Below are 57,671 nucleotides of genomic sequence, written 5' to 3'. Positions count from 1 at the left end.
CCGCAAGTCCTTATGTTCCCTTTTATATCGAGTCGTTCCGGATCTGGCAGCGGGGGCCGCAGACCTGCTATGTGTTTGTTCCGGCTTCAGGGTCGGCGGCGAACGGGGCAAGCGTCACCGAAGCATTCAGTCGCGACATCTTCCTATTCGATGGAGACGGCAATCCAGTCGCAGCGATGCAAAACTGTTCGTTGAAGCGTGTCCGTGATGTCTCGGCCATTCACCGATTGACGGAGTTACAGCGGGACGGACTGACTCAAACCCTGCCATCATCCGCGTCGCCGTCTTTATCATCGCCACCAGAGCCGCCCCTATCCATCTCACCACCATTGCCACCGGAGCAGACCAAGCGCCTATCCCTGGAATCACCACCCTTGCATACAGACTGGACGGACTATTTGCGGCATCAGGTCGCAGAGTTGGTGGGACAGCAGGTTGCCCCGATCCCTGAACAGGCTGGCTTTTACGATTTAGGGCTGGACTCAACGCAATTGCTGCAACTGGCTCATAGGATTGAACAGCAAACCGGGCACGTGATCTATCCCACGCTGCTGTTTGAATATCCTACTGTGGAAGTATTATCAAACTACTTAAGTGAACATTTTGGGTCGATCCGCCTGCTGTCCTCAGTCCAGACTGCTGCCCCTGAGCCTATGGTGGAAGCCGATTCTTGTGACTCGCCCTGTGTTCCGGTGCTGCGAGTGTTTGAGTGGGTAGTTGATCCCAAGACGCAACGCCAGACGGCAAGGGAGAGTTCGCCAAGGGACAGTTCGCCGTTACTGGTGCTGGCTCGACCGGAGCAACGGGCGCGTTTGCAAGCCTCGTGGGCATTTGATCCGACCGATCGTGTCGTGCTATGGGCGGAACTAGGGGTGCGGTTTGCCGTCCTCGGTGCCGGACATTACCAGGTAAATCCAGCGCGTCAGGCTGATTTCGATCAGTTGCTGGCGGCAGTGGGTGCGTTGCCAGTGGGGACATTGCAATCCTTGCAAATAGTCTGGCTTTGGAATCATGAAATGCCGGATGGCGGACTGCCTGAGCGTTTGGCAGACTCGCTGGTGACGGGCTTTGAAAGTCTGGTGTTGCTGGAGCAGGCAATCTTGTCCATACGTCCAATACCGCGTGTCACGTTGCTTTACCTGGCGGATCTGAATGGTGCCCCCCAGGAAACGGCGATTGCTGCCCATTTTCGGACTTTTGCACTTGAGTCTCCATCATTTGTTGGCAGAGTGATCGAGGTTGGTGCGGCGGATTTGGCGCAGGCGGTTTTGCTCGAACTTCAATGCGGGGATGCAGATCAGCCGTTTGAGGTTCGCTACAGGGGGGGGACACGCCTTTGTCGCTCTGCTCGTAACCTTTGTGAAGGCGATGGACAGGCTACTGATATTCAGATTCGTCCAGGTGGGGGCTATTGGATCACAGGTGGCGGCAGTGGGTTGGGGCTGTTATTTGCCCGGTGGCTCCTGCAAGCGGGGGCAAAAGTGCTGATCACGGCGCGATCGCCCATCAGTGCTGCCGTGCAACAGGAATTGACTGCCTACCCGACTAATCTGGTGTATCGTCAGGTTGATGTCACCGATGTCAATGCTTTGCAGACCTGTCTGAGCGAGACGGTAAAGACGCTAGGATCGATCCGGGGCGTGATCCATGCGGCTGGCACAAAGGATGACAGTTTGCTGGGCAATAAGGATCTGACAGCGATCAGTCGAGTGCTGGCACCGAAGTTGATTGGCACTGTGCAACTGGATGCCGTGACAAGTACCCAACCGCTCGATTTCTTTGTGCTTTTCAGTTCCATTTCGGCGATCGTCGGTAACATCGGACAGAGCGACTATGCCTATGCCAACGGTTTCCTTGATCGCTTTGCCGAACAGCGGGAACAGCAACGCAGCCAGGGACAGCGACAAGGGCGTACCGTCTCGGTGGCGTGGCCGCCTTGGGCTGACGGCGGAATGCAGATTTCCCCGGAGAAACAGCGCGAAATTCGTCAACGTCATGGCTTGGATCTGCTAGAGACGGAAGCAGGTATCCCAGCCCTAGAACGAATACTTAACTGCCCAGAGGCCAAAGGTTCGGTAGTTGTTTGGAGCGGCGCGATCGCCGATGCTCCCTCTCTCCCTGAGCCATTGGAGTCCCCCCAGGAAAAGACACAGATCCCAGTTCCAAGCCAAGTCCCAGAACTGCAAGAGCTACGTCTGCCAAAATCTGCACCCACTAAGGAGCAAGCGGCAGAGCCGATCGCGATCATCGGGATCAGTGGGCGGTTTCCACAGGCGGCGAATCTGCGGCAGTTTTGGCAGAATCTGGTGACGGGGCGAGACTGTATCACGGAGGTTCCGGGTGATCGCTGGTCACTTGTTGGGCATCAAGACGGGACACCGGGACAGCAGTGGGGCGGCTTTCTGGATGAGTTCGATTGTTTCGATCCGCTCTTTTTCCAAATTTCCCCTCGCGATGCTCGGTTAATGGATCCGCAGGAGCGCCTGTTCTTGGAGATTGCTTGGGCGGCGATCGAAGATGCTGGGTATAACCGGGACAGGCTGACGGCGCTGCATTCGGAAGAATCCGGTGGCGGCGTGGGTGTGTTTGCGGGCGTGATGTGGCACGAGTATCAACTGTTCCGCCAGCAAGTTGGGATGTTGCCTGGATCGTGGTCTTTTTCCGTGGCAAACCGAGTCAGTCACTTTTTCGATTTCCACGGGCCAAGCATGACCCTGGACACTGCCTGTTCATCGTCGCTGTTGGCGGTGCATCTGGCGTGCGAGAGTATTCGGCGTGGCGATTGCTCACTGGCGCTGGCGGGTGGTGTGAATCTGAGCTTGCACCCTAACAAGTATCAACTGCTGGGGCAAATGCAAATGCTGTCCCGCAGTGGGCGGTGCCGCAGTTTCGGTGCCGGTGCCGATGGGTATGTCGCGGGTGAGGGGGGCGGTGCCGTCGTGCTGTGTTCTCTGTCGCAGGCATTGGCAAACGGTGACACGATCTATGGAGTCATTCGTGGGTCGGCAACAAACCACAACGGCAAAACAGGCGGCTATACCGTCCCTCACCCCCACTTCCAGTCCAAAGTGATCGAGTCTGCAATCCGACAGGCTGGCATTAGTGCGCGGCAGATTTCGCATATTGAGGCACATGGAACCGGAACAATGCTCGGTGATCCAATTGAGGTTGCGGGGTTGACAAAGGCATTTTCTCCACACACGGGCGATCGCGGATTTTGTGCCCTCTCGTCGGTCAAGTCAAACATTGGTCATTTGGAGGCGGCAGCGGGAGTTGCAGCGTTGATTAAAGTGCTGCTAGAGATGCGGCATAGAACGCTGGTGCCGTCGTTACATTGCCCAGAATCCAATCCCGAAATCCGGTTTGACACGACTCCCTTCTATGTGCAGCAGGAAGCAACTCCGTGGACGGTCGAAGGAGAACGCATTGCAGGCATCAGTTCGTTTGGGGCGGGTGGGGTCAATGTGCATTTAATTGTGGCGGAACCCCCTGCGCCGACCTTGCAACTGCGTCAACAAGAGCCGAGATCGCATGACATTATATTATCAGCTCGGACTCCGGCGGCACTTCGGCGCTATGCAGGCGAACTGGCTGTGGCACTGGACTCACTGAATCCGGATATGACACTAGCGGATCTGGCATTTACGTTGCAAAGTCGCCGGGAATGGATGGAACATAGAATTCGGTTCACGGTCTGGTCTCTGTCAGAATGCCGCGATAGGTTACGGGCTATTGCCCAACAGGACTCCCTACCGCTATGGCATGGGACGATGGATATTCAACCCTTCACGGGCAGGCACGTCATCGGGTTGCCGACCTATCCGTTTGAACGGCAACGGTATTGGGTCGCAGACACGCCCCCGGATTCTGATCGCGCCAATCGCCCTATCCCCGCAGTAGCAGTGCCAGTGACAGCCACGTTCACCGCCCAAGATCCAATGCTGCGTGACCACCGGGTGCAGTCCCAGAAGGTGGTTCCGGCGGGGGCATGGTTGACGATGCTGTGGGCGACGGCAGGCGATCGCACCTCCCAACCCTGGAGAGACGTGATGTTCCTTGAACCTGCGATCGTCGGGAATGACCCACTGGAGACGACCGTTGTTCTTGCCCATCCCAATTCAGACGGGCTGGTATACCACGTTGTCGATGCGGAGGGTCGCCAATTTTGCCGCGCCACCTGTGTTTCCAATGCGACTGGGGATATGGCTGGAACAACTCGCCGCCAAGATCCCGACTGGTTGGCGATCTGTGCCACGGATCTGGATGCCACGGATCTGGATGCCACGGATCTGGATCCAATTGACATTGATCGCCTATTTTTGCATCGTGGAATTGAATATGGACCATCCTGCCGCCTGCTTGATTCCATTCGGGTTAATCAAGCCCACGCCGTTGGTCAGATCCGCGCTACTGGGGGAGCCGCCTGGGCGATCGTCGATGCGGTATTCCAGGTGACTGGGGTGCTACTCGGTGTCAGCGATCAGCTATTCGTCCCCTATGCGGTGGACTGGCTGTGGCGGGTGCAAGACCTTGCCTCTGTGCGATCAATCCACGCCCACCGAATTGAGCAGGCGGCGGATGCGACTTGGTTCGATATCGTCGCTACGGATGCCCAAGGTGCGGTAGTGCTTCAGATGGATAGGGTGTGTCTGAGAGCGGCGCAATGGCAATCGGGTCAGCTGAATATCGCGAGGGAGGCGGTGTTCCCGACTGAGTCGGCAACTGCCAATGATCCGCTACGGTACTTCCAACCGAGATGGCAACCCCTTCCTGTGCAGCAGATTGAATTGCCCCCGGTTGCGGGACAAGGTGAAGTCGTGATCATATCGGCGATCGCCAACGTGCCGGACTGTGTTCGGGCGGCGGCGGTGATGGCGCATGGATCGGCGATCCGTGCGGTAACGGCGCAGTCTATTGTCGAAACACTATCAGGAGTCAAACCCACGGCGGTTTGGTACTTGGCGGATACAGAGGACGACGCAGCGATCAAGCTGTTTTGCCTGATGGTTGACTTGCAAAAACTGGTTCCATCGCCGGAACCGTTGGAATTGCGAGTGCTGACCATTGATGCCGCCGCCATTATAGACACCGATGTGCCTGTTCCCGGTGCCGCCAGTGTGACCGGACTAGTTCGTACCATTGCCGCTGAAAATCCCCATTGGCGGGTCGGTAGCGTCAATGTCAGTTCACAATGGCTGCAAACCGGGACAGCAGGGAGCCTGGTGGATGCGTTCATGCAGGCATTTGGCAAAGAGCGATCACGGCAACTGTCCTTAGAATCCAATGGTTTGTATGAGCAGGTACTCACCCCCGTGGAATTGCCGTCTGCCCAGATGACCCTGCGTCAGGGGGGAGTCTACGTGATTGTGGGTGGAGCCGGGGGGATCGGAGCCGCGATCGCCGAGCATTTTGCCGCCCAGACCTCAGTTCGCCTGGTATTGCTGGGTCGGCGGACGATCAATGACTCCATTCGTGCCCTGCTGACACGCCTGGAACAAGCAGGTTCCATAGCCATCTATCTGGTAGGCGATATTACCAATTTCCAAGACACGGTACTGCTATTTGACACGGTGCGATCACGGTTTGGAGCCATCTACGGGGTAATTCATGCCGCTGTGGTGTTGCAGGATGGCAGCTTGACGAGCCTGACGCAAGCGGATTTCCGTGCTGCTTTTGCGGTCAAGGTAGCAGGCACAATCGCCATTGACCAGGCCACTCGCCCGGATCAACTCGATTTTCTCGCCTTCTTCTCGTCCTTGAACTCCTTTGCTGGCAATCCTGGACAGGGCAACTATGTAGCCGGATGCGCTTACCAAGATGCCTATGTGGCTCGACTGCGGCGAGAGCGTCCAGATGTCCGCATTGGGGTCTGCAACTGGGGCTATTGGGGCGAAACGGGCATCGTGGCATCACCAGATTACAGAGCCAGGATGCAACGCCAGGGGATTGGGGCGATCACGACGGCTGAAGGTCTGGCGGCCTTCCATCGCTTACTCAGCAGTGATTTACCCCAAGTAGCGATCTTCAAGGCAACTGAGGCGTGGTGTGCCCGTCTAGGCTGCGTGAATGATCATAACACCGTGGCTGAACTGACCGCTATGCAGGCATTCCAGCAGGGCTTTGAAGCACTGGAACAATTAGCTGCTGCTGGACTTACTCAGGTTCTTTGCGATGTTGATGCCACCGAGGTGATTCCGAAACTGCAACGGCTACATACAGCAATGCTGACCACAGCCCAGCCCGTCTCCGATCAACAAGACGATGCGGCACTCCGGCGAGAGGCTCTGAAGGCACCGGGGATAGCGGCATGGCTGCGGCTGTTGGATCGCTGTCTGACCCACTGTGTGTCGGTAATGCGGGGAACAGTTCGCGCCCCGGAAGTGCTGTTTCCGGACGGTTCCGCCGAACTGGTCGAAGCCGTTTATCAGGGCAATCCCCCTGCTGATTATTTCAGCCATCTCATGGCAGAAGCCATCCGTCAGTATCAACAGGCCATAGGACCCGATCTGTGTGTGCTGGAAATTGGGGCGGGAACGGGATCGTCCACTGAAGCCATCCTGGAGCATTTAGGAACAGCCACAGGCAGATTGGAGTATTGGTTTACCGATTTGTCCCCGACGCTGGTGCGAGCCGCTGCCAATCGCCTGGGGCGGGTCTATCCATGCCTCAAGTTCAGTACTCTCGATATTGAGCAGCCAGATCAACCAGGGGTGCCAGCCACCTTCGATGTGATTGCCGCCGCCAATGTGATTCATGCCACGCGGGACGTTCGGCGGTCGCTCACCCAAATTCATCGGTTATTAAACCCGGGCGGACTGCTGCTTCTAAATGAACTCACTCATAACTCCAACGTCCTGACCGCAACCTTTGGCCTGACAGATGGCTGGTGGACCTTTGCTGACGAATCCGATCGTTTACCCGGATCGCCCCTATTGTCGGCGACACAATGGCACGCTTTACTCGCAGACATTGGCTTTTCCCAAGTGGCTGTCACCGAGTCAGAGCAGGGCTATGCCTACCGTCAGGCGGTCTTTGTTGCCGTTAGAACTACCGAGGGTCGCACAGATAATATTCAATGGGAAGAGCAAATTCGGACGCTGGTTTCCGCCTGCTTGCAGGTTCCTGTCACCCAGATCGACGATGATCGCCGCTTTGCAGAATATGGACTCGACTCGATCAGTGCTGTGGATCTGATTCGCGAGATCAACCGCGTCTTCTCACTCACCCTACGGACGACGGTGCTGTTTGACTATCCCAGTGTCCGTAGTCTGGTGCAACATCTCAACGAAACATACCATCTGCCGACAGTGTCATCTGGGGATCGCCCTACAGATTCAGTTGTCTCCATTTCCACCGGGGTGATCTCGCCTGCCCCCCACCCCCCCACCCTATCCACATCCACCACCGAACCCGTGACCCCAGAGACTCCGGTGAACCCCGATTTTCCCAGAGCGGTGCGGCTGACCGGACCGAGTTCAGTCGCGGAATTGCGGTTACACACCCTGGTCGTAGTATCCCCAGTAGCGGGTGAGGTGCAGATCGCGGTGCGAGCTTGTTCACTCAACTTTGGCGACCTCCTGTGCATCAAGGGACTGTATCCAACCATGCCGCCCTATCCCTTTACACCTGGCTTTGAGGTGGCAGGTCGCGTGATCGCGGTGGGTGCAGGAGTGACAGAATTTCAGCCCGGTGATGATGTCGTGTCCATCCTGGGAGAATCAATGGGCGGACTGGCTGAGGTGGTCAATGCTGACGCTTGGCTGACAGTGCAAAAACCTGCCCAGGTCACGTATGAGGCGGCGGCGGCCTTTCCGGTGGCATGGTTGACGGCTCATTGTGCATTGCAACGGGCAAACCTGCGCTCCGGCGACTCCATTCTGATTCAGACGGCGGCAGGGGGCACAGGCTTACACGCAGTGCGGATGGCGCTGGCGGCAGGGGCAGAGGTCTTTGCAACAGCTGGCAGTTCGGTCAAACTCGACTATTTGAAAAAAATCGGGGTGCAGCACCCGATCGCCTATCAGCAGACAGATTTCCGGGATGAAGTCCTGCGATTGACCAACCACCGAGGGGTAGATGTGGTGTTGAACACATTGTCCGGTGATGCCATCCAGAAGGGAGTGGCTGTGTTGGCACCAGGCGGACGCTATGTGGAACTGGCGATGACAGCGTGGAAGTCGGCACCTGCGCTGGATTTATCCCAACTGGTCGATAATCAGACCATTCTCAGCCTGGATTTACGCCGTTTGTTGTTGCGCCGATCATCGGACGCCAGGAAACTGCTTGACCAAATGGCAGCGGCACTGGCTCAGGGGGCGGGTGAGGGCATGGTGGATCGGGTGTTGCCACTGCACCAAATCCGGGAAGCCTTCCAATCCTTTGAGCGACGGGAAAGTATTGGAAAAATCGTCATTGCAATGGATAGTTGCGACTCCACGACAAACTTCCAACCAGAAGCCGCAACGGGCAGTGTTGCCACCCACAGTCTGGCCACTAACGGTCTTGCCATCCAGAGTATTGCTACTAACAATCTTGCCAGTAACAGTATCGCGATCGTCGGGATGAGTGCGCGGTTCCCCGGTGCCCGCAATATTGACCAATTCTGGGCAAATCTGCAAGCTGGGGTAAGTGCCTGTGGGACGGTGCCGCCGGAGCGTTGGGATGCAGTCGCACTCTCCGAACAGCTAGGGGATGGGGATTGCAGACACTATTGCCGCTTCGGGGCTTTTCTGGACGATGTTCACGACTGGGATTCGCTTTTTTTCCGGATTACGGGGGTAGAGGCTCAGTTCATGAGTCCCGAACAGCGCCTATTTCTGGAGGAAGCGTGGAAGGCGATCGACGATGCAGGCATTCCGGATCATGAACTGGATGGTGCCACCTGTGGGGTATTTGCAGCGGCGAGTCCCGGTGATTATGCCGAGTGGCTGGCACAATCCGGCATCGCTCTGAATGGACATATTCTCACGGGTAATCATGCGGCGATCCTTGGTGCTCGGTTGTCCTACCTATTGAATCTGAAAGGACCGAACTTGACCGTGGATACCGCCTGTTCATCCTCCCTGGTGGCGATCAAGTTGGCCTGTCAGTCGCTATTGTCTGGGGAGTCCAGTACAGCGATCGCGGGTGGAGCCTTCCTCATGCATACACCGCGCTTTCACATTCTCTGTGGCAAAGCGGGGATGTTATCACCCACCGGAACCCTCAGAGCCTTTGCAGATGGGGCAGACGGCTTTGTGCCCGGAGAAGGCGTGGGCGTGGTGGTGCTGAAGCGTCTAGAAGATGCCATCCAAAACAACGACCGGATTCACGGGGTGATTCGTGGCATTGCCGTCAATCAAGATGGTCAGAGCAACGGGATCACTGCACCCAGTAGCCTGAGCCAGAGTGCCCTAGAGCGGCAGGTCTACACCACCAGTGGCATTGATCCAGTAACGATTACCCTGGTCGAGGCGCATGGCACCGGAACGGCACTGGGCGATCCGGTGGAAGTGGAGGCATTGGCGCGAACCTTCCGTGAAACCACGTCCCAGACGGGCTATTGTGCGATCGGCTCAGTTAAAACCAATATTGGACATACCGTGTATGCGGCGGGGGTGGCAGCGGTGATCAAAGTCCTGCTCTGTTTCCGTAATCGCCAATTGCCGCCGTCCTTGCATTTTGAGCAACCCAATCCGCAGATTCCCTTCGAGTTGACCCCCTTCCAGGTGAATCGCGAACTCCGCCCCTGGCAGACACCCGAAGGGACTCCCCGACGGGCTACTGTGAGTTCGTTTGGGTTCAGCGGCACCAACTGTCATGCCGTTCTGGAAGAGCCGCCAATTGCGATCGGTCCTGCCCCCCTAGCCCCAGAATCGAAACCAGAGCCAGAATTATTCCTCATATCGGCAAAATCCTCGGCAGCCTTGCAGGATCGCCTCAGAGACTTAGCGGAGTTTCTTGACGCAAACCCCGATCTGTCTGTGCGGCAGTTGGCGGTCACCTTGGCAACTCGGCGTAGTCACTTCCGCTATCGGGTCGCCTTTGTGGCAGATCGGCTGGACTCCCTCCGGCAACAGTTGTTAGAGGGCATATCCAGTCCACCATTGGAGGTAAACCAAATCCCAGCCACAGCAAATCTGGCAAGACAGTCTGTGGTTGCTACTGGACAGCAACGCCACACGCTGCTCTTGACACTGGCAGCAGCATATCAGGCAGCGGTAGCCGTGGATTGGGAACTCCTCTATCCCAAACACCTCGCGCCGCCCCTGTCATTACCCGCCTATCCATTTCGTCCAGTCCGGTGTTCACCGTCTCCCGCTCATCCGACCCCGGCGGTGTCAGTTCCCGTTGGCGAGGCTCCGGTTGAAATTGTGCGGGGCGTATTGGCGGATGCCTTGGTAATTCCACGGGAGCGCTTGAACTTGTTTGATCCGTGGGACAGTCTGGGGTTGGACTCTCTGTTAATTAAAAAGCTGAATGCCGTGTTCTCGGCGAAATTTGGGCCGTTGCCGTCCAGTCTGTTCTTTGAGTACAGAAACCTGAACGACCTAACGCAATTTCTGGTGCAGATGTATCCAGCACCGTTTAATTTTCTTGCCCCCTCGCCTCAAGCGAATCCTCAGTTTGGGCCACCTGCTCCGGCGGGGGATGCTCCGGTCGAAATCGCGATCATCGGACTGGCGGGTCGTTATCCTCACGCCAAAGTGATCGCTGAATTTTGGCACTTGTTGGCGATGGGAGTGGATGCGATCACGGAGGTTCCAGGTGATCGCTGGGATCATAGCTTGATCTACGATCCTGACCGAAGCAATCCGACTGGAGCCTACACACGTTGGGGGGGCTTCCTGGACGATGCCGACAAATTCGATCCTCTGTTCTTCGGCATTTCCCCCAAAGAAGCGGAACGGATGGATCCTCAAGAACGCCTATTTCTGGAAGTGTGTTGGCACGCCTTGGAGGATGCCGCGTATACGCCGTCTGGATTATCCGCCGGACGCATCAATCTGGGTGCCAAGGCGGGGGTCTTTGTCGGTGTCACTTGGGGCAGTTATCAATTACTCGCAGCGGAAGAATGGGCACGGGGTCGGGTCGTGATTCCCGGCGCATCGCACTGGAGCGTGGCTAACCGAGTCTCCCATGTGCTCAATTGGAGTGGACCGAGCATGACGATTGACACGGCCTGTTCCTCGTCCCTCGTGGCGGTGCATCTGGCCTGTGAAGCGATTTATCGCGGCGAGTGTGATCTGGCGCTGGCGGGGGGCGTGAACCTTTACTTGCACCCCTCGAAATATGTCGGATTGAGTCAGCAAGAATTTGCTTCAAGTGACGGAAGGTGCCGAAGTTTTGGGCAGGGCGGGGATGGCTATGTTCCGGGGGAAGGGGCTGGGGCGATTGTGCTGAAACCGTTGGTGCGGGCTGTAGCCGATGGTGATCGCATTTACGGGGTGATTCGCGGTTCCAGCGTCACGCACGGCGGTCGCACACATGGCTACACGGTGCCCAATCCAGCTGCACAAGCGGCAGCTATTGAACGCGCACTCGAACAATCGGGTTTCGGAGCAGATTCTTTGAGCTATGTGGAAGCACATGGTACAGGCACCGAGTTGGGTGACCCCCTGGAAATTGCCGCCCTCAGCCGTGTCTTTGGCGATCGCCGAGACGTCACCCCCTGTGCAATCGGGTCGGTGAAGTCCAATATTGGACATCTGGAATCGGCGGCAGGCATTGCAGGGCTGACCAAGGTACTATTGCAGATGTGGTACGGCAAACTGGTGCCTTCTCTGCACGCTGCCTCCCCGAATCCATCGATCACGTTTGAGCAGACTGGCTTCCGAGTGCAACAACACTTGACGGACTGGACTCCGCGTTCTGGCATTCGACGGGCTGGAGTTAGTTCCTTTGGGGCAGGCGGTGCCAACGCCCATCTGATTCTGGAAGAGTTCCGCGCTCCCTCAGATGTCCCACCTGTGAAACCGCTACCACCAGTGCTGATCCCCCTTTCAGCCGTGAACGAGGAACGGTTACGGTGCGTGGCAACTGACCTTGCAGCAGCGATCACGGCAGACCCGGCGATGGAGATTACCGCTATAGCTGCCACGCTCCAACGAGGGCGCGAACCGATGGCATCCCGCCTGGCAATTGTGGCTGATTCCACCGACCAACTGGTTCATTCTCTCTGCGATTGGTTGGCTGGCACTCCGGATTCAAGGACATTTTCTGGGACGCTCCCCAGCGAAACCGTGCAGATCCCTCCCGCATTATTGCGCCAGAGTTGTCCCCAAACCCAACAGATGGTTGATCGGGGCGATTGGTACAAAGCCGCCAGACGGTGGGCAGACGGTGCAGATGTCAATTGGCCAGTCGCCGGGGCGATTCTCTCCTTGCCGGGATATCCGTTTTTGCGGGAACGCTATTGGTTGCCTGCGGGTGAACCGATGCGACGTGGCACAACCATGCCTCCTAGCCCACCATCAGAGCCATCCCAGGAGATGCTACTGGCACGGCGAGTCTGGCAGGAGGTGGCATCGCATCCCCGCAATGGCGGATCGGTGTTCCTCAGCGGACTGGGTCGGTCTAGCCAGGAATGGATCACCACGCTGCAACGCCTGCAACCGGGAATGACAATCTGGACGGAAGGGACGGCGTTTGATCCAACGGCTACAGGGACGCTCCAGGTATGGCACTTTAGCGATACGTCCCAGGACGGAGCCATTCTCGACCTTTTACGATTGTGCAAGGCAAGGCTGAGTCAGGGCGGTCATCCGGTGGAACTGATCGCGATCGCCACGGGGGCAACAGCAGCGATGCAAGCTGCCTTTCTCCGGACACTAGTGGCTGAACATCCGAACGTGGCAGCCGCCTCCCTGGCCGTGGACGGATTAGATCTGACTCCCGCATTCCTTCTGCCACTTTGTACTCGGATTCCGGCATTGCAGGCAGGTCAGGCGCAGGAACTCCGGGTTTACAACGGCGGCTTCCAGGAACGCCGTACCGAGGCATGGCTCCCCCCCTCTGCCCCGGTCAATCCCCCGGTTAGGACTGGGTTCCGTACCGAGGGAGTTTACCTGATTAGCGGTGGGGTAGGCGGTCTTGGTTGTCTGTTGGCGCGGCACCTCGTTACCCACTTCCATGCCCGGGTGGCACTGCTGGGTCGCCAACGGTTTGGGTCAGACAGCGTTCGGCTAATCCAGGAACTCAAAGCGCTGGGTGGCGAGGCAATCTATGTGTCTACCGATATCACCCATGCCGCTGAGGTGGAAGAGGCTGTTCGCCGGACACGCCGACGCTTTGGTACGATTCATGGCGTGATCCATGCAGCGGGTATCCTGGAAGACCGTTACATCTGTTACAAAGACGAGGAATCCTTCCTGCGAGTGTTGGCTCCGAAGATCGAGGGCGTGCGCCACTTAGATCAGACCACCCGGAACGACAATCTCGATTTCTTCTTGATCTTCTCGTCCCTGACAGCGATCATGGGTAATCCTGGTCAGTCTGACTATGCGGCGGCAAATGCCTTCCTGGATTACTTTGCAGAACGCCGTGTCGGTCGAACTGTGGCGATCAATTGGCCGCTTTGGCAGGAGGGCGGGATGCAGATGCCAGCGGATTTGTTGCCAAGGATCTTTGAGCAAACGGGGATGGCTCCGATGCCGTCAGCCAAGGGACTAGCGCTCATCGAGCAAGCGTTGGCATGGGACGAACCTGGGATCATTGCAGCTTGGGGGAATACCGCCCGGTTGCAGCAATTCCTGGGGGTGATGGAGCGGGAGCCGCATCTTTCATTAACTGTGTCTGCACCCGACGTGCCGCATAGTTCCCCTGACAACAGTTCGCCCGATGTGTCGCTAATTGCATCAGACGTGTCACCCGATCCGATCTCGGCCTACCTGCGTCAATTATTTAGTCAGGAATTGAAAATTGCCCCGGAACGGATCGATCCCGCCGCCGGACTGGATATCTACGGCATCGACTCGGTGTCTATTCGTCGCCTGACCGTCCAACTCGAAACCCGGTTTGGCACGTTGCCCAAGACTCTCCTGTTCCACTACAAAACGATTGGCGAGTTAACAAACTATCTGGCACTGCGATTGCCTCATGTCTCTAATGGTGCGATCGCTGCTGCTGAACCTCACACAAAAACGATGGGATCTCCCTCTGATCGTCTGCCTGATCGTAATTCTGATGATCAGCCTGCCCCGCATCCTAATAGTCACAATCGGCAGCAACCTGATCATCCCAGTGCGAATGAGGCGATCGCGATCATCGGGGTGAACGGACGCTTCCCTGGTGCGGACAGTCTAGATGACCTGTGGGTGTTACTGCGTGATGGGAAAGAGGCTATCCGCGAAGTGCCGCCGGAACGCTGGGATCATTCTCAGTTTTATGATCCGCGCCCCGGCAATCCCATGAAGACCTATGCCCGTTGGGGTGGCTTCCTCAATCATGTAGATCAATTTGACCCGCTCTTTTTCGGCATCACGCCCAAGGATGCAGAGTTGATCGATCCGCAGGAGCGATTGTTCCTGGAGTCCGCGTGGTTGGCACTGGAAGATGCGGGATATAATCCAGAGGCACTGCGCCGCGTTTGGGAGGAACACCGCCAACGAACGGGCGTTTTTGCTGGGGTGACGTGGGGCAGCTACCAGTTGTTCGGAGCCGAAGCTTGGAGCCGGGGGCAGGCGATTTTTCCGAATTCGTCATTCTGGTCGATAGCAAATCGGGTGTCCTATATCCTTGACTTGCATGGTCCCAGTCTGCCGATCGACACCGCTTGTTCTGCGTCCTTGAGTGCGATTCACCTCGCCTGTGAGAGTCTGCGCCGGGGCGAATGTGATTTAGCGATCGCGGGTGGGGTTAATCTTTACCTACACCCCTCAAAATTCGTGCAGATGGCACAACTCCGTTTTGCTTCGACTGATGGCAAATGTCGGAGTTTCGGAGCACAGGGTGATGGCTATGTTCCTGGCGAAGGGGTGGGTGCTGTGATCTTAAAACCACTCTCGGCGGCAAAACACGATCACGACCACATCTACGCGGTGATCCTCGGTAGTGCCATGAACCACGGCGGCAAGACCAATGGCTACACGGTGCCCAACCCCAGTGCCCAAGCCGAAGTTGTCCAGTTAGCGATGCAGCGATCAGGAATTGCCGCCGAGTCGATTTCTTACATTGAAGCTCATGGCACGGGCACCGCACTGGGTGATCCAATTGAATTTGATGGGCTATGTGCCGCCTTTGAAACTGTATCATTTGAGACTGCATCAACTGGGAGGCAGGGACGTTGCGCCTTGGGTTCCATCAAGTCGAATATCGGTCACTTGGAGTCTGCTGCCGGGGTGGCTGGCCTGTTCAAAATCCTCCTACAAATGAAACACCGTTTGCTGGTGCCGAGTCTGCACGCTGATGTTCCCAATCCCGCGATCGCCTTCGAGTCCAGTCCTTTCCGCCTGCAACGAACCTGTGTGGTTTGGGAGAGTGACGGACCCCGCCGCGCTGGGATTAGCAGCTTGGGAGCCGGAGGAAGCAATGCTCATGCGATTATAGAAGAATATCTCAGCGATCACCGCCCAAAAGCGAGTACCGGAACCGAGTTGATTATCCTTTCTGCCCGGAATGAACGACTCCTACGGATTGCAGCACAGAACTTAGCAGCGGCATTCAGGCGGGAACCGGATATGCGACTGGCGGATGTGGCGTTCACCCTACAAGTCGGTCGTCATGCCTTTGTCCATCGCCTTGCCCTGCACGTTGATTCAATCGACCAAGTCTGTTCGTTGGTAGACATCTATCTGCAGGGGGAACAGGCAGACGGGCTATTCTTGGGTGTTGCTAATCCCAACTCAGTCGAGCCGCGATCTCTGGCATTGGATAATTTGCGGGAACTGGCTGCACATTGGGTCAGGGGTGGCATCGTCCCGTGGGATAGGCTGCCCCGAACGACAGAACCTTGGCGGGTTTCGTTGCCCGGTTCTCCGTTTGAGCCGCGACGGTGTTGGATCACGCGATTGGATACTTCCCCAGTCCAGCCAACCACGGTGGAGCAATGGATTGATCGCAATGACCCGATTGTGCGTGAACACCAAGTCAATGGTATACCGACGTTGCCGGGAGCGACCCTCTTGGAACTCATCAGTCGTGCCATCAACCAGACTGCTTTTGGCGTGCCCATTACCTTTGAAGACGTGACCTGGATGCGCCGCGCCGAGGTGGATGCAGAGATCATAACGCTGCACATCTCACTGGTGCCGGAACAAACCGGGGTGAGGTTTGCGATTCAAAACAGCGCAGGTGAGACCTATGCAGCAGGTCGAGCGATCACAAATCGTGAGGCTCTGCGTCCCCAAGCGATTCCAGCCGCGTTCATCCCTTTGCTTGAACCGGGCGGACGGTTGATTACACGGGAACAATACTATGCCGCCTTTGAGCAAGCGGGTGTTACCTATGGCGGATTATTCCAAGGTATCCGAGAGGTGCGCCTGTTGGCTGACGGCACCTCAGCACGATTTGACATTCAAGACAAGGACATTCAGGGCGGGGACTCGACCCGGTTCGGCAGTCAATCGGTGGTGCTTGATGCCGCCTTGCAAACGGTGCAAGTGGAATTGCAACGGGATGGGCGTAACGCCGCGCTCTGGTTGCCATTCTCGGTAGAGTCTGTCCGTCTCTTGGGCACCTTGCCACACCGAGGGACAGTTCTGTTGCGCCGCAGTGAGCCGCCTGTCGTCCAAGGGGACGATCTCTTGATCGCCCGCTTCCACTTGGTCATTCTGGATGACACCGGACACCTGATGGCAACCGTTGAAAACTTCTGCGTCAAAGCGGTCAAGCCTGTGGTTGTGAATCCGCCGCCGGAGGATCTGGAACAATGGTTGCTGTCAGCGCTGGAAGGGCTAGCGCGTGGGGATTACACCATTGAAGCTGCAGATCGCTTACTCGAAGATATTTCCAAATCGTGTCAGGGGTTAGGTGGGAACGATGAACAGATTTGAAATCCTAAGACTGGTTCAAAATGGCACGCTCACGCCGCAGGAAGCTGCCCGTTGTCTGGCTGCCAGTTTGTCTTTGTCCAACGAGAAACAGGTCAATGGCAATGACTCGGGGACGCAGGCGGACTTGGCGGATCTGATGTACCGTCCCGTGTGGCACCTCGCCCCTGTGGAGCAAACATCGGTGATCAGCGATCGCCCGACCTTGATTTTCTTTGAAGAAAATGGCTCTGATGTTCCCCCGCTGATGGGCTTGACCCAGCGATTGCAGACGGTTCTAGGGAATGCCGCGATCACCACTCCCCTAGCTGGACGCACTCTTGCTGATTTTGAGGCACTGTTGAGTGGGTATCGTGAACCGCCCACTATTGTTGTCTTGTATCAATCTGCTGGCAGGGAATGGCGATCACTGACTGCCGTTCAAGCTATGCAGGCACGGGCACTCTTCCCCTTGTTGCACTTGATTCGGGCACTCCATTCCCGTTGGGGCGCAACTGTAGCGACGGATCTGAAGCTGATCACGCTGGATCACCAGACCGTCCTCGGTTCAGAACAAGCCGCTGGTTCTGGTCAGGCGGACATCACGGGGGCTGTGTTGATTGGGGTGGCAAAGGTGTTGCGTCGGGAGTATCCTAGCCTGCGGGTGTCCATGATTGACCTGGATCACCAAGACCTGATCCGGAGTCGCTCAGAGTCGACCGCATTGATCACCCAAGTTCTGGCTGACCCGGGCGATCACGCAGGTCGAAACCTCGCATGGCGACAGAGCAGACGGTTTGTGCAGGCGTTAGAGCGGGTGCATCCAGAGGCTAGGGGTGCCGCAAGTCCAGTGTTCCAGCCCGATGCAGTTGTGGTGATCGCGGGCGGGGCAGGAGGCATTGGTAGCACGATTGCCCAGTGGCTCTTTGCCCAGTATCGAACCCGCCTGATCCTGCTCGGTCGTCGCCCAATCAACAGTGATATTCAGTCGCTTCTGGATGCGATTCGCTGCAACGGTGGGGAGGCCATATATTATCAAGCCGACATCACAAACCCCGACCAGACGCACCATGCCCTCACCACAGTCCGCGATCGTTTCGGAAGAGTTGATGCGGTAATACATTCGGCGCTCGTGCTGGAAGACTGTGCCCTCCACAGCGCCCAAGCAGAGTCCTTTCACCGTGTGCTTGCGCCGAAACTGGCGGGAGCGATTAATCTTGCCCAAGCGGCGATCGCCAGTGGTGCCAAGCTCCTCGTCTTTTTCTCTTCTGCAAATGTTTTCTACGGCAATCCTGGACAAGCCAACTACGTCGCGGGGTGTGCCTTCAAAGATGCTCTAGCTCAACACCTCGCCGCCTCCGGTCAAATCCAGGTCAAACTGCTCAACTGGGGCTTTTGGGACGAAGTCGGGATCGTCGCCTCTGCGGCCTATCAATTGCGCATGGACAAACTCGGTGTTGCCGGGATTACTCGCGATCTGGGCTGTGCCGCCTTTGCACGGGTGATGCAAAGTTCGCTGGATCAAGTGGTGGTGATTCGGTGTGATCCAAAGATGCGGCAGGAACTCGCGGTTGCCGCGGACAAACCAGCCCAACAGTTGCCCTCAGTGCAGGGTCTAGCGTCTGATTCAGTTCAGCAGACGGTGATCCGTAAGCGGATCCATGAGACGATCCACCACTGGTGCTACCAGCAAGCTCCCGGAGTCGATCAGCGACTGGCAGGGGCGCTAGCGGCACTTGAGGACGTTTGCCAGATTGCTCTGTTAGCCGCGTTTCGTACCCTTGGGCACACTGGCACCGATGTTCCTCCTGCCACAGGATATGCCATACCCCTAAAAACTGCACTGATCCCAATCTGGCAAGCGGCAACGGCAAACCAGGATCAGGTAGCACGATCATTCCAATGGGAGGCAGAAATAGACAGAGTGCGGCAACGGTTTCCAGAGCTATCCCCCCACTTAGCGCTGCTGCAAGTCTGCGTTGCCAATTACCCGAGTATGTGGCGGGCGGAGGTTGCCGGACATGAAATCCTATTCCCGAATGGGTCTAGCCATCTCGTTGCCCCAGTCTATTCAGGCAGTGACCTAGTTGAGCGGATGAACCAAACCGTGGTTGCGGTGCTGACGGCGTGGCATGCGGCACGGGGACAGGCACAACCCCTGCGAATCCTCGAGATTGGGGCAGGGACGGGGTCAACGGCAGCAGTGTTATTGCAGGCATTCGAGTCGATGCCGGACTTTGAATATTTCTTCACAGATATCTCACCCGCATTAGTGCGCCAAGCCTCAGAAACCTTTGATCGCTATTCCAGATGCCGTTTCCAGGTGCTGGATATTGAGCAGGATCTGATTGCCCAAAGCTTTGAACCGGGTAGCTTCGATGTCGTGGTGGCATCCAATGTACTGCATGCAACTTACCGGATGAGCGATACCCTGGCGCGAGTGAAAACCCTGTTGCGAACCAACGGGGTATTAGCTTTGATTGAAGCCACCTCTAGTCAAGTGTTCACCACCATGACATTTGGGGTTACGAGTGGATGGTGGCAGCATGATCCAAAGGAACAGCGTTTACCTGGTGGACCACTGCTGGATCAGGCGGGGTGGGAAGCCAACTTGGTCAGCGCTGGGTTTGAGGGGTTGGCGGCGATCGGGTTCGGCGAACAGAATGGAACTGCACCGTATCACGTCATCTTCGCAAAAAGCGACGGTTGGGTGCAGGAACCAGCCACCAAGCCCAGAACAAGCATCCCCATACCCCCACTCGATGCTCCTGTGGCTTTGCCTCTGCCCTCAATCCATCAGACATCCCACCCGCCAATCCTTGCCACCCTCAAAACCATTTTTGCCCGTGTCATAAAGATGGAGCCGTCCGAAATCCAGGCTGAGTCAACCTTCGAGGCGCTGGGAATGGATTCCCTCACCGTGCTTCAGCTAACCGACCAACTGGAGCGCGAATATGGTAAATTGTCAAAAACGTTGCTGTATGAGTATCCGACTCTGAATCGATTAGCCGCCCATTTGCAGTCGCATGGGAAGTCGGTCGCTTTGCCTGTGGAAGCGCGATCGCGGTCTCTATTGCAGGAGAATCAGCAGCAAAATTCACCATCGGCCGTGGAATCGCAATTTCCTACAGAGACGGCGACGCATCACAGGCAGACCATGCCCCTGGCAATTGTGGGCGTGGCTGGACGCTATCCGAACGGCAACACATTGGAGGAATTCTGGGCAACCTTAGCTGCAGGACAGAGTGCGATCCGGGAGGTGCCGCGTGATCGCTTTGATATCACCCCATTTTTTGATCCCGAGGGGGGAGAGCGCAAAAGCTACAGCAAGTGGGGGGGCTTTATCAGCGATGCTGATAAGTTTGATGCAGCTTTCTTCGGAATCTCGCCGCGAGAAGCAAAGGACATGGATCCGCAGGAACGGGTTTTTCTGGAAACCTTGTGGGCGTGTCTGGAAGATGCCGGATATCCGCCCCGGCGGCTCAAGGCGGCAGCAGGCAAACGGGGACGCAATGATGTCGGGGTTTTTGCTGGGATCACCTACAGCACCTATCAACTGTACGCACTGGATCAGTGGAACAGTGGTTATCGGGCGGGGGCACATTCCTCGTTCTGGTCATTGGCGAATCGTGTCTCCTGGTTGTTCGATTTTCAAGGTCCAAGTCTTGGGATTGATACGGCGTGTTCGTCATCGTTGGCAGCAATCCACCAAGCGTGTGAAAGTATCCACCGTGGTGAATGCAATGCCGCGATCGCAGGTGGGGTCAACCTAATCTTGCACCCCCTCCAGTTGGTCGGGCTGAGCCAATTACGCATGTTAGCGCCGGATGACAAGTGCCGTGCCTTTGGGGATGGAGCAAATGGCTTTGTCGATGGTGAAGGGGTAGGGATTGTGTTAATTCGTCCCCTAGCTGACGCAATCGCGGACGGCGATCAAATTCGGGGGGTGATCCTGGGATCTGCGATGAATTCTAGCGGACGCACAAACGGATATACCGTGCCCAGTCCAACCGCCCAGTCCAGCGTGATCTTGGACGTACTCGATCGCTGTGGCATTGATCCCCGCACCATCGGATATGTGGAAGCACATGGTACTGGGACGGCACTCGGCGATCCGATTGAAATTGCCGGACTGACAAAGGCTTGGCGGGAACAGACGCAGGTGACTGGGTTTTGCGCGATTGGGTCAGTGAAAGCCAATATTGGACACCTGGAATCAGCGGCGGGAGTGGCGGGGCTGACAAAAATCCTGTTGCAGTTCCAGCATCAGGCGATCGCGCCCTCTTTGCACAGTGAATCGCCCAATCCCCTGATCGAATTCGAGACCACCCCTTTTTGCCTGCAAACACAACACACCCGCTGGGAATCGCCCACTGGCCCACGACGGGCGGCTCTGAGCAGTTTTGGGGCAGGCGGTGCGAACGTCCACATGATTGTCGAAGAATTTGAAGCTGTTCCCTTGAGTGATCGCGCTCGCGAAACCGTTGAAGAAGTAATTATTTTGTCGGCAAAATCAAAGCAGGCATTGGTGGCAGCGGCGCAACGGTTAGGAACATGGCTAGAATCGCAGACCCCAGACACGCTGGATCTGGCTGATGTGGCGTGGACGCTGCAAGTGGGGCGGGAGGCCATGGAGTATCGCCTTGCTGTGGTCGCGACTTCAATAGAGGACTGCCTGGAACAGTTGCGCTATTTTGTCGAGCAAGTCCCCTCGGATGCCCTGTTTGAGGGGCGGGTGAAGCGCAGTTCGGTTGATGGGTTACCAGCGGATGCCGAGTCCTGGCGCCAGTGGTGGCAGGATCAGCGGTATCCCAAGATCGCCAGTTTGTGGGTGACGGGGATGGAGCCGGATTGGGCAACCCTGCCTCAGAACGGCGATCGGCGGATCGTGGCGCTCCCATCCTATCCCTTTGAGCGGGTGCGGTATTGGCCTGTGGCGACGGAACCGCTAACCGCACTGGGTACAGTGGTCACCCAGGTAAATGAAGACGTTGATGTAGAGATTAATCTTAACGTTGATTCTGGCGAATCGTCCAGGACATTTGTGCCGAAATGGTTTGCAGAACCCGGGCGACAACCCTCCACCGGAACCGCTGGACGACATGTGATCCTGCAACGAAGTAACTCTGTGATCGCGGCGGCATTGGCTGAAGAGTATCGCGATTGTGTTGTGATTTCGCTCAACCGTGCGGACTGGCTGGATGCTCTGGAACGTGAAACCGCGATCGCCACGATTGATTTCCTCGGGGCGCTGGATGCCTGCGACTGGCAGGATGCAGTTGACGATTCTTTGCCCTTGCTGCGGTTGATTCAGCACCTCGCCCGTCGGAAAACGACACCCCCGTTGTTGCGGATTGTGACGCGGCGTGCCCAGAAGGTGTTCCCCAGTGATCGCCTGACCAAGCCTTGGGCGGCAACCTGCATCGGCTTAGGACGAGCTTGCCGGATCGAATTGCCGTCTTTGCCTGTGGTCTGTATTGACGTGGAGGGGCTAGCACCGGAGGCAGAAGCGGCGGGGATTGCCCATGACGCGGCAAAGAGTCATGCTATTGAGGTGGCGTGGCGCAATGGGGAACGCTGGGTACGGAGTATTGAAGCGGTGACGGTGCCAGCGGTATCAGCCACGCAGTCGTTGCCGCCTCGGTTACGCCAGGGGGGAGTGTATTGGATCGTCGGTGGTGCATCCGGCATTGGGCTTGAGATTGCTCAATGGATGGCGGCTCAGGCTCAGGCACGGGTGGTACTGATCGGGCGCTCGGATCGCGGTGATTGCCAAGCTGCGGCTATTGAATCGATTCGAGCCGCAGGCGGTGATGCGATTTACCTGCAAGCCGATGTCAGCGATCGCGGCGCACTCCGACGGGCGATCACCGAAACCCATCAACAGTTTGGGGCGATTATGGGAGCGATTCACTCAGCAATGGTGTTGCGGAATCAGCCGTTGGCAACCATGTCAGACAGCACCTACAAAACCGTGTTAGCTCCGAAAGTCGCTGGGAGTGCCGCGTTCGCCGAAGCGCTCAGTGGGGAGGAACTGGACTTCATGCTGTTCTTCTCCTCTCTGGCGGCGTTAGCTCCCACTCCTGGTAGTGCCAACTATGCGGCGGCGTGTTCCTTTGAAGATGCCTTTGCAGCGTATTTACAGGATTCCGGACAGTGTCCGGCACAGACGATCAACTGGGGCTTTTGGGGCGATGTGGGTCAGTTGGCCACTGCCGAGGGCCGGACACGGTTGGCGCAGTTGGGCGTTCAGCCGATGGGTCGCGCTATGGGGATTCAGGCGTTTGCTGATATTCTCCGGCTGGGATTAACCCAGGCTATTCCCCTGCGAGCCTCAACGAAGGTGCTGGAGCTCCTGGGGCTACGGGATGCAACTTTGCCTGAGGTGGACAACCTGGCAGAGGCCTGTGCAGCGGCGACACACGTGGAACAGCAATCCTCGTTGGTGCTGAGCCAAGGAGAACGGGCACTGCAGGAGCTGGATGCGCTCAGTCGGCGGTATCTGATCCAGGTATGGGCACAGTTGGGTCTGTTTCCGCGTGATGGTGAACGCATGAACCGGGAAACGCTGCGTCGTCGGGCGGCACTTTTGCCGAAGTACGAGCGCTTGTTAGAAGCGCACCTGGCAATTTTTGCGACTCATGACTTGATTCAGTGGGCAGGGGACGACATTCTGGCTGGGTCAGCCTTGAAAACGGCGCTAGCAACGACGGATGCAGCGGGGATCGCCCATGCCCATGCCGAATTCCTGTGCCAGCATCCCGATATGGGTGGCTTTGCGCGATTGTTTGAAGCTTGCCTGAAACCGGACGACTATGCAGCGGTACTGGCGGGAGGGATGTTAGCGACCGAGTTGCTGTTCCCTGCGTCTTCGCCGGAACTGGTGACGGGGATGTACCGGGACAATCCCTGGGTCGATCACTACAACACACTGGTGGCTGAGGCGATCGCTGGGTTTGCCCGGAGTAGCGATCCAGCAAAATTGCGGATGATTGAACTCGGTGCAGGGACGGGATCGACCACTGCGTTTGCCCTGCGTCAGCTTGACCCATTCTGCGGTCGCGTCACCTATGATTTCACCGACGTATCTCGAAAATTTCTTCAAAAAGGGAAAGCTGTATTTGGTAGCAGCTACCCTTTTGTGCAATTCCGCCAGTTGGATTTAGAACAGGCTCCTGACACACAGGGCTTTGAGCCGAACTCCTACGACATCGTGATTGCAACCAATGTGGTACATGCAACCCGCAGCATCCGCCAGTCGCTCCAGCACATCACACATCTGCTGAAACCCGGTGGTCTGTTGCTTCTGAACGAGTTAACCCACAAATCGGATTTTCAAACTATTACCGTGGCGCTACTCGATGGGTGGTGGGCGTTTGCCGATGCCGAGGTGCGGATTGAGAACTCACCCTTATTGCAATCTGATCGCTGGATGGCGCTGTTGCAAGAGGCTGGCTTCCGCAAGGGCAAGGCATTTGGCACCCCCTATCAACAGGTGTTTGTGGTTGAGTACAGTGACCACCAGAGTCGGGTTAATGGGACACAGACCAATGGAACACAGACACAGGCGTCGGCTCTCACCCCGCCATCAGTAAGCCAACCGCCCCAGAGCCAAACCGCCGCCCCCATGAGCGTTACCACGATTGCAACCCGAATCAGTGCAATCACTGCCGCTGTCCTGGAAATGGATACCACGCTGGAGACAGATCAGGTCTTTGCCGAAATGGGAGTGGATTCCATCCTCGCCCCCCAAATTGCGAATCGGCTCAATCAGGCGTTTGGGACGGCGATCACACCTGCGGACTTCTACAGCTATGCCAGCCCTGCGGAAATGGCGGCGTGGATCGCCAGTCTGCACCCCCCAGTCAATGAGCCATCCGAGCCACCCCCCGTTGACACCCCCGATCATTCCCCCGCCGATACTGCGATCGCGATCATTGGGCTGTCCTGTCGGTTTCCGGGGGCTGGTGATCCGGCCCAGTTCTGGGACGTGCTGCAAGCTGGGCGCGACGTTTTTTCAAACCTTGCCGAATCCCGCTGGGGCAACCATCCTACCCAGCCCAACCGTTCTGTCCGGGGTGGCCTGCTGCCAGACGCATTGCAGTTTGATCCCTTCTTCTTCCGTCTCTCGCCTCGGGAAGCGGCACAAATGGATCCCCAACAGCGCGTCTTTCTTGAGGAAACCTGGAAGGCGATCGAAGATGCTGGCTACTCCCCTGACAGTCTCGCCAATACCCAGTGTGGTGTATACGCGGGAGCCGCCCAAAATTTCTACGGTCTGACGGCGACTAATGCAGGCAATGGCAGCGTGGACTCCATGTCGTCGATTGGCACCTCAATGGCGATCCTGCCCGCACGAGTGGCCTATCATCTCAATCTCAAAGGTCCTGCTATCCCGGTCGATACCGCCTGTTCCTCCTCACTTGTTGCCATTCATCTGGCGTGCCAAGGTCTTTGCAATGGCGATTGTGACATTGCTCTGGCGGGTGGCGTGGCAATCTTACTGCTGTCCCCCAACGTTTACACCTTCCTGGACGGGAGCGGCATGATTTCGCCCTCCAACACCTGCCGTCCCTTCGACAAAGCGGCGGATGGGTTCGTGCCAGCGGAAGGAGCCGGAGTCGTGTTGCTGAAGCGCCTGCCGGATGCCCTCCGGGACGGCGACTACATCTACGGGGTGATCCGGGCTTCGGGCATCAACCAGGACGGGCGCTCCAACGGGATCACGGCTCCCAATTCCCAGGCGCAAAGTGATCTGGAAACCGCCGTGTATGAAAAGGCTAATATTCACCCAGAAACGATTAGTTATATCGAAACCCACGGTACGGGCACCAAGCTAGGCGACCCGCTGGAAGTGACGGCACTGACCAATACCTTCCGCAAATGGACAACGGCAACCCAGTTCTGTGCTATCGGGTCGGTGAAAAGCAATATTGGTCATACGATGGCGGCGGCAGGCGTTGCCGGATTGATCAAGCTCCTCCTGAGTCTGAAGCACTCCGAGTTACCCGCTTCCCTGCATTTTCAAGATCCCAACCCCGCCTTTGATTTTTCCTCGTCGCCCTTTTATGTTGTCCGTGAGCGTCGTCCTTGGCTCCGTCCAGTCGGTGGCATCCGACGGGCCGCACTGAGCGCATTTGGCTTCAGCGGGACAAATTGCCATCTGGTGATTGAGGATGTGCCTGCAGTGTCCAGGGATGGGGCGGTGCGAGACCAGGGCAAATGGCGGGTTGTCCCAATCTCCGGCAAAACACCAACCTCGTTGCGCCGTAATCTGGCAACCCTGGCTGACTGGGCAGATCGCCATCCCGACGTGCATCTAGATGATACTGCTTGGACACTGGCGATCGGTCGTCAACACTTCGAGTACCGGGCGGCTGTGGTTGTGCAAACTACCCGTGACTTGGCGGCGGCATTGCGGTGGGTAAGGGTGTCGGAGGGGGGCACCGAGCCAGTGATCTTCTCTAGCGTCACCCCATCTGCAATCAACCCGTGTGAAAAAGCGGCGCGGGACTTCCTGCGGGGAGAAACGGTGGACTGGCAGCAGATCTGGACTGGGGCACACGGTAGACGCATTTCATTGCCCACCTATTCCTTTGACCGGGAAGAATACACCAGTGAACCGCTGGAAGTGGCACCCCAACCCCCAGATAGTGTGAGCCTGCGATCAGACAATGGGACTTTGCGACCAGAAACTATCCGTGTCAGCACTACCGCGTCCCAACCGACCGATCCGGCTCCTGATTTGCTCGATCAGATCATGACAGCGGTAAATACGCAGGTCGAGCATCAGGGCGATCCCCTCGTTGGACGAGCGAGTGTATTTGATCGGTTAGATCGAATTGGTGCCTTGGGCCTACTCGAAGCCTTTCAACGCGCTGGGGTCTTGCGGGATGCCGATGACTGCACAACAAAATCCAAGTTGCGGCAGAAAATCTTACTGGCACCGCAGTATGACAGATTGTTTGAGGCGCTGCTTGAAATTCTGATGGCTGAAGGGTTAATCGAGATTGCTTCAGAGAGGATTGCATTGAATCGGGTCAGTGAAGCGAGGTTTGCCCATCAGATTGCCGCCACCCGATCTGACCTGTGCGCGGCGCTGTTGGCTGAATGTCCCGAAACGCGCCCCTACCTAGAACTGCTGCACAAGTGCCTGGATAGCTATCTGGAACTGCTTTCAGGGCGATTGTCCGTCACTGACCTGCTGTATAACGAGGAGTCGTTGCCGCTGATTGAGGCGATCAATCGCAATAATCCGCTGTCTGACCATTTCAATGCACTGGTGGCAGCAGCGGTAAAGGCGGCGTTGCTGGAGATATCTGACCCGAAGCAGACTCAGCCGATCAGGATTCTGGAAGTTGGTGCGGGGACTGGCTCGGCCACGCAATCGATTTTGCCTGCGCTCGCCCCTATGCATGATCGCATTGAATACTACTTCACAGATATCTCGCCGGCCTTTGTGAACCGGGGGCGCGATCGCTGGAGTGCGGAATTTCCGTTTACCCGATATGCCGTCCTCGATATCGAACAGGACTTCACGTCGCAAGCCAATAGTTTAACAGGAAAACCGGGGCAATTTGCGATCGTCTGTGCAGCGAATGTCCTGCACGCGACCCGCGACATTGGCATAACGCTAGATGCCGTCAAGCACCTACTGCAACCCCAGGGCATTTTGATTCTGAGTGAAGTGTGCCGATTTGAAGTCTTTGCCACCCTCACCTTTGGACTGACGAGCGGCTGGTGGTTGTTCGAGGATAGCCAGAACCGCATCCCCCACTCCCCCTTGTTGAGCGTCCTCAACTGGCGGCGCTGCCTGTCTGCCCACGGCTTTTCTCGGGTACGGACATCCGGACTACGCCATCCCGAACAGACTGAGTCGTACTTGCAGAGCCTGATCGTGGCACAACGCAGTGCCGAACAACGGGTGCCGTCCATGCCTGCATCTGCGTCAATCCCTGCGTCACCGTTTGCAGCAGTGTCCATGCCTGTGTCAACATCACCGTCACCCGTCGCCGTTGAGTCAGCCTGGGGGCAGGCAAGAACCGATCCAAAGGGTGAACCCGTGATCGCTAGCAGCGAAGATCACGTCCGTCAGGTAATGGCGGCGCGGCTGAATGCTGATCCGGTTCGCTTGCAACCGACCCTCCCGTTTTCTGAGTTCGGGATTGATTCCATCGTTGCCGTGGAACTTGCCAAGGCCCTGAACGCGGAACTGGATATCGCCCTGCGGTCTACGGATCTGTTCAACTATCCGACCATTCGGCAACTGGCGGCTCATATCGACACGACGTTTCCGACGCGGCATCAGCCCGGCACCGCAGCACCAGAGACAGCAGCTCCCCAACCGGCCCCTGCACCTGTCCGCCAAATTGCCATTATCGGCATGTCGGGGCGCTTTCCTGGGGCCAACAATCTGGCTGAGTTTTGGGACTTGATTGAGCAAGCGCAACCCGCTATCAGTGAAATTCCTCCGGAGCGATGGGACTGGCGCAGGTTCTATGACCCTGATCGCCTTGCGCCCAACAAAACACCTAGCCGTCATGGGGGTTTCTTGCACGGCATCGGTGAATTTGATCCGTCGCTCTTCCAAATTTCGCCCCGTGAAGCGGAACTGATGGATCCCCAGCAGCGGCTTTTTCTGATGGAAACCTGGGCAGCGCTGGAAGATGCAGGCTACTCGGATACGCGCCTTGATGGCAGTCGTACGGGGGTGTTTGTGGGAGCATCCAGCGGTGATTATTCGCAAATTCTGATGGATTCGGGACTGCCTGCCGATGGCTTCATGTTCACAGGGAATGCAGGAGCAATGCTGCCAGCGCGGGTGGCCTACATGTTCAATTTGAAAGGGCCAACCCTCGCGATCGATTCCGCCTGCTCCTCGTCGCTGATTGCCGTCCATCTGGCCTGCGAAAACATTGAACGTGGTCATTGTGATCTGGCGATCGCCGGGGGAGTCAGTGTTCTCGCCACGCCACGCTTGCATTTATTACTCGGTAAAGTTGGGATGTTGTCGCCCAGTGGAGCGTGCCGACCGTTTGATGACAGTGCGGATGGGATTGTGCTGAGTGAAGGTGTCGGTGTGGTCATCCTCAAGCCTCTGGAGCAGGCACTGGCGGATGGCGATCGCATTCACGCTGTCATTCGTGGATCGGGTACCAACCAGGACGGCAAGACCAGTAGCCTCACCGCGCCGAGTGGTCCCGCGCAGACCGAACTGATTCGGGAGGTGTACCAACGATTTGGCTTGGATCCGAAGGCGATCGGCTATGTCGAAACCCACGGTACGGGCACCCCCCTCGGCGATCCGATTGAGATTCATGCGTTGTGCGATGCCTTTAAGGATGCCCAACTCGCTTCCGCATCCCTGCCGATTGGGTCTGTGAAGGGACTGATTGGTCACACGCTGACGGCAGCTGGGGTGGCTTCCTTGCTGAAAGTGGTGTTGGTCTTGAAACATCAGCGCCTCCCGGCTGCTGTATTGCCAACGGGGTTGAATCGGCGCATCGAGTTTGGTGACGCGCCGTTTTGCGTTGATACCCACAGCCGCGACTGGCTCAAGACACCGAGACAGGCAGCGATTAGTTCGTTTGGAGCCAACGGATCTAACTGTCACCTGGTTGTGGAGGCTGCCCCGACGATGCCCCTGCGACCATCACCAGAATTGCCGGGGTATCTCTGCGTGATTTCGGCTCAAACCCAGCGCCAATTGATGCAACGGGCTGAGGATTTGCTCCATTGGTTGACCGATGAGGCAACCCTTTGGGCACTGGCGGATATTGCACTCACGCTCAATACCAAACGCAGTCATTTAGAATTCCGGGCGGCCTTTGTGGCAATGGACAAGCCGCATCTGGTGGATCTGCTTTGCCGTTTCCTTAGCACGGGTACCGGGACAGAATTTTTTGTCACTTGTGACCAACCTGTGATCCATGAGTGCCCCAGTGTCACTGCTCCCCTGTTTGCCTCCCTGTCGCAGTCCTCCCATGATGCTGCGGCGTATCGCCGAGCGCTGTTGCCGATTGCCGCCGCCTTTGCTAGCGGGGAGCTAACGGATCTGTCGCGCCTGCATCCCCACGGTGGACAACTGGTTGAGATACCGCTCTATCCCTTTGATCGCACGACCTACTGGGTGCGATCAATCAAGCCTGAGCATGACTTTTCCGACTGCAATGTTTCTAACAGTGACCTTCCCAACCATAACCTTCCCAATCGTGACCCAGCCTTTTGGATGCAGCAGCATACGGTACAGGGAGATTCCGTGTTGCCTGGAGCCGCCATCCTGCAATACATGGTGGACGCAATCATGGTATCCAGCGACCCTGTAGTCGGTTTGGGCAATATCGGTTGGCTGCGTCAGGTCAAACAGGGTGATGATCTCTGTCCAGAAATCCATAGGAATGACCAAACTCATACCATTGAAATGCGATCGCAGCGGCACGGACAACCGATCTACGCCGTGGCCGAAATTCGATTCACCCCTGCTGAGCCGCCGTCCCCCCGTCCCCACCGCCTCGATCGTGCCGCAATCTCAACCCGCTGCCAGAGGGTGATCCAGTCGGATGAGTTCTATGCCCGCATTGATGCCCGCGATGTCCACCATGGGTCACTCTTCCGTACCGTTCAATACCTGTGGACAAGCCCATCAGAAGCACTGGGACTGGTCAGAGTGCCGCCGACAGAAGAACCGTGGGTCGGGCGGTTGCCGTTACATCCGTCGATCCTGGATGGGGCGTTTCAGTGTGTCATGGGACTGCTAGCCGATCGAGGCACGGAACTGCCTGCCCTGTTACCCGCGTCGATCCGGGAACTGGCAATCCTGAAGCCCCTGACCCCGGAATGCTTCGTTTATGTGCAACGGGCGGTGGAGGCGATCAGTGAGTACTCCTTTGATCTACGTATCACCGATCCGACAGGCGAAGAGTTGATCCGCATCGACACGTTCACCCTCCGTCCAGCGCGACTTGGAGGGGACGAGACTCCGGTGATCGCGATGCCAACGCTTGATGCGGTGCTGTGTTACCGTCCCGTCTGGAAGGAAACGCCCTGGACTGCCCCTAGTTCAGCCTCCAGCCTAGATCATCAGGGGCCGATGCTGATCATTTATCAAGCCAGTGAGCAGGACTTCGCGGACGCATTGATCCGGCAGCACCTCCAAGCCACCGTGTTTCGGGTCAATCCGGCTGAGGCGTTCCGGGTTGTGGCAGAACGACACTGGGAAATTGGAGCGCAGGCGTATGACATTGAGCGAATTTGTCGAGACCTGCCACCCCTGCAAACAGTCTATTTCCTGGTCTCCGGCAATCCCACGGCTCCTGCCACTCTGGCGGAACTGGACAAAATCCAGGATCAGGGCGTGGTGACGTTGTTTCATTGGGTGCAAGTGCTGGATCGAGCAAGGCTGTGGTGCGATCGCGCCCGGTTAAGGGTGATCACGCAAGCAGTGCAGCGGGTCGGCACAGGGGGAGACAATCCGTGGACTGCCGCGCTAATCGGCTTTACCAAAGCCCTATCCCGAGAATTCCCTGGACTTGCGGTCACTTGCTTGGATATTGACCAACTCCCTGGATCAGATCTGTCGGCGATCGCTGAGCGGATCGTCTCAGAATCCGAGGCTGCACCAGGGTTGGAGATTGCCTTCCGGGGTTCCCGCCGCCTTGTGCGAACCATCCAACCGATGGATTTACCGAATGAAACCCCCAATCACAGCTCCAATCGTGATCCCTGGCCGATCCGGGTCGGTGGCTGTTATCTAATCGTTGGCGGACTGAGTGGGATCGGCTTTGAGGCCGCCAAGGTCTTAGCAGAGACTCCAGCTGTCAAGTTAGTGATCACGGGTCGCCGTCCGTTGGATGCTGAGCGGTCATCTCGCCTGAAGCAGTTACAGCAAATCGCGTTCGTGATCTACCGTCCCGTGGATGTCGCCGATCAGGAGGCAATGACAGCCCTCCTTGCCGAAATCCGGCAGACGGTCGGGCGACTCAATGGAGTCATTCATTCAGCCATAGTTCTGCGTGATGCCAGCATTCGCACCATGACGGAAACGGCGCTGCGAGAGGCACTGGCACCCAAGATTGCGGGGAGTTGGTTGCTTGAACGACTCACCCGGACTGAGCCGTTGGACTTTATGACGTTCTTTTCCTCTGCCAATGCACTCATGGGCAATGCGGGTCAGAGCAACTACGCGGCTGGCTGCACGTTCCAAGATGCGTTTGCCCTGTCGCTACCAGATGTACCATGGGTTCAGGTGATCAACTGGGGGTATTGGCATGAAACGGGCATCGTCGCTACGGAGGACTATAGCAAGCGGATTCAGAAACAAGGGATTCTTGGCATCAGCACGGCAGAGGGAGTCGAGACTTGGCGGCGCTTGCTGAGGCTGGGGGTGCGGCAAAGTGTGCCCGTGCGGTTGGGGGGTGAGGTATTGCGCTCTCTTGATCACAGTGGTTGGCGAACCGAACGCAGCCCAACAGAAGCCGTGTCGGCGATTGCAGCAGCTTCCCAATCCCTGACTCAGTTTGTCACGCAGACCCCCATTGACCAACGAGCGATCGCGGCATTTGAGGACTTTGAAGCGTATGCACAGATGCGGCTGCTTCAAACAGTCCAACAGTTAGGGGTATTGTGCGATCGACAGGAGCGGTGGACGGGGCGATCGCTGATGACCAAATTGCGGGTTCACAGCCGTTACGAGCGTTTGTTTAACGCCTTGCTTAAGATGCTGTTCCGGGCTAGGTTCATTCAGGAACATCCCAATGGTGCCCTCCACGGTGAGGTGACGATTGCAGTTGCCGAACTGCCGCCTGAACTGCGACACCGGATGGCAGGGTTGGCGGCAGAGGCAAAGCGGCTCCGGACAACCTATCCCGGCATTGCCCCCCATTTAGAGTTATTAGAAAAATGTCTGGCTCAGTATGGGGAAATTCTGACGGGTGCCTGTGATCCGTTGAGCATCCTATTTCCCGGCGGATCCTCGGCAGTCGTGGAGGGCATCTACCGGGGCAATGCCCTAATGGACTACTACAACTCTCTGATTGCAGAAGCAGTTGGAGCGGCAGTTGAGGCGATGTTGACCCAGGCTCCAACGGTGATCGTGCGGATCATCGAGATCGGTGCAGGCACGGGAGGAACCAGCGCGGCTGTACTTAACCGATTGGATCGATTGGTCGAGTTGGTTCAGTATACGTACACTGACGTATCCCCCACTCTGGTACGTCAAGCCGAGCGTGAATTTGGCGCATTGCATCCCTTCTGCGAATTCCGTGTTCTCGATATTGCCCAAGACATTGCCTCTCAAGGCTTTCAACCAGGCTCCTATGATCTAGTGCTGGCGGCGAATGTGCTACACGCGACCACCAGTGTGATGGATTCTCTGCGCCAGACCAAGCGACTGTTGCAGCGTAACGGATTGCTAGTGCTGAGTGAAGGCACCCGTGTCCAGGATTTTGCCACCCTGACCTTTGGACTAACAGACGGTTGGTGGTTGTTTGAGGATGCTGATCTTCGTTTACCCTCTACGCCGTTGTTGGGTGTGAACCAATGGCGATCGCTGTTCCGGCTGATCGGGTTCCGCTGTTTCAGTGCCGCGAGTCCGGCGTTACCCAGTCAGGGACAAGCGATCCAGTCCGTCATCCTAGGTGAGAGCGACGGATGGATAGAAGTGCCCGCAGACCTAACGCAAGACACTAGCTCGGCGACCGCTGTGACACCTTCTGTAGCAACCTATATGGCAACTGCTGAGCCATCTGTTGCATCTCTTGAGGGTAGCCTCATCAACTATCTGCGTCGGGTGTTTGCGTCGGTGTTGCGGCTAGATGGCAAGACGTTATCGCGCAAAGCCACGTTTGAGAAGTATGGTGTGGATTCGCTGGTGACGTTGGAGATTATTCGTGCTCTGGAGAAAGATTTCGGGACATTGCCCCAAACGCTGTTGTTCCAATGTCCGTCCCTAGATGCGCTTGGCAAGTGGCTGGAGGAGCATAAAGCAAAGTCCGTTCGCACTGTGATCCACACACGTGTTTCGACCTTGGATGTGCCGCCGCTCCAACCGGAAACTCCTGTGCTGCCTGTGCCGCGATCGCACCGAGAAACGGACTCTGCCCCAATCGCCATTGTGGGCATGGCAGGACACTATCCGGGTGGGGCAGGGTTGACCGAATTTTGGCAAAACCTGATCGAAGGGCGCGATTGCATCACGGACATTCCTGCTGATCGCCGGGCGCAGTGGAGCTACTCCAATGTTGCTGGTCAGCCGGGAGATCGCACAACTACAACCACGACCACAAGAGCGGGTTGGCTGCACCAAGTAGACTGTTTTGATCCTCGCTTTTTTGGAATTTCACCGAATGAAGCAGCTGGCATGGATCCCCAGGAGCGGTTGTTCCTGGAGGTGGCATGGGCGGGGATCGAAAATGCGGGGTTAACGCCAGACACCCTGGTGCGGGTACCAAAGCAAGCGGGTCGCCGGGAAGTGGGGGTATTTGTGGGGGTGATGTATGGCGAATATCAGATTCTCGCCGCCGAGGAAGCGCTGAATGGACAGGTTGTGATGGCGGGATCCTCCGCCTCGTCGATCGCGAATCGCTTCTCGTATTTCTGTGATTTTCGCGGTCCCAGTGTGGCAGTTGATACGGCTTGCTCATCGTCACTGGCGGCAATTCATTTAGCGGTGCAAAGTCTGCGGCGGGATGAATGTCGGGCGGCGATCGCGGGGGGCGTGAACTTAATCTTGCATCCCCGTCATCTCATAGCACTGAGCCAAATGCAGATGTTGGCTGGCGATGGCGTGTGTCGTCCCTTCGGGGCGGGTGCGTCCGGACTGGTTCCTGGTGAAGGAGTCGGCAGCGTGGTACTGAAACCCTTGGCAGATGCAGAACGGGATGGCGATCGCATTATCGGGGTTATCCGTGGCTCGGCAATGAACAGCGGTGGCAAGGTTTCTGGCTACACCGTGCCTAATCCCGTGGCGCAAACCGAAGTGATCCTTGAAGCCATGCGCGATGCCGGGGTCGAACCAGCAGCCATTTCCTACATTGAAGCTCATGGCACCGGAACGGAATTGGGCGATCCGATTGAGATTGCTGCCTTGAGGAACGCGCTGGGTGAGAGTGCGTTACCGTACTGTGCGATCGGGTCAGTCAAATCGAACATCGGTCATCTGGAATCGGCGGCTGGCATCGCGGGGCTAACTAAAGTGCTGTTACAAATGAAACATCGCCGTCTGGCGCCCACCCTGCATGCAGATACCCTGAATCCCCGGAGCAATTTCCTCAACTGTCCGGTGTTTGTGCAGAATCAGGCGGCAGATTGGCAACCTACTGGGGACGCACCGTTATTGGCAGGGGTTAGTTCCTTTGGGGCTGGCGGGGTGAATGTGCATCTGATTGTGGAGGACTACCCGGCGCAATCCGACCATCAGCGCCCCAGCACAACAGTGATCACCAAACCCTATGTTGTCCTCGTGTCGGCGATCGACCAGGCTCAACTGCATACTCTAGTTAGCCAACTGCTGCCCGTGTTGGATGTCCTGGCACCGGACGATTTCGAGGATTTTGTATTTACGCTCCAGAGTGGGCGGGTGGCACTTCCATTCCGGCTGGCGGTGTTAGCAACCCACAGCGCAGAACTGCGGCATCAGTGGCACTGCGTCTTGGCAGGAACCCCTGGGCATGGGGCGATCATGGGGCGATCCGCACACGATGAGGATAGCGTGATTGAGCAATGGGAGGGTGATCCGCTGGAACTGGCGGCACGCTGGGTCAACGGTGCTGATGTGAATTGGCTCTCATTCTGGCAGGGGCAGATACCGCGTCGGCTCGAATTACCGGGCTATCCGTTTGAGCGGCGATCGTGTTGGTTCCCCCGCGATCTCCGTCCGGTTCCCCAGACTGAGACCCCGATCCACCTGTTTACCCCGGAATGGGTGCCCGTTGTCAAGACTCCCCGATCGCCAGCACCACTGGGCACTGTCCTTTGGATTGAGATGACTGCCGATTATGGCTCTGACCCTGTGGCATTCTTAAACTGGGACAGGCGGAATCTTGCAAGCCGTACCATTGTTGCAAAACCAGGACTTGAGTTTGAGCCACTGACCACCGAGCAGTACCGGATCAATCTGGTGCGTGAACAGGATTATGCCATCTTGCTGGCACACCTGAAGGCTCAGGGACAGGTTCCGACGCATGTGATCTTGCGATCACCCCAGCGGATTGGATTGGGCGGGGACGACGCGGCAGACGCGGTGCGAAGTTCACTCAACGACAGCTTGCATCCGCTTTTCTGCTTGTGTCGTGCCCTATTGCGTTTCGCCCCGGCTGAACCTGTGCAGTTGCTCTATGTCGGTGGTACAGGAGATGAACAGCCATTCACAGAGGCTGCAGCAGCGATGTTGTCCGCTGTGTCACAGGAGAGTACCCGCATTCGACCTGCGGCCCTAGCGATCGCCGATTCCGTCAGTCATGATCCCGTCGCCATTCTAGAGGCGGCTGCTACCATCTGGGCACAACACGGGACTTTCGCCTTCCGACTAGATGAGCGAGGGCTGACGGCACACGACCTTTGCCCAGTTGCTTTGGGGCAATTGGCGGTCAGACCAATCTGGCAAGCCCAAGGCTGTTACATCATCACCGGGGGGCTAGGGGCGATCGGCAAAACCCTAGCGGAGAGTGCCGTCAAATCGGGATCTGTAGCGTTAGTGTTGGCAGGGCGATCACCCCTGGATGCCGAAAAAACAAGTATTCTAGAAACGTGGCGCGCTGGCGGCACAACTGTGACGTATGTGGTGGCGGATGTTGGTGAACTGGCGAGTGTCCGCTCGGTGGTCGATGCTGCCCGGAGTACGAGATTGCCACTGCGGGGCATCATCCATGCCGCTGGGGTAGTCGATGACTCTCTCCTTAGTCGCAAAGATTGGCACGCCTATAATCGCGTGTTGCGCCCCAAACTGCACGGAGTCACCTACCTTGATCGCCTGACCCAGAATGACCCCCTCGATTTCTTCCTCTGTCTTTCCTCTCTGAGTGCGATCCTGGGAACACCGGGACAATCGGATTACGCCGCTGCGAATGCCTTCCTGGATGGATTTATGCGCTGGCGGGAGAATCTGCGCCGATCGCACCTGAGACGTGGAGTCAGTCGGGCGATCAATCTCCCCTTTTGGCAAGGCGGCGGCATGACGCTGAGTCAGGATTCTCAAAACTGGATGGAACGGGTTGGCGGACTACAACCTTTGACCGCTGATGCAGGGTTACATTTAATCCAATGGACACTGTCGCAGCGTGAACCCCAAATCGCCATTGTGCCGGGAGACTCAGAGAAATTCATCACGCTGTTCAAACACACATCCGGTACTCCATCTGGCATTACACCGGATATAACATCGAACATCACGTCTGTCACTACATCGGGTACTGTCACCAAGGGCGATCTCCGTCTAGCGAATGACTCAATGACCAGTGGCTCGATTCTAATTCCGATCATTTCAGAGTTGCTAGGCTTGCGTCCTGCAGAAATCGATCCCCAGTCCCGACTGGGTGAATTAGGCTTCGATTCGTTGCAACTGGCGAGGCTGGGCGAGGCACTCCAGCAAAAACTCCCCAGACTGGTTCTTGATCCGGCAGTCTTTTTCGAGAATCCCACTGTGGCGTCCCTGGCGGCATTGCTGAGCGAGACTAGCTTAGACTGTGCCGCCCCCAACCAGACCAATTTAGACCGAACAGGTGCAAATCAAACCGCTTCAAACTGGACTAAAACTCAGGCTGCGATCACGATTGCGCCCCCCGACTCGCTACCGAGACCTGGGCACGAACCGATCGCCGTGATTGGCATGGCTGGCCGTTTTCCAGGGGCACGCAACACGGACGAGTTCTGGGATCTGCTTGTATCGGGAGCCAATGGTATTACAGAAATTCCGCGATCTCGTTGGAATGCCGAGCAATACACCGGAAAATCCGTGTGCAAGTGGGGTGGCTTTCTAGAAGATGTGGATAAATTTGATCCCTTGTTCTTCCGCATTTCGCCCCGTGAGGCTGCCACGATGGATCCGCAGGAACGGCTTTTCCTAGAAACCGTCTGGCACACGCTGGAGAATGCTGGATATACCCCTGCTCGTCTTCGCACCCGTGCTGATGGACAGTCGCGTCGCGTCGGTGTATTTGCCGGAATTACCTGGGGCAGCTATCAACTCCTCTCTGCCGAAGAATGGGCGAAAGGCAATATGGTGTTGGCTGCGTCGTCCTACTGGTCGGTTGCCAACCGTGTTTCCTGGTTCCTGGATTGTACTGGACCAAGCATGGCGGTTGATACCGCTTGCTCCTCTTCTCTAGCGGCGATTCATCTGGCAGTGCAGTCGCTACGGCGGGGAGAATGTGAAGTCGTGATCGCGGGTGGGGTCAATCTGCTGCTCCATCCCTCCAAGTATGTGGCGCTCAGCGGACTGGGGTTCCTGTCGCCCGATGGTCACTGCCGCAGTTTTGGGCGAGGAGCCAATGGTTTTGTTCCCGGAGAAGGCGTGGGAGCGTTGCTCCTGAAACCGTTGTCCCTGGCTGAAGCGGATGGAGATCGGATTGATGCCGTGATTCTGGGCAGTGCCATGAACCAAGATGGCTTAACAACGAGCTACACCGTGCCCAATCCCGATGCCCAGTCCGAACTAATCAGTCTCGCGCTCCAGGATGCGGCAGTTGAAGCCCACACTATTAGTTATCTCGAAGCACATGGCACCGGAACCGAAATCGGCGATCCGCTAGAATTACGGGGGTTGGAGAAGGCGTTCCGTCGCCAAACTGATCACACCCACTTCTGTGCCCTCGGTTCGGTGAAATCCAATATTGGACATTTGGAAGCGGCGGCAGGGGTGGCAAGTGCGATTAAAGTGATTCTCCAGATGCGCCACGGTACTTTGGTTCCGTCTCTGTATTGCGACGACCCCAATCCAGTCCTTGACTTCACCCAGAGTCCGTTTGTGCTTCAGGCGCAACGGCAACAGTGGCAGTGGCAGCAGCGAGCGGGAATTAGCTCGTTCGGCGCAGGTGGCACTAATGTTCATCTCATTCTGGAAGCCTATAACCCGCCAGTCGGAGTCGTGGACACAGGCACGCAGCTTCACAAATACCACAAGTATCGCCCAGCCCAACCGGAAATTCTCCAAATCTCTGCCCGCACACCAGCAGCATTGCGGCGGATCGCAACCAACTTGGCGGCATATCTGGAAACACGCTGTACCCATGAAACGTTGGCGGATATTGCGTTTACCCTGCGACGGGGACGACTGGACATGGAACATCGGGCGGCGATCACGGCTCATTCTGTGGCGGAAGCGGCTCAAAAGCTTCGTCGTTGGCTCGCTGATGCCCCAGCAGACCGATTTTTAGCCGAGCTCCCGGAACCCGCAAAATCCTGGGTTTTAGGGCAACTTACCACTTGGATCGCGTCTGTAGATGATGGGTCTTGTCGTCTGGTCGCCTTGCCAGGATACGCCTTTGAACGGGAGCGACATTGGATTCAAACCACAGCATCTGCTCAAGTCGCCAGCCCCCAGCCAGGTAGCCCCCAGATCCTGTGTCCCATTTGGTGTCCCGTGCCAGGGTCGGCTGGCACGGATACCTTTGATCTGTTGCTCTTTGCCCCAGATTTAGAAATGGCGCAGCAATGCCAACGGGATCTGGCTCCGCGACGGGTGACGGTTGTGTTGCCAGGGACTTCGCGGTTTGAAGTCTTGGACTTTTGCACCTTCCGCATTGACCCCGATGAGGCAGACCACTATGAACGACTGCTGGCTGAGTGTCCCGATGTGAAGGGGATTCTGCACGGTTGGGACTTAGGGGTGATTGCCGATTCTGCTACAGGTTACGGACCAATCCGCCGCATGTTCTGGCTGGTTCAGTCCTTGCTGAAGCGCCAACTCGGTCAGATGGACATTCATTACTTCTTTAATGGTGGAGAGGCAGACCTTGCAGAGCGTGACGCAGTGGGTGGGTTCCGCCGCTCCATCACCGCCGCCTGTGCCAATCTGCGCCTCAGAACGATTCGGTTCGAGTCTGATCGCGCCGATTGGTCATCTATTGTGAAGGCGGAAGCGCAAGCTCACTGGTTAGACACGGATATTTTCTACCAGGGGGGCATACGAATGATCCGAGACTATACGCCCCTGGCGGAAACCGCCTTGACCTTGCCTAAGCAGACTGAGCGGGGGGTGTATCTAATCACGGGTGCAACCGGGTCGCTAGGCTCCAAGATTGCCTTGCATTTGGCGCAGACCTGCCATGCCCGGATTATCATGACTGGGAGATCATCCCTCTCAGGCGCAGTCCAAACGGCGATCGCTGCAATCCGAAGGGTCGGCGGAGATGCGGCATATTTTCAGGTAGACATCACCGCTGAAACAGAGATGCGATCGGTGCTGGCACAAGCTGAAGCCCTGTTTGGTCGGGTTCAAGGGGTGATTCACTGCGCGGGTGTTCAAGGGCAGGAACCCCTGGGCAATCTGACCTGGCGCGATTTTGAAACTGTGTTGCGATCTAAGTTAGAAGGCACCCGCATTCTGCACAGGCTGCTCGATTTCAAGACATTGGATTTCGCCGTCCTCTTCTCGTCCCTTGCGGCGCTAGCTGGCGATCTTGGCAGTTGCAACTATGCCTGTGCCAATCGGTACTTGGATGCATTTGCTGAAGCCACAGGTTGTCTTTCGATCAATTGGCCGCTCTGGGCAGATGGAGGCATGACGCTCGATATCGAGGCGCGTGATCTGTACCTGGCGACGACTGGACTGCGATTGTTGACAACGGAAGATGGGCTGCACACATTCGATCTCATTCTTCAGCACGGCACTCCTCGAACGGTTGTCTTAGCGGCGGACGATGTGGCAATTCAGCGGTTACTGCACCCGGATACCAGCCCCAATCCCTCACCCAATCATGCAGTCGTTGCCCCTGCTGCCATACCTGATTCGGTTGTGGCTCCGGTAGAGGTGGCGGGGTCGGTAGAAGAAGGATTGAAACATCTGGCGGCGGCAGTGCTGATGATCGTGCCGGACAGACTCAATATCCAGACGGGATTCAGCGAATATGGCTTTGACTCGATTCTGCTGAAAGAGTTTGCCGCCAGAATTACCCAGCAGTATCACGTTGACGTCAGCCCATCGATCTTTTTCCGATTCAGCACCATTGCCACTCTCGCAGACTACCTCAAAACTGCTGGAGTACAGGAAACTCCACTCATGGAACCTCTTTTGATGGAACCTCATGCCGTGGAGCCTCATCCTGTAGAACCGCCGCGCCCTGTAGATGATATGGCTGTGGATGTCCAGGATGTTGCCATTGTCGGAATCAGCGGGATGTTCCCCGGTTCCGCCGATTTGCAGACATTCTGGCACAATCTCGCAGAGGGTCGGGATCTGATTTCAGAAACACCGGCGGAACGGTGGGATTGGCAGCAGTGCGCCCAGGAACTTGTAGGCACGGGGCGGGAATCAGCGGCGCGGTGGGGGGGCTTTATGCCGCAGGTGGCTGAATTTGACCCGCTATTCTTCGGCATCTCCCCTAAAGAAGCTGAGCAAATGGATCCGCAACATCGGTTGTTCCTACAAAATACCTGGCACGCGATCGAGAATGCCGGAATTCGTCCGTCGTCGCTGGCAGGCTCTCGAACGGCGGTTTTTGTTGGTGTGCAGATGAATGAGTATGTGGAGCGGTTTGGGTCAACGGCTGGGTCTCAAGTCGCCACTGGTAACGCCCATGTGATGATTGCTAATCGTGTGTCTTACCTGCTCGATCTACATGGTCCCAGTGAGGTGATTCATACCGCATGTTCCAGTTCCCTTGTAGCAGTGCATCGGGCAGTGCAGTCCATTCGTTTCGGTGAGGTGGAGTCTGCGATCGCGGGTGGGGTTCACCTGCTGCTATCCGCAGATGCCGTTCTGATGGCGGCACGGATGGGGGTCTTGTCCCCGACTGGACGCTGCCGCACCTTTGATCAGCACGCCGATGGCTACGTCAAAGGCGAAGGGGTGGGGGTTGTGTTCCTCAAGTCTGCTCGTCAAGCCCGTGCAGATGGAGATGTGATCCACGCCATCATTCGGGGGACAGGGGTGAACCACGGTGGCCATGCGATGTCGCTCACCGCCCCAAATGCAGCGGCACAGGCAAAGCTGATTGCGACTGTCTACGAACAAGCGGGGATTGATCCTGACTCCGTCACCTACATCGAAACGCATGGTACCGGGACTCCCCTCGGTGATCCGGTGGAAGTGGATGCTTTAATCGAAGCCTTTGAGCGACTCCGCCATCGTTCCGGTCAGGGGACTGCCTCGGTGCCAGTCTGCTGGTTGGGAGCCGTCAAGACCAATATCGGGCACCTCGAACCCGCATCAGGAATTGCCGGATTGCTGAAGGTGATTCTTGCTATGCAGCATGAGATGATCCCAGCCACCTTGCATCAGGACACAATTAATCCCTTGTTGCGCCTCGATCGCAGTCGTTTTCGCATTGCTCCAGTCACGCAGGCTTGGGAACCATTTATTGATGCATCAGGCATCCCAGTCTTCCGTGCCGGGGTCAGCAGCTTTGGCTTTGGTGGAACGAACTGTCACATTCTGCTGGAGCGTCCCAGAGGGCAGCATCGACCCAACGAAACTCCATCCCAGAATGTTCCGGAGATCATTCCACTGTCAGCCAAAACCCCGCAGGCGTTGCAAGATGCGGCTCAGGGGCTAGTTGAGGCATTGCGGACGTGGGACAAGGATTACCCGTTATGCAATATCGCCCACACCTTACAGACGGGGCGGGATACCTTTGCGGAACGAGTGGCATTCGTCGCCTGTGATTGCGAGAGCCTGTTGGTGCAGATTCAGGCTTGGCTCAACGGCTCTTTGGCAGTTTTGGGAGACAGTCCCACTGAACAAGCAGCTCGGCAATGGATGGTGAGTGGAGAACCTAGCTGGGATAACGAACCGGGACACGGGACAAAGGTGTCTTTACCGGGCTATCCGTTCGCACGCACCAAGCATTGGGTGCCAATTCAGTCACACGCCGGTTCACGGCAAAGAGGCGTGCTGTCCCCTGTCCCGGATGGAATGCAGATTACTAAAGAGATACAGCCTACTGATCCGGTCGAGTGTCTGCGATCTTTGATTAGCAAAACACTGGGCATCGCCGCCGCCGATCTGACTGACCAGACTGAATTGAACAGCTTAGGGGTTGATTCGCTTGTCCAGGCAGAACTGCGCCAATCGCTAGAGAAACTGTTGGCTGTATCGTTACCGGCAGATGTTTTCCTGCGCTACTCAACGATTGAGCAACTGGCTGCCAACCTGCCACTGAATCGGACACACCAACCGTTGCCCCAGAGACATGGGCGATCGCCCATGTCTTTCCACGAAAACGGACGACAAGCGCCGTCATTCTGGATTCACGGTGCTCCTGGCGATACCAATTGGCTGTTGTCACTGAGCCAGTCGCTGGGTTCGGATTTCCCCTTGTTCGGCATCGAAGCGGTTGAATCTGCTGCTCAGACTGGTGTTGAGGAATTGGCCGCAGAGTACCTCGCGATCATGCGCCAAACCCAACCAACCCCACCCTATCGTATCGGGGCTTACTCCTTTGGCGGGGCGATCGCCGTTGAGATGTGTCGTGTCTTGGAACAACAGGGCAAGTCTGTCCAGGAACTCATCCTGCTCGATAGCTATGCGCCGGGATCGGCGGATTTACAATATCTCAAGAAAAACCCAACCCTGTCTGATCCCGCATTCGCCTCGTTACTGATCGGGAACCTGCTGATCCGCCGCTGGAAGGCACCGCGCCTGCTCGGACTCGGCGATTTCCAAGGAGTACCCCCCGCTGATCATGCTGAAGTGATTGCACACCGGGTCGGTCAATACTCGCAGCTGAATCGGGAAAAACTGATCCGCTCGATTGACAAAGCCACCCAACTGGCCGCACGGCATGACGATTTTCTCAACCGCTATCACCCCCAACCCTTTGCCTGCCAAGCCAGAGTAACGCTCTTCCGGGCGGCCTTTGGGTTCACCGCCAACGGTAATGCATTAGCCCTGCCACCCATTTCAGCCCCCGTTGGAGACTCGCCAGAGGTATGGTGCACTCTGCTAGGCACTGATCTTGTCACTCGCGAGTTTCCCTGTGACCATTTCGGATTGCTATCAGGGGCTAACGCCACTGCTGTTGCCGATGCACTCCGCGAAATTCTGAGTCACCCTGGTTGAAGACTCTGGCCTTTAAGCCTTGCCAGTGCTTTTGCCCAATGCGCGTGAGTTGATGCAGGGAATATTAGAACAATATACATCGCAAATTGCGTTATTTAGGAAGAACAATTGTGACCTGTAAAATTGCTAAGAATTACAACAAAGATCGGAGGAGAATACCGCAGCAGTTATGCTGCCCAATAAGAATTGATCAGGTTTACAGTAATTCTCAGACAAGTGCGGTATGACTTGCTAGTTAAATTCCTGATGATCCAAGCGATTTGACCGTACATACAGATGGGAATTGCTATACGCGAAATAGGAGTAGATTATCCAATGCAGCTAGATATCACCACCTTAGGAGATACGCACATCTATTGTGTTAACCCCAAGGAAGTGCCAATTGTCTACAATCAGGTTCAGTCATATTTCCAATACGATATCTCTTTAAACGATGGCGATGTCGTATTTGACGTGGGTGCGAATATTGGACTCTTTGCATTGTGGATTAATAGACATTACAGCAATATTGATATTTATGCGTTTGAACCAGTTCCTATTCTGTTTGAGGCGTTGAATAGGAATTTTCAGCAGACCGATCCAGAACATATGAAGGCGTTTCCCTTTGGCTTAGGGCATGAAAATGCCAGGGTCACGTTTGCTTATCATCCCAACGCCACTGCCATGTCAACTGCGTATCCCTACACTCAATCAGAACAAATCGAACTGCAAGAAGCAATTTTCAAGAATCTCCCAAAAAGTGCTCAAGATGAATTCAGTCCTATGCTGCATTTATTCTTTGAAAATGAGCCAGTTCAAGGTCAATTACGGACAGCCAGCGAGGTGATTCGAGAGCATAATATCTCAAAAATTGATTTGCTAAAAATTGATGTGGAAAAAGCTGAATTGGATGTTATGCGTGGCTTTACACCAGAAGATTGGTCGAAGGTCAAGCAGGTTGTGGTTGAGATTCATAATATCGATAACCGATTAAACACGATCCAATCATTGCTCTCGCAAATGGGGTTTACAATCGCTGCGATCAATCAAGAAGAAGGCTTAAAGGGATCAAACATCTACAATCTTTATGTCACACGTTAATTTGTTCTCTTTTCTCCTCTATTGGGTGCGTTCTTTGGCAGCCACTTTGCAAATGGCGAACCCGAACCCGCCCTTACGGTTGTATGGGGTGTATGCGATCGTTGCGTTTCCGATTCAGTTGGTACTCTACGGCTGTGTCAGAGTGCTGGCGGCAATCCAGACTCCATTGACGGTACAGGCAAGAACCCGTTATGGAGCCGAATTGATTTGTCACCTGCCTGATGCCATCCAGACATGCATTTTTCTCTATGGGGTTTGGGAACCGGACATATCCGCGTTTATCGCCTCTGAGTTGCAGCCGAGGGATACCTTCGTGGATGTCGGAGCGCATGTGGGTTATCATGTGATCTTGGCATCCCGCACGGTCGGCAGTGAGGGCAAGGTGATTGCGATCGAAGCCTCGCCAGAGACCTTTACCCTGTTGAAACAAAACTTGGCGCTGAATCCGGAGTGCAGCAATGTCCGGGCTTTCAATGTGGCTGCGTCTGAGCAGTCTGGCATGATTCCCCTATACCTTGGGCCAAAGGGTGTTGAGGGGTGGTCAACTATCGTGAAGCGGGAGTCATTTAAAGATAGTTGCACGGTGTCATCGGCACCCCTGGCTGAGTTGCTGACGGAACCAGAACTGAGATCGGCTCGGCTCATCAAGATTGATGTCGAAGGTGCGGAAGTTGAGGTTTTACAAGGGCTGGTTCCGGTGATCGGATCACTCCGCCCAGATCTGGAGCTGATTATTGAAATCACGCCATCCCTCTGGCCAACCGCCAATCAGGAGCAGAAGCTGACGTGTGAACAGGTTTTAAGTCCACTGTTTGAAGCAGGGTTCCGTCCTTACCAGATTAGAAACAACTATGCGCCCTGGCGGTTTCTCTATCCAGAGCGGATTTCACGTCCGTTGCAAATCCGGGAGCCAATCCAGGTCAGCCGTTTCACGGGACAGGTTGAACTTGTACTATCTAGAAAGGATGTCGAGCAGCTATGAAGCCATCTTATGTCACGTTCCCCGACCAAAGGCAGATGGAATGTCCCAGCCGGGAGGAGGCACTGGCCGTTTACGACGATTGCCAAGCGTATTTCCAGCAGGGTGTGCAACTGCAACCAGGTGCGACGGTGATTGATGGCGGGGCGCACATTGGGGTATTTGCAGGCAGAGTAGCGACCCTGTGCCAAGGACATGTCACCATCTATGCCTTTGAACCCATGCCCGCGATCGCTGCAATGCTCCGCCGTAATGTTTCTGGGATGGTACCTGCGACTATCCATGTCTATGAATGTGGGTTGGGCAGTCAAAACGGTACGCTTGAATTTGCTTATCATCCAGAAACGCCGATGTTGTCGAGTGCATTTCCAGAAGAGACGGCGGCAGAATATGTGAAATTGCGGGAGACACTGATTCGCAATGCCAGTCAGCCAAATCCGCCGTCACGTCTGAAACCACTGAGGGTGATGCCGGAATTTCTCCGCCGCTGGGTTCTGGATCAGACGCTGCGTCCCCATTTCAAGTATGATCACGTCCTCTGCCCAGTGCGTCGGTTAGCAGATGTGATCACAGAAGCCACGATTCCGATGGTTGATCTGCTCAAGGTTAATGTTGAGAAATCGGAAGAAGCGGTATTGACTGGATTGGGCGATCACTGGGCGATCATTCAGCAAGCGGTGATCGAAGTCCATGACATTAACGGGCGCTTGCAGAGAATTAAAACCATGCTGCGGGAACAGGCATTTGGAACGATTCGTGTTACCCAGAGCGATATTATGAAAGGTTCTGAGGTTTACTTGGTTTACGCACTGCGCTGATTCCATTAGGGAGTTAATTTAATCAACGTCTTGATTAAATCAAGCAGCTAATTTATAGAGATTTTCAGATGAATAAGCCACAATGAGCGAACCAATCAAGAGCATCATCAGCACAGATGCAGTTGTTGATAATCGGAAGTCTTGGCTTGGTCGAACGCCTCATATCATGTCCGGCAAATTACTTGTGATATCAAGTTCGGGTAATTAGTTATGATTTCCACGGTCGTTGCACCCCACCCCTTAATCCCCTCCCCGCTTGCGGGGAGGGGAGACAAAGCGTAGCTTTGGCGGGGTGGGGTTCTTCGGGTTTAATAAGTAATCAAGCGGACATGATATGATATGTCGTCATTGCGAGTGCAACGAAGCAATCGCAAGGGTTTGGAGATTGCTTCTCTACGAGACGCTACCGCGAACACTTCGTAACCTACGGGAACGCCAAGGGCGAACGCAATGACAATTGTTCAAGCAGACATGATATCACGGGTGCGGGCTTTAGCAGAACGCAGCAGTTGCTTGAGCTTGGATCAACACAATTCTCTTTAATCGATTAATTAATGATCAAACCAAATCAGCAAAACGTAGCGGATTCGGGTTAAATCGATTCAGCCAGCGACAAACGGTGTGTGCAAGCAGCTTCCGGTTCAGACGCGCCTCATTTGCAAAAAAGAGTTGCACACGGCTTTAATTAGGTTGTTGATTCAGTCGGAGTGCTAGGTGATCCCCCAATACGGTTTCAATCACATTCGCTGCTGCCATAACCCCGCCCGCCTGAAGAATTTCTTGTTGCAGTGCCGCTGCCTTCATCCGCATAGAAGTTTGCTCTAGCACCGTGGAAATGGCCCTTTGCAATCGTTTGCGAGTCACCTGACCCGGCGCAACAACTACGCCAGCCCCCGCCCAAGTGACCCGTGCCGCAATCGCCGGCTGATCACTCGCCAGGGGAATTGCAACTAAGGGACAACCATGAGCCAGCGCCTCCATCACTGTATTTGCACCAGCATGGGTAATGGCAACAGATGCCCGAGCCAGTAACGTCAGTTGCGGGGCATAGGAAACCGTGATCGGCTGTCCCGGCAGAGCGATGGTTTTGTCTTCCTGTGTCCATTGACCTAAGCTGACTACCAATTGAACCGGCAGATTGGCACACGCATGGGCAATCGCCTCCAGAATATGCCATTTTGCTGTATGTAATGTTCCCAGTGAGGCATAGATCAGCGGACGACCATCGAGTTGTTCCCAAGGAAACGGCACCTCATTGGGGCGTTCATCCAGATACGGGCCGGTATAAAACATCGGTCGCTGCTGGATTCCGCGTGGGAAGTCCATCCCCTGCGTCAGATTATTAATCGTCCCCAACGGTGAAATGCACTCCTCCCAATTCCGGAGCAGCGGCAGACGCCGGGTTGTCCGAAACTTGTTTGTCTGGGTCACGATCGGTGCCATCATAGACGCAAATACTTGATGACCCAAACGATTGCGAAACCGTTGCACAGCCCGTCCCTCACCGGGAGTCCACGGCAAAAACGGCGGGGGCGTTTCACCAGAGGCATCGCCCTCCAAGTTAAGCGCATTGCAAATCGACAGGTAGGGAACCCCAGTCAGATCGGCAATCGTCCGACCTTCCGTCTGACACTGATCCACCAACAAAGCATCGAGTCCTAACGACTCTACCGCCGCCGTAGCATCTCGGCACAGTGATCGGGACATCCTTTCGGCCCAGTCAATCCCCTTGCGAATGGTCAGGAGATTGACGTTCCGGATCAGGGTCAGGTAGCTGTCGAGTGCCCCTGGTGGAAACTCCGCCGTGCCGATCGCAGCAAAATCAACTGCCCCCTTGGAAGCATGGTGGGCGACATCGGGAATCCCCAACAGATAGACGGTATGTCCACGCCGCTGCAGTTCCCGACCGATCGTCATCATTCCATATAAATGACCAGGAACCGGGGGGCAGATCATTCCAAACCGCATTGTCTAGCTTCTCCCTATGGTGTGCTGTTCAATGACCTGACTACTAAGGCGTGTTTTAAAGCCTTTTGGCTATAATGAGAGTAGTACAGACCCACTGAACTATTTTCATAATTCACAGATTCTAGGTCAAGACGGATGATGTCACCTTGACAATGCTTTCTAGATTAGCAATCCGCTCTCGTTGAGTTTTTTCGTTGAAGAAGGCGATGACCGCATCGTAGCCACTTTTTGCCAGTTTCCTTTTGTCATCCATGCTGATTTCAAAGTTCGTGGGTGAGATGCTCAACGTATCTACACTGATCGTTCGCAGTTGGTTGGTTGAACTGATCCGCATGCTGGAAACAGCTTCAAACAAGCTTTCGACATACTCCTTCATATCAAAAGATTTCCGCAAACCATCTGGGCTAGATTCACTTTTTAGACTGATACCCAGGGTGTCGACGTTGTGTTTTTCCTCCGAGGTGAAAGGAGGATAATCAAATGTCCAGAGTGGGTAGGGCAGGATTAAGCCGCCGTCAATATAAATGTGATCGTCGGGGATTGCATTAGGAAACTTCCATGCTTGGAAGAAAAATGGGATCGACATAGATGCACGAACGGCAGACGCGATCTGGGCATCTGGAGTACTCCGGTAGGAAAACTCCCGCAGTCCCCGTGCAGTCAGATCGGTGGCGAAGATGTAAAGATCTCTAAAACCAGCGTTGACCAGGTCCTCGAAGGTTGCGGTTTTCGTCAATTTAGTGGCGATCAGATCCTCCATCCACTGGAGAAAGAAGTCGCCAGCATAGTAACCGTAGTTCTGCACTAAATTTACAATATTGGTCGGGTCAGTGAAGTTTGAGAAATCGAGGTTGAGCATAATTTTCTCAATTTCCACAGGCGAAAATCGCAACGCAATTAGGGTGCCCATAATTGCCCCCGCCGAGGCTCCGGCTACTCTTTCGAGGCTTTCAAGAATGCCTTTTTCCTCTAGTGCCTGAACGGCTCCTACATAGGCTGTCCCAAGAACGCCGCCAGCTTGCAGCGCAAGGTTTTTGTACTTGTGTTTGGCCATTGATCGCAGCTCCTTCCTACTCTTTTAGGAAATTCAGGTTACTTTCAGCGTACCCGCATGTGTGAATTCGGGTTGTTTGCGATTTGCTCGCTTTATGTTTACGTTCGATTTGGTCGTTCTATTGGGTTGTTTAATAGTCACGTTGGCTAAGATAAAACAGGAACTATCTTATCAGACAGCACGTTTGATGCGTGGTTTAATCACACCTACTTAGCCAAGAATCAGGGCTTAAGCAGTGGGTACAGCCGCCCCTGCAATGACGACGAAAACTGGTGTTGCGTCGACTGAAAGGGCACCCTGCTCCTTCATCTGATCGATCACTGAATCCACACTGTTATAGATCGAACCCGTGCCTTTAGCCAACAAAGCCTCAATGGCAGTAACCGTTTGTGGCTCCATCTCAATGATGATAGGCAAGAGTGCAGCCGACATAGAGCCTTTTGTTCCTGCTGGAGCAGCGGATTGTTTTGCTTCCTGAACCGCGTCAATTACCAAGCCCCGATCTCGCTTGGGATCAGCTGCTGCTAGTTCCAGGGAAGAGTTCACCCAAACGACATTGCCCTGAATGGTGCCATGATTGGCATTGCTGGTTTTGTCCTGAACCGTTTTTGCCCCCGATCCTTCATTTAGAGGCCAGTAACCAATTAGATGAGGTTCATTGCCCACCAAGCGATAGGATTTATCGACCTGAATTTGCACAGCGGTCTTAGCATAATCCCAGATCCGAATCTCAGCCAGTTGCCCGTGGAAATACTCCCCATGACCCTCGGCTTTACGCCCAAGTTCAAGCGCACTCGTCGTCACTGAGGCAGGTGATTCCCCAGCGATGGTTTGCACCAGTGCACCATCAAGGTAAATAGAGGCGGTGTTTGTCATATCGAAGACCACTGCCAAGTGATACCAAGTCCCAGCGGTCAGTTGGGCAGCCGCTGTATAGTCTTGCACCCAGTAGATGGTAAACAGTAAGGAATTGCCAACCAAGCCACAACCAAAGCCGGGGAATTTAGAACAAATCCGCCGATAGCCTTCGAGGGTTTGGGCATTAAACCACGCCTCAATCGTGAAGCTCTTGGTTAAACCCAAAACGCTACTATGAGGAATCTCAATGTAATTAGTCAGTCCGTCAAACTGGAGAACGGCAGTCATGAATTCAACCTCCCACTCGTTGCCTATACCTGTATTCCATGTCGTCACACCTTGCACTGCATCGGGGCGATGCAGATAATCCCCTTTCCAAGACTTCAGTTTAATCTTGTTGTCTGCGATCGCCTCAACCGTCCACTCATTCCCAATCCCGGTACTCTCCGTCGTCACACCCTGGACTGCATCGGGGCGATGCAGATAATCCCCTTTCCAAGACTTCAGTTTAATCTTGTTGTCTGCGATCGCCTCAACCGTCCACTCATTTCCAATCCCGGTACTCCACGTCGTCACACCCTGAACTGCATCGGGGCGATGCAGATAATCCCCTTTCCAGGACTTGAACTTGATTCTGCTACCTGTCGGTAGATGGATGGTTGGAGTCATCATTGGCAAAGTAGAATCTTCTGAGGCTGGCGTTTCAATGAGAACCGCCTCAGTTGGGGCAATCACCGGAGTGGCAGTTTGTATGGGGCGTGTGTAAAGCCCCACTCGCACCAGCCCATTTTGATGGCTACCACAAGCGCCAAAAAAGCCAATAATTTCCGAGCCTTCCGGCGCAACTAACGTAAACGGCTCTACTTGCTTTTGAGAATTACCCCCGCCAAACACTTGAGATTGATTGCCTTGATGGGTATGAAATTGGAGGCTAATAATCTCCTCGCGAGGATAGCCAGGAGCTTGTGCCCCCCAGGTGCCTGAAACGGAGGTGAGATAATCTCCTGTGGCTAAACGAAAGGACGTGAGACCTCCTCCTTTCCCACCGAATGCATCAGAATCGTAGGTTTCAGCAGGATTCGTTGCCAGCTCATACTGGACTTGAATCCTGTCTACTGCCCAACCACTACTCAGGCTGACGCTGTAAATCTTGGCTGCCTCAGCTCCGGTTTTGGGTTGAATGGCAAAAGCGGTGGCGGAGATTGAGCTGCCTGCTGGACCTACCTCTGTCATCACCGGAACAGATGATGATTTGGTTGATGCCGAGGGACTGGAGACAGTACTTTCTACAACCCACCAATCTCCAACGTTCTCGGCAGTCGTAATATAGCCAGGAGTATTAGTATCAGCAATTAGATTTTGATTAGTGTAGGAACAGTTAGTCAGGTAAATCCGATCTTCGTAGCAAATGGGACCTGCCTTATCAGAAACTTTGGTGATCAACCAGCTCTGTTTCTCTTCGTCATAGCCATCAGACCAATAGTAGCAATCGTGGCTATTGGCAAACGCCCCCAAAATATTATTGTTAGCGGTTACTGATTCTGTCGTTTTGATTTTAATCCGACTTGGTGAATTCACTACTTCACCTTCGCGACCCCCGATCAGTTGAAGCGCTACTTTTCCCGTGTTGCCTAGCTGTGGATAGTTGTATTGCCCGCGATCAACCGCAACCAGGTATTGACCGCTGACGTGCTTGAGATAAAAGGTGTCGCCAAATTTAATCGTATTATCGGTCGTGGTTGTCGAAGCTGTTCGTTTTACTTTTGCTATTTCAGGTGAACCAGATGCTTCTTGGTTTTCAGATGGACTGGGTATGGCATCGACAAGCGACAGGGTGGAAGGTTCCCAACTGGGATTTCCGTGAATTGTCCCATGATTGGCATTGTCGGTTTGATCCTGGGCGATCATACCCACTCCCTCGTTCAACGGCCAATAGCTCACCAACCCTGGTTCATCTCCGACCAGCCGACGATGCATATCCTGTTGAATCTCTGCCTGGGTGCGTTCGCGACTCCATAACTGTACCTCAGCCAGTTTGCCTTGATAAAAATGAGAACCGCTGTAACTACCTAGTTGGGCATTGACAGTTTTGGGAAGGGCAAAGGTTTTACCTGTTCCGCTATGCCACAGTTCACCATTGAGGTAAATTTTCATCTCCCCGGTTGTGACATCTTTAGTAAAAGCCCAATGCGACCATTTGCCTTTATAATCATTCGGTTGTGCTTGCTTATCAATCCGGTCATAGCTGCCGTCGTTGTTCCCACAATCGAAGAAGATGACGCTATTATTCCAGGGCAGATGAATATTTAACAGTCGAGTTCCGTTAGCATCCAATGCACATACCACTGAATTAGCAGTAGGTAAAGCATCGCCGCCGTAAGCCCAAAAACTACAGGTGATTGCATTCCCTGAAGGAATACTGGCAGGAGGCAACTCTATGTAGTCATCCTGTCCATCAAATGTCAGCACAGATTCAATAGCAGGCTCAAGAGGCGCTTTGCTCCTTTTTTTGGATGATTTAGCCATAGCTGCAACGGTTCTCCTTTATGGATGGAATTAGAAATTCAAATAGTTGAACTACAGAAATACACTCCTGTCAAAAGCGCCAAAGCAACCAAGCCAGAAGTTTTGAGTTGGTTATAGCTGCGGTGCCCAAATCCGGCGGGATCGTTGAAGTTTGCGCCGTGCAGCCATCTCATTCGGATATTAACCAACTTTTTCACGTTGCCGTGAACCATATCAACGGCTTCATGGGGCTGGATTAAGCCGGGACCTTTAATGGGAGGAGATTGTTTGGGGAGTTTCATAAGTTGGGCAACCCCTGGGGTTGAAGCATCGTAGGTACCCAACCAGGTTATGATGTGAGTGTGGGGCTTAGCGTGAGCTTTAGCACGGAGAGGAGATGCCACGTAAACGGTTCCTTCAATCAGTTCGGCTTCTTTTACCTGAGGCATTGCTGCATAGCGCTGCTCGAATTTGGCGCTGGTCAACTTGTCACCGCTTTCGAGGGGAGGAAGGGCTGAGAGAGGTATGATCAAGCGGGGATAGGTCATCATTGGGATGATGCAAGCCGTTGTGGAAATACTTCTGTAATTCTATGTCAAGAAAGCCTCGTCAGTTCCAGCTAGGTATGCTTACCACGTTACAATTTGTTGCAACAATCGAGAATTTAAACTGCAACGACGCAAATGCCGGGAAGTGTTGCTCTACGCCATCAAATAAGCATTGAAGAAATACAAGTTTAAGCTGTATGCCGTCTGCATCAGAACCTGCTCAACCCGATGATCTATCGGAAATCATGCACTTCCTCAACTAGTATACCGCTATGTGCTTTAACCAGATGCTCAACCGCACGGGGCACTTCTGGGATTAGCAATAGCGACGTGCGCTTTGAGTGAAGAGATCCCTTTCAACTTGAACGCACATCTGCAAGTGTGGCTGCGTGTTGGATCAATATCTGAACGCAATACTCAATATCTTAAAGCAAGGGCTAAACACGGTGTGCCCCACCGGAATCATAGCTTGGGGAGAGAACGCTCTCTGTCTGATTCAAGGGACTTCTAATAAATAAAATCTTCATTGACTAAGAATAATAATCATTATTGAATAGGGAGTCAGTTGAATTATGTTAGGTTAAATTTTTTGGGTATTTTAGAGTGTCAATTGAATTAACTGACTCGCTCTCAAGTCTGTTTAAAGAAACAGCAACTCAATTAAAAGGTGTAGCAAGACGGCGTTTTCAAGCCCAAACAGTGATGGGATTAGGTTACGGAGGACAACTTCTGGCTCAAAAAGAATTGGGGTGGGATAGAAAAACTATCCAGAAAGGAATTAAAGAATTAACCAGTAGAGCACGGCGGAAATAATTTCAATATGTTCTGAGATTACGGATATCTTAGACATCTGTATTTATTATCCAAGAAACATTCATATAAGGATAATTTCTATGCTAATTATCCACTGATTAGCGATGTCTAACGACAAGCCGCTACGCGTCTACACCTTTCTGTTTTTATGGATAATAGACTGCGATCGCTCGTCTATCATCAATGAATGTAGGGGTTTAGCAGCGCTTATTTTTGGTTGTGGATGAAATAGAGCATAGGCGTAGCCTGCCGTAGTCATCGCTTTTTAGCCCGCATTTAGCAGATTTTTTCTGACTAAATCTGAAGAAAATTTGGTATTTTTGTGGGAAATGCTCATCTCAAGCGCTACTTGGAATACGCTCAATTTCAGCATATCCACTGAAAATAAGTTTTTGACCTTCAGTTTCTAATCGATTGAGCCGCATTTTCACTCCATCAAGGTCAAAACGATCCAAATCAACCATATTATCCAAAATTTCTACCAGCGCCACGCTCAAGGTTTGCGAAATTTCTCGTTGGGCTTCTGGCACTTGGTCAAGTTCAATTTTCGGATCTTTGAAAGAAACTCGCCGCCGCCTTTCAATGCCTATAGTTAGAATCATGCTCAGGGGTACAAGTTCGCCATTGTTTAAATCTGCTTTTGCTACGAGTTGTAAGCGATTTTCAGGTAATAGCTGTACCTGAACTTCCGTAAAGGAGACTGGTTCACCACCAGATAATGCCGTCAGTGATGGTACTGAGAGATTAAGCAGGCGCTTTTTCACCAGTTCCGCATCAAAAGCTTGGTTGATGCCTGCTTCTGATAGAATTACTTGAGCGATCGCTTGAGTGGGTTGCTTAAGACTAAGTTTGCCTTTTAAAATCGAGCCGAAGTCAATGGCAACCGCATCGGTTTCAAAAGACATCTCCTCTACCGCAAAATCTTTGCGAATCACCAAGCCACGACCGCTCATTTTGAAGCTATCAATGCTGCCTTGCAACAGTTTGCTGGAGGGATAGCAGCGCACAAAGACTTCTACTGACTCGCTTTGCGTAAACAAGTGGCGAATCGTTTGGCTGGCGACTGTATTGAGCATCCGCTCTCCCCAATCTGTGCCTTTAGGATCTTGTAAACCAGTAAGTCCGCCGAACATGTGGTTTTGGGTCTCTAGAAGTTCTTTGTACTTTTGTAACAAACTGTGAAGAATACAGCAAGCGATCCCGTGATTAATTGTGCTTATGGGTAGGCGTAAGATAACTGATGGTAACCAAACATACTTTTTTAGTGTTACATTCTATAATTTACCTAAATCAACTTGTTAGTATAAAATTTAGCAATTTCGAGTAGTCTTAGCCTTAAAATATCCTAATATGTCAGAAACAACCCATCATAGTGTGCCAATTGTTACGAGAAAAACTCGTGCAGAAAGTACTAATGTAGAAACTATTGTTGGACGCCTTCGTAGTAAATGATTAATTATTCCTGATTATCAGCGAGATGCTAATCAATGGGATTTCCGAAAAGAATCTTTATTTATAGAGTCACTGTTAAACAACCTTACCATTCCAGCTTTTTTCTTCGCAGATGGTTCAGACGGGGTAATTGAAGTTGTTGATGGACAGCAAAGGCTCAGTACAATTCTCAAATATTCCAACAACGAGTTTAGTATAAGTGATGATGAAGGAATTGTTTACCTTAGCCCACAAAGCACACAATATGTAGGTAAAAAATTTAATCAACTTCCAATAAATTTACAGAATGTTTTTAATGATTATCCTCTCACTATTATTTCACTTCCTGATAATTTAGACCTTGGCACTAAACTAGAGATATTTAGACGTATTAATGAAGGAGGAACACCTTTAACTGCACAGGATATTCGCCTTTCTTACTATAGTGAATCCAAGTCTGTATATGTTGTACGTCTAGCAGGAATATATGCAGAGAATGCATCTGCAATTCGTATGATTGAGTCGGCCGCAAACAAAGGGGTAATTAATCCTTGGCAAAAACATCCTAAAGCATGTACAGCTTGGCAGTCTTGGTGGGAAGGTAAGGCACTAGCTAAAGGTCAGACCCCCTCAGAAATGTTTCTTTGGTATCTTACTCTTATTCATAGAGAAGGACTTAATGCTTTACTTTTAAATTCCAATTCAATAAAACATCTTCCAGTCAGTTTTCGTGGAACAACGGAAGAAGCGCTAGATATATATTGTGCTCAATTACAATATACTGATTTAAACGGTAGTACTGAAGTTTTTCCTACCTGTGGAAAGGGAATGGAAGAAGACTTTGACAATTTTGCCAAATGGATTGGATTAATCCTTACTTACGGTTTAATAGGAATTAGTGTAGATAAGTACAAACAAACAGCGCTTTTAATTGGATCTACTGTTGAGCTAGAAATTCCTTTGGATCAACTCAGTCATAATGCATGGGATGCAATTGCTAAATTTTTAAAAGCACCACGTAATGCTGGTGAACAATGGCTTAAGGATTTAGGTGGATATCCAGAACAAAAAGGTCGTTGGAGTGGTAAAAAAGGTCAAAAATCTCAATGCGATATGGCTGTAAAGCTTGTGTCACGTATCGTTGAGACTTATGGATACAGATAATATAAGCTATTAAATTTAATGTATCCCAAGTATTCATGACTTCACTGCCTCCCAACCTTTCTTCATGTGATCCATACGCTCCTATTTTTCCAAGAGAGTGGAAGGAATCATACTTTCGGAGGAATTATGACCTTGATAAAGCAGGATATATTTGTCCAGATTGTAAACAGATTTTTTCTGGTGTATCTGGTTTTCAAAAATTATCCCTCTTCTGTCACTCTCCGAAAACATTTGCCTTTTCTAAAATCTAGAGCTTTTGTATAGCAAGCGATCGCGCGATTCTTTTCTAATAACAA

The 57,671-nt window shown here is 54.4% G+C and carries 12 protein-coding genes and 3 pseudogenes (1 of these 15 running past the window's edge); 8 read left to right on the top strand and 7 right to left on the bottom strand.

The features are described from left to right. The 5 genes from V7K48_RS30670 to V7K48_RS30650 form a co-directional block, all read left to right on the top strand. Positions 1-16,970: the 3' portion of an SDR family NAD(P)-dependent oxidoreductase gene (locus V7K48_RS30670; RefSeq protein WP_335078423.1), read on the top strand. It extends 652 nt beyond the left edge of the window; the window shows 16,970 of its 17,622 coding nt (coding positions 653-17,622); the start codon falls outside the window, past its left edge; its stop codon occupies positions 16,968-16,970. Further along, a complete protein-coding gene (locus V7K48_RS30665; RefSeq protein ID WP_335078421.1) occupies positions 16,957-44,157 on the top strand; it encodes an SDR family NAD(P)-dependent oxidoreductase in 27,201 nt (9,066 codons plus the stop codon). Before V7K48_RS30670 ends, V7K48_RS30665 begins: the two co-directional genes overlap by 14 nt. 276 nt (positions 44,158-44,433) lie before the next feature. Next, complete coding sequence (locus tag V7K48_RS30660) at positions 44,434-45,237, top strand: FkbM family methyltransferase (RefSeq protein WP_335078419.1); 804 nt, start codon at positions 44,434-44,436, stop codon at positions 45,235-45,237. Further along, positions 45,224-46,219: an FkbM family methyltransferase gene (locus V7K48_RS30655; protein WP_335078417.1), complete on the top strand. Its 996-nt coding sequence runs from the start codon at positions 45,224-45,226 to the stop codon at positions 46,217-46,219. The genes V7K48_RS30660 and V7K48_RS30655 overlap by 14 nt, the downstream gene beginning before the upstream one ends. Continuing rightward, positions 46,216-47,034 (top strand): FkbM family methyltransferase, encoded by an 819-nt coding sequence (locus tag V7K48_RS30650; protein ID WP_335078415.1) that lies wholly within the window; start codon positions 46,216-46,218, stop codon positions 47,032-47,034. Before V7K48_RS30655 ends, V7K48_RS30650 begins: the two co-directional genes overlap by 4 nt. Positions 47,035-47,592: 558 nt before the next feature. On the opposite strand, the pseudogene V7K48_RS30645 reads toward V7K48_RS30650, so the two are convergent. The 5 genes and pseudogenes from V7K48_RS30645 to V7K48_RS35255 all read right to left on the bottom strand — a co-directional run. Continuing rightward, positions 47,593-47,685 (bottom strand): annotated as a pseudogene (locus V7K48_RS30645) (IS982 family transposase); the annotation flags it as partial. A gap of 30 nt (positions 47,686-47,715) precedes the next feature. Further along, positions 47,716-48,954 (bottom strand): glycosyltransferase, encoded by a 1,239-nt coding sequence (locus tag V7K48_RS30640; protein ID WP_335078413.1) that lies wholly within the window; start codon positions 48,952-48,954, stop codon positions 47,716-47,718. Positions 48,955-49,123: 169 nt separating this feature from the next. Further along, complete coding sequence (locus V7K48_RS30635; protein ID WP_335078411.1) at positions 49,124-50,056, bottom strand: patatin-like phospholipase family protein; 933 nt, start codon at positions 50,054-50,056, stop codon at positions 49,124-49,126. A 228-nt stretch (positions 50,057-50,284) separates the two neighbouring features. Next, positions 50,285-53,440 carry a LamG-like jellyroll fold domain-containing protein gene (locus V7K48_RS30630; protein ID WP_335078409.1) on the bottom strand — a complete coding sequence of 1,052 codons (3,156 nt, stop codon included), beginning with the start codon at positions 53,438-53,440 and terminating at the stop codon, positions 50,285-50,287. Positions 53,441-53,478: 38 nt separating this feature from the next. Continuing rightward, on the bottom strand, positions 53,479-53,970 hold the full coding sequence (locus V7K48_RS35255; RefSeq protein WP_442949494.1) for a cyanobactin biosynthesis system PatB/AcyB/McaB family protein: 492 nt from the start codon (positions 53,968-53,970) through the stop codon (positions 53,479-53,481). Positions 53,971-54,576: 606 nt separating this feature from the next. On the opposite strand from V7K48_RS35255, the pseudogene V7K48_RS30615 reads away from it, so the two are divergent. After that, positions 54,577-54,756 (top strand): annotated as a pseudogene (locus V7K48_RS30615) (ISAzo13-like element ISMae28 family transposase); the annotation flags it as partial. 154 nt (positions 54,757-54,910) lie between these two features. Here V7K48_RS30615 and V7K48_RS30610 read toward each other — a convergent pair. Both V7K48_RS30610 and V7K48_RS30605 read right to left on the bottom strand, forming a co-directional pair. Beyond that, positions 54,911-55,039 (bottom strand): hypothetical protein, encoded by a 129-nt coding sequence (locus tag V7K48_RS30610; protein ID WP_335078408.1) that lies wholly within the window; start codon positions 55,037-55,039, stop codon positions 54,911-54,913. A gap of 79 nt (positions 55,040-55,118) precedes the next feature. After that, a complete protein-coding gene (locus tag V7K48_RS30605) occupies positions 55,119-55,913 on the bottom strand; it encodes an LmeA family phospholipid-binding protein (protein ID WP_335078494.1) in 795 nt (264 codons plus the stop codon). Between the two features lie 322 nt (positions 55,914-56,235). Here V7K48_RS30605 and V7K48_RS35250 point away from each other — a divergent pair. Together V7K48_RS35250 and V7K48_RS30600 are read left to right on the top strand one after the other, a co-directional pair. Beyond that, positions 56,236-56,643 (top strand): annotated as a pseudogene (locus V7K48_RS35250) (DUF262 domain-containing protein); the annotation flags it as partial. 81 nt (positions 56,644-56,724) lie between these two features. Further along, complete coding sequence (locus V7K48_RS30600; RefSeq protein WP_335078406.1) at positions 56,725-57,375, top strand: hypothetical protein; 651 nt, start codon at positions 56,725-56,727, stop codon at positions 57,373-57,375. The last annotated feature ends 296 nt before the right edge of the window (positions 57,376-57,671 follow it).

Origin of the sequence: Nostoc sp. (assembly GCF_036919615.1) — a bacterium.
GTDB lineage: Bacteria > Cyanobacteriota > Cyanobacteriia > Cyanobacteriales > Nostocaceae > Nostoc.
This window is presented reverse-complemented; position numbering and strand designations above follow the sequence as displayed.

Bases quoted from the DNA above. Each gene is read 5' to 3' on its own strand.
- V7K48_RS30650 (WP_335078415.1), top strand. From the start codon at position 46,216: ATGAAGCCATCTTATGTCACGTTCCCCGACCAAAGGCAGATGGAATGT.
- V7K48_RS35255 (WP_442949494.1), bottom strand. From the start codon at position 53,970: ATGATGACCTATCCCCGCTTGATCATACCTCTCTCAGCCCTTCCTCCC.
- V7K48_RS30640 (WP_335078413.1), bottom strand. From the start codon at position 48,954: ATGATGACGATCGGTCGGGAACTGCAGCGGCGTGGACATACCGTCTAT.
- V7K48_RS30660 (WP_335078419.1), top strand. From the start codon at position 44,434: ATGGGAATTGCTATACGCGAAATAGGAGTAGATTATCCAATGCAGCTA.
- V7K48_RS30605 (WP_335078494.1), bottom strand. From the start codon at position 55,913: ATGTTCGGCGGACTTACTGGTTTACAAGATCCTAAAGGCACAGATTGG.
- V7K48_RS30630 (WP_335078409.1), bottom strand. From the start codon at position 53,440: ATGGCTAAATCATCCAAAAAAAGGAGCAAAGCGCCTCTTGAGCCTGCT.
- V7K48_RS30600 (WP_335078406.1), top strand. From the start codon at position 56,725: ATGATTGAGTCGGCCGCAAACAAAGGGGTAATTAATCCTTGGCAAAAA.
- V7K48_RS30655 (WP_335078417.1), top strand. From the start codon at position 45,224: ATGTCACACGTTAATTTGTTCTCTTTTCTCCTCTATTGGGTGCGTTCT.
- V7K48_RS30635 (WP_335078411.1), bottom strand. From the start codon at position 50,056: ATGGCCAAACACAAGTACAAAAACCTTGCGCTGCAAGCTGGCGGCGTT.
- V7K48_RS30665 (WP_335078421.1), top strand. From the start codon at position 16,957: ATGAACAGATTTGAAATCCTAAGACTGGTTCAAAATGGCACGCTCACG.
- V7K48_RS30610 (WP_335078408.1), bottom strand. From the start codon at position 55,039: ATGACTACGGCAGGCTACGCCTATGCTCTATTTCATCCACAACCAAAA.